The sequence below is a fragment of the Syntrophus sp. (in: bacteria) genome (assembly GCF_040768185.1).
Taxonomy (GTDB): Bacteria; Desulfobacterota; Syntrophia; order Syntrophales; family Syntrophaceae; genus Syntrophus; species Syntrophus buswellii.
This window is the reverse complement of the sequence record NZ_JAXGNC010000001.1, coordinates 460,358-516,677: the sequence shown is the minus strand read 5'-3', so window position 1 is coordinate 516,677 and position 56,320 is coordinate 460,358. Positions and strand designations below refer to the sequence as shown.

Below are 56,320 nucleotides of genomic sequence, written 5' to 3'. Positions count from 1 at the left end.
GGGTCCTGAACTGCTGAACCGACGGAGAAGAAAGCCTGGGGGGTTCCGGTGTGCCGTCCCGACTTTCGAGCCGAGCTGAAAACCGGAATGTGGATCCCTTTCCGGGCGTACTCTCCACATCGATTGCTCCGCCCATCAACAGGGCCAGTTGGCTGGCGATGGTGAGGCCCAGGCCGGTTCCTCCGTAGCGGCGAGTCGTGGATCCATCCGCCTGGGCAAAGGCGTCGAAGATTTTCCCCAGGGCCTCCGGCTCCATTCCGATGCCCGTATCCCGGACCTCGAAGAGGATCATCAGGGACTCTTCCTGTTCATCCCCCGGCGCGACAATAAGTGAAATTCCCCCCTTTTCGGTGAACTTGACGGCATTTCCCAGGAGATTGAAAAGAACCTGCCTCAGGCGTACAGGATCGCCCCCAAGAATGGAGGGGATGCTGTTCGAAACGTGGCAGGACAGTTCAATCCCCTTGTTCTGCGCCTGGCCGCTGAAGGAATCGACCACTTCCTCAACAAGGGCCAGGAGGTTGAGGTCCGCCGCGACAAGTTCCATTTTGCCCGCTTCGATCTTGGAAAGATCGAGGATGTCATTGATCAGCTGCAGCAGGGTTTCCCCGGAGCGAAGAGCCATGGCGATGTACTTCTTCTGCTGATCACTCATATTCTCCTGCCTCTGCAGGAGTTCGAGAAACCCGATGACGCCGTTCATCGGTGTGCGGATTTCATGGCTCATGTTCGCCAGAAACCGGGATTTGGAAACGCTGGCCGCCTCCGCAGCCTCCTTGGCTGCAAGAAGCTGGAGCTCCATCCGTTTCCTGTCGGCGATGTCGATGAAGCTTTCAAGAAGGATATCCCTTCCCTCGAAAGTCATCCGGATCACATTCTTGATGATCGGAATGTGCCCCCCGCCGACGTGAAGAAGTATCCGTTCCGAATTTTCGACGGTCTGTCCAAGATCGGTCACCGGGCACCGGTTGATCTCGGTCGGGCAGACCGTCTGGTGGCAGATGTTTCCAACCAGCTCACCCTCCGTTTTGCCCGTCAGTTGGCAGGCGAGTCGATTGGCGTACAAAATTTTGTGGGTGTGGGCGTCCACGATGAAGATGCCCGTTAGAACCGACCCGAGAATGCTTTTCAGCCAATGCTCCTGCTCGCGGGCGAGCCTCTCGGCCCTGGCCAGCTCCTCGTTGGCCTTCACCAGTGCATCCGTCCGTTCCCTGACGCGTTTTTCGAGCTGATCCCTGGATTTTCGAAGTTCTTGATCACGCAGGGAAATTTCCGAGAGCATTTCGTTGAACCCGGCCATGAGGATTCCCAGCTCGTCATTTCGCCGATCATCGACCTTGAGCGAAAAATCCTTCGTTTCCGAAACCCCCTTCATGGAATGGGCAAGGCTCAGAATGGGATCCGAGATGGCCCTCTGCAATTTCCGGGTGAGCGGGTAGGCTGCCAATGAGGTGGCGCCCATGATCAGGCCGGCAATGGCGAGGTACCAGGAAAACGCCTCGTAAAGATCGCTGAGGTCTGTGACGATGCAAAGAGTTCCCAGCCGGTCCTTCTCGAACAGGATGCTCCGGGAGACGTTCAGCCGATCCTTCTCGAACACCTCGCCCTCCGTGTCCTTCAGGGTCATGGCGGGAGCGGAACATGAACAGGCAGGGGGATCGTTGCCGGTAGTGCCGGGGCTGCCGTTGTCCTTCAGATACCGTGCGAAGGGGCGGCCGTCCTGTCCGAAGACGCAGGCCGAGAGGATGCGCGGCTCCCCCTTGAGCGCTTTGAGCGTTTCTTCGGCAGACGCCGGATCGCTGAAGAGAAGGGGGGCGACAAGGTTGTTGCCCGTCACCTTTGCCAGGGTGTCCATCCTCGCCACAAGATTGCTTCGGTACGAAAAGAGCTCGTGAGCTGCGAAGAGTGCGACGGCGAGGAACAGGGAGACGCAGCAGGTCGACATGGTGATGCTCGTCAGTTTTTTGCGGATGGAACTGTTGCGGTATGTCATCGTCATTTCCCTATCGGCTGTTTCTCACAAGTTTCGCCAGCCTCAGGAGTTTCGAGCTGATCTGCATTTCTCCCGTTGCCGCTGCATCCGGATTGATCTCGAAGGAGACCTTTCTGTCCTTGATCACAAAGTTGATCATGCCTCCAAACGCGGCAAAATTTTTCATGTCCCCGATGGTCAGCACGCCCCTTGGCAGGTCTTTCAGGATTTCTTTCACCTGCCTCGATTCCGATCTGCAGATATAGAGAACCTGGCAGATGGACGCCTCATCCCTGGATGCAATCCTCTTCACGGAAAGCGCCTTTCCGGAGGCCGCCTTCCCGGAGAGGGATTCAAGAGCGTTTCCCAGCGGATCGTTTCCCAGCACGCAGAGCGTTATGTCCGGGGCGTCAGGCGGCATACTTTCCCGGGGCCAGAAGACAAACTTGATGAAATTGTAAACAAAGGCCGCCTTGACCTGGGAAGGGTCCGGCTCCGCTGCTTCCGCCTGATGGGAATTCCATCCGGAGAGCGTAAAAATTAGAAAAAAAAGGAGCAGAATTCTGAAGATCTTTCTTGTCCTGGAAGTATCCAGGGAAAAAAAAGAGCGGATGAGGATTTCCAGAGCAGCTGTCTCCTTCGTGTCCAATTTCTTGACGGGCTCCTTGTGCGCCTTGCCGGGGCGCGGCGGTACGTTATCTAGTCTTCGGGTACGGGAAATCGTGAAATCCTGATAGAAATGACAGAGCGCATATTCCCCCGCTTATGAGCCTCCGGAACATTTTTCCCGAAAAGGAACGCTGTTCCGGATGTTCTTCTTTCCGCACGAATTTATTGTATTTATCGCATTTGAATTACAAGATGCAGCAATTGGTGTGCCTGACGTGGATCTTTTTGAAATGTCTCCTTCGGAAAAATCGGGGATAAGATGTTCACAAAGCCGCGATAATGCCGCAGGTTGGATTCTGCGCGCCCTTGACGTTTCCGGATGCGGATTATTATCGCGCCCGTTTAACGATGAGGGCCGGCGGATGGCTGAGGCCGCGCGGGCGGCCGATCACCCATCGGCGGCAGGCAGGGGGTCTTGAATGGAGCAGGGGTGCACCGGGAAGTCTGCCGGCGGCTGGAGGAGTGTCGGGATGGGCCTCTCCTGTTTATGGGTGGAAGAAGGGGCCCTTAGAGTCTCTTCATGCCGACCGGCAGGGCGGTCTTTTCAAACCCGCCGCCCAAATTCCCCTCCGACGGGGAAATGAGCCAGCGAAAGAGGATGGAATGGAGCTGATCGGCTTTGTAAGGTTTGCTGAGATAATCGTCCATTCCCGCGTCCATGCAGGCCCGGCGGTCGCCTTCCAGGGCATGGGCCGTGAGCGCGACAATGGGGACCCGGCGGTACCTGGATTTTCCTTCACCAAGCCTCTCCCGTTTCCGGATTTCCCGGGTCGCTTCATAGCCGTCCATCCGCGGCATCTGGCAGTCCATCAAGATGAGGTCGTAATGCCTGGAGGCCCAGGCATCAACGGCTCCAAGACCGTCCTCCACCACGTCGATGTGACAGCCGAAGTAGTTCAGCATGGCCGTGGCGACCGCCTGGTTGACCGGGTTGTCTTCAGCCAGAAGGATGCGGAAAGCCGAGAAGATTCCCGTGTCGCCTTTTCCGCCGGGGGAGACGCGATCTGGAAGGGATTCCGGCAAGAACCGGGTTCCGGGGACGGCCGGAATGGCGCTCGGTTTTTCGAGGCGCGCAGTGAAGCGGAAGGTGGACCCCCTCCCCGGCGCACTTTCAACCTCGATGGTCCCACCCATCATGGAGACGAGCTGGCTGGCAATCGCGAGCCCCAGGCCTGTTCCCCCAAACTGGCGGGTCGTGGAGTCGTCCTCCTGGGAGAAGGCTTTGAAAATTCTCGACTGGGCCTCCGCGGTAATCCCGATGCCCGTGTCCATGACCTCGTACCTCACAAAAACCGCGTCTTCGTCCTCCCGCTCCATGGACACGGAGATAAAAATTTTCCCCCGCCTCGTGAACTTGACCGCATTTCCCACGAGATTGACGAGCACCTGCCTCAGGCGGACAGGGTCTCCCCGAAGCGCCGAGGAAAACCCCTTTTCCACGGAAGTAACCAGTTCCAGCCCCTTTCTGTACGCCGGCTCTCTGAAAAATTCGACTACCTCCCGCACGAGGGAAACGGCGTCGAGCTCCGTATTCGAGAGTTCCATTTTTCCGGCCTCGATCTTGGATAAATCAAGGACATTGTTGATGATCGAAAGCAGGGTCTCCCCCGAGGAAAGCGCCGTGTCGACGTATCGGCGCTGCTGCAGCGTGAGGCTCTCTTCTCTCTGGAGAAGTTCCAGGAAGCCGATGATGCCGTTCATGGGAGTGCGGATCTCGTGGCTCATGTTCGCCAGAAACTTGGATTTTGCAAGACTCGCCGCTTCCGCCATGTTTTTGGCCTGAAGCAGCTCCTGCTCCGCCCGTTTCATGTCCGTAATGTCGATAAAGCTCTCGAGCAGGAAATCCCTTCCCCGGTAATCGATCCGGACGACGTTTTTGATGATGGGGATAGAATCCCCGGTGGCTGTAAGAAGCATCCGCTCCGAGTGGTCGGTCGTTTCCCCCAGATTCAAAAACGGGCAGCGACCGGCCTCGGCCGGGCAGATGGTTCCGTGGCACATCGCTCCGACAAGCTCTTCCTCTTTTCTTCCGGAGAGCCTGCAGGTGATTTCGTTTGCATAGAGGACTTTGCGGGTGGCGGCATCGACGATGAAGATTCCCGTCATGACCGACTGAAGAAGGATTCTCTGCCACTGCTCGTTCTCGCGGGCGATCAGTTCCGCCTGGGCAAGCTTCCTGTTGGCCTTGACGAGATCCACCGTTCTCTCCTGTACACGGAGCTCCAGTTCCTCCCTGTCTCTTCGCCTCTGTTCATCACGGAGGCTGATCTCCGAAAGCATCCTGTTGAAGCCCTTCATGAGGACCCCCAGTTCGTCGTTCCGCTGCCCGTCAATCCGGACCGTAAAATCTTTCCGATCGGTGACCCTCTGCATGGAGTCGGCAAGCTGGAGGAGCGGCTTCGAGATGAACTCCTGGAGTTTTCTGGAGAAGAAATAGGCCATCAGGGAGGTCAGGGCCAGGATCAGGATGGCGACGGCGATATACACGTAAAGCTGGGAATAGGCCCCCTTCAGGTCCGAAACGATGCGGAGAGTCCCCACGGAATCTTTTCCCGATGTCAGGGTCCGGGTCACTTCGATCCCATGACCGCGGAAAATCTCATGGTTTCCCATCTGCTGCGGGGTGAGCGACGCAGGGCACAAGGGCCAGCGGTATTCGCCGCCGGTGGTGAGGGGTAGATCAGGCCGCTGGTAGGCGGCAAACCGGCTCCCGTCCTGGCGGTAAACGCAGGCGGACAGGATATGCGGGTCCCCTTTCAGAATCTTCATGATCCTGCCGGCTGCTTTCGGGTCACCGGCGAGAAGCGGTGCGGTGATGCTCTGTCCGGTCACGTTTGCCAGGATGTCGATCTTTTCCACCAGGATTTTCCGATAGCTGACAACCTGATGGACGATGATAAAAAAGGAGGAGAGGGAAAAGGTGACAAGGCAGGTGAACAGAATGATCCTGGTCAACTTTTGACTGATGGAACTGTTTTGAAAACTCCGCATGGATACCCCGGGTTCAGATTGATTCGCACGAGCGCTTCAGGTTTCAAACGTTTTTCACAGGCGGGAATTCCCGCCGCCGCTGCCTGTTCGCAGGCTGTTGGGGATGTCTGCCGGCGGTTCCCGTCCACGGTTTTCAGTCTGCCTTTATCAGCCTTTATGCGAAAAATCAAACAGGGAATGGCGAAAAAATGCTCTTTTGACCTAAGGGATATTCCTTAAGGAAATTAAGATATAAGGCAATGCGCAGTTGCAGATCAGGGTCATTCCGCTGGAATTTTTCTGCGGCCTGCCTCCACGGGGAGCGTCTGGAGTTCTGCCGGCCTTGCGGGGGAGGGGCTGTGGCGTTTTTCAGGGATTTCTGTCTGTATCGACGGGAGGGGTATGGACGACGACGGTCCTTTCCCCGGTGATCTTGATGGTTGTAACGGAGTCCAGCGTTGAATAACAACTGCCGATTTTTTCCCCCCGGTGATCGAAAAGGTCGAAACCAAAGAGGGGGGATTGGCGGATGGCCGACTTCTCTCGCATATTCTGGACCAATTCTTTCATCTTCCCGCCGGAGAGGTCCCTGGGTCTCCACAAATCGGAATTCAGGGTCCAGGTTTTGTCTATACCGATTATGGCGGTGGGATACACGTCCGAACCGCTGACGTAATAGGCCAGATGGTCCTCCAGCCGGAAACGCTCGTAGGCTTCCGTCGCGTCTCTGCTTGGCTGAATTTTCCCGTAACGGCCATCGGCTGTCCGCCAGAGGAGGATGATCGCCAGCGCGGCCACGAGAACACCGATGGCGGTGAAAAGCTCCATATCCAGTTTCATTTCCGATCCTTAAAAAGAAAACGCCAAGCCATCCGATTCCTTGACGAGCTTGGCGTTTCCCCTCTTCAGCTTTCCGGACAGCACCGGGATGTAACGTGATCCGGGGTTATGTCTGGGGTGCGATCTTGATCTCCACCCGCCTGTTCTTCTGGCGCCCCGCCTCCGTTTCATTGGTCGCTACGGGCATCGTTTCCCCAAAACCGATCACCTCGATTCGGTTGTTCGCCACGCCGCGCTGAACAAGAAGATTCTTCACGGCCATGGCTCGCCGGTTCGAAAGATCCTGATTGTAGCTTTCGGAACCGACACTGTCCGTGTGGCCTTCCACCCGGATGAGGGTATTCGGGTACTGAGTCAGCACGCCTGCGACCCGGTCTATTTCAGAGTAGAGCCCCGGCCGGACTGCCGCCGAATTGGTGTCGAAGGTGACGTCGCCCTTGAATGTCACCGCCAGGAGGTTTCCTTCCCGGGAAACAGCGGCCGCTTCGGAAGTACCCAGCGCGCTGCGCATATCCCTTTCCTGGTTGTCCATCATCTTTCCCACCGCAGCGCCTCCCAGCCCGCCGACGGCCGCACCGATGGCCGTGCCGATCAGGGTGCCCTTGGTATCACGGCCGATGACCTGTCCGAGGACTGCTCCGGCTGCAGCGCCGCCGGCCGTTCCATAGACGGCTCCTTTGGTGGTTTTCGTCTGGCTTTCCATCGTCGCGCAACCGCCCAGAAGCAGCATGCAGAGCAAAACAGCCATACCCTTTTTCTTCATTTTTTTTCCTCCTTGAAAAGAATATATGTGTTACGTTTCGAAGATCAATAACAGGGTTATCCATCCCGCCGCACCAGAGATCATGCCGCATCCATCTCTTCAAAATCCCCGGGGGCCATGCCTGGGCGAAGGCGGGCCCCCGGATGATTTCGAAATTTTCAACAGGGCAATTATAATCAGTACCGCTTCCGGAGTCAATAAGGTTGAGAACTACTATTCGTTCTGTCCATTCCGTCCGGCCTGTTCCTCTCCTGCCGGTTTTTGATCTTTCATTGTCAACCGGGTTGAAAAACAGGGTTGACAAACAGGAGCCCGTCAACTATAGAAACTGCCGTCCCGCTCCGCCTCGGGAACAGCGAGGGGCAGGGCCGTGTCGGGCAGGTTTAGAATCCCGGAATTCCGGAGAGAACGAGGAGAGGAGAGGAATGAACGGACAGGAAGAAAAGAAGCGGCAGCTGATCGACGACGGGCTGAGATCCATCTGGTTTCCCTTCACGCAGATGCGGGAGTTTTCCCCGGAGGACGTGCTGGTCATCGCCGAAGGCAAGGGGACGCTCCTCCGGGATGTGGACGGCCGGGATTACATCGACGGAGTGTCGTCGCTCTGGACCAATGTTCACGGCCATCGCAAGGAGCAGATTGACCGGGCCGTCAAGGAACAGGTGGATCGGCTTTCCCATTCGACCCTCCTCGGCCTGGTCCATGAGCCGGCCATCGAGTGCGCGAAAAAGCTGCTGGAGGTCGTTCCCAAGGGACTGACCCGCGTCTTTTACTCCGAAAGCGGGTCCACCGCCGTGGAGATCGCCCTGAAGATGGCCTTCCAATATCAGAAGCAGGCCGCCGGCGGAAATCCCGACAAGACACGATTTATCTCCTTCACCAACGCCTACCACGGCGACACCCTGGGGGCGGTCAGCGTCGGCGGGATCGACCTGTTTCATGCCGTTTACCACGAACTCCTTTTCCCCACGGTCAAGGCCGAATCGCCGTACTGCTACCGGTGCCCCTTCGGGGCCTCTCAGCCTTCCTGCCAATTCGACTGCCTCAAGCAGTTGGAAAACCTGCTGGCGACGCATGCTTCCGAACTGGCGGCCCTGATCATCGAACCCCTCGTGCAGGGGGCGGGGGGCATTCTGGTGCAGCCTCCCGGCTATCTCAGGCGGGTTCGGGATCTCTGCACGCAGTACGGGGTGCTGATGATCGCCGATGAAGTGGCGGTCGGCTTCGGGAAGACGGGAACGATGTTCGCCTGCCAGCAGGAAGGGGTGACGCCGGACATCATGGCCGTGGGTAAAGGACTCTCCGGAGGCTATCTGCCCCTGGCGGCCACCGTGGCGACGGAGGAAATCTACAGCGGGTTCCTGGGGCGCTTCGACGAATTCAAGACCTTCTTTCACGGGCATACCTACACGGGAAATCCCCTGGCCTGCGCAGCCGCCGTGGCCAGCCTGAACATCTTTACCGAAGAGCGGGTCGTGGAGGGTCTTGCAGGAAAGATCAAACGGTTTTCTCAGGGGCTCCAGCCCATCGCCAAGCTGGGTCACGTGGGGGAAATCCGCCAGCGGGGCTTCATGGTCGGGATCGAACTGGTGGCCGACAAAAAGACGAAGGAACTCTATCCCCCCGGTGCGCGCATCGGGCACCGCGTCATTCTGGAGGCGCGGAAGCGGGGGCTGATCATCCGTCCGCTGGGGGATGTCATCGTCCTCATGCCGCCTCTGTGCATTACAAACGAGGAAATCGACCGGCTCTGTGAGATCACCCTTGATTCCATCCGGGCCGTGGTCGGGGATTAGGGAAGATGCCCGATCCGGAGAACCGGAAGGCAGGGGAGCGGCCTGAACGGCCGGATGCGCCGCACAGAGACTCTGTCCTCAGCGGGGTCTTCTATTTCGATCCTGCCGATTCGATTTACGCCGATCATTTTCCCGGCTGCCCCGTCGTGCCGGGCAGCGTGGTTATTTCCGCCTTCCTGAAGGCCGGACGGACGGCCGTTCCGGAGAGAACGCCCGGCAGGATTCAGGATTTCAAGTTTCGCGCCTTTCTTACGCCCGGAGCATACCCCTTCCGCATGGAGGCGGCGGGCCATCGCCTGATGTGCCGACTGTGGCGGCCGGGGGCTGAAACCCGCCGACCGCTGGTGACGGGGACGATTCTCTGCCAAGGCGCCGAATAAGGATCTTTTATGGACCTATTGACCGAAATTCAAGCGATTCTTGTTGAAACCCTTGATCTCGAAGACAAGGAAATCACCGGGGAATCCCGCCTCCGCAGGGACCTGGACATCGAATCCATCGACATGCTGGAACTGGCCCTCTCCTTCAGCTCCCGGTTCGGGATTGAAGTGGATGAGGACGATATCTTTCTGCAGCGGATTCCCCTCTTGATCGAAGAGGCCGAGCAGGAGAGCCGGGAGGTCTCTTCCTTTCTCTCCGCCCGGATTCCCTTCCTCTCCGGCGAACGGATCGGCGAGATCCTTGCCGAAGGAGAGGCCGATCCCAGGGTCCAGGATCTGGTGGACTACGTCTCCTGGCGGCTTTCAAAGGCATCGTAGCTCCATGACGGCCCTGGACTCCCTGATCTGCAGCCGCCGGAGTGTCCGGAAATACCGGAAGGAAATCCCGCCGCAGGAACTGATCAAAGCGATGGTGGCCTGCGCCCTCCAGGCCCCTTCCCCAGCCAACCGGCAGCCGGTCCGTTTCTTCCGGATCGTCCGTCCCGAGGTTCGTGAAACGTTGAGATCCGCCATGGAGGCGGGCTGCAGATCCCGTCTGGCAACGGCGGAGGAGCGAGGGGCGTCGGAAATTCTTAAAAATGTCCTCGCAAATTATTTCCGGTTTCTTCAGTTCATGTTCGATGCCCCCGTGCTGTTTGCCGTGGGAACCGCTCCCGCGCGCCGGAGCGTTGCCGGGAAGCTTTATTCCTCGGGAATTCTGGCCGGGGATTCGCGGACGTCTTCGGATGACGACCTCAGCGTGGGATTGGCCGTCATGGAATGGATGCTCAAGGGGGTGGAACTGGGGCTGGGGTCCTGCATCCTGACGGCGCCGCTGTTCTACCTCGATTCTCCCGAAGAGATCCTGGGCATTTCCCCCGTTACCCTTAAATGTTTCCTGACCCTGGGCTTTCCCGACGAAACGCCCGCTCTTCTCAAGAAAAAAGACCTTTCCGATATCTATCGGGAGCTGTGAAAGGGGTTGCACGTCCGATGTCTTCGGTTCGACGGGTTGCCATAACCGGCCTGGGAGCCATTTCCTCCCTGGGAAATTCTGCCGGGCAGATTCTGGACTCGCTTCGCACCGGCCGTATCACCTTTGCCGCGTCCCCCTTCGATTCCCGGGTGATTACCTCTCCCGTCCGGGATTTCGAACTGGGGTCCTTTACCGGCTCCTTCAAGGAGCGCCGCTATCTCAACCGTGGGGCCCAGTTCGCGGTCGCTGCGGCGATGTCGGCTCTGCGCGGGGCGTCCCTGCGCAGTGAGGAGATGGCGGAAACGGGGCTCTTTCTCGGCGCCGGCCCCAATATGGATGTGGGGGGGGAAATTCCTGAGATCCGCCAGGGGGAGATCCGTCACGATGCGCTGATGGCCCTCTGGATTCTCCGCTTTCTTCCCAATACCGCGGCGTCCGTCATTTCCATCCTGGCCGGACTCCAGGGAGACAATTTCACCGTCACCTCCGCCTGCTCCTCCTCTCTTCAGGCGATCGGGGAGGCCTTCCACAAAATCCGTGACGGCTACCTGGATCTTGCCCTCGCCGGGGGCGGTGATTCGCGCCTGACACATGGGGCGGTCCTGGCCTACCGGAAAGCGCGGGCTCTTTACGAAGGGGGAGGAAATCCCGGTGAAGCGAGCCGGCCTTTCGACAACGGAAGGCGGGGTTTCGTTCCCGGCGAGGGCGGGGCCTGCCTGCTGCTGGAAGAGCTGGAGCATGCCCGGAGCCGGGGGGCGGACATTCTGGGGGAGGTCTGCGGCTTCGGCGCCTCTCTGGACGGATACAATGTGACGGCGCCGGACCCTGAAGGAAGAGGCGGGCAAAAGGCCCTGGAAAAGGCCCTGGCGGATGGAGGGCTTGTGCCGGCAGACGTGGAAGCGGTTTCCACACACGGAACGGCGACCCTCCTCAACGACCGGATGGAGGCCGCCTTGCTCGAGCGGGTTTATGCCGGGGCCTTTCCCCGGATCCTGGCCTTCAAGTCCTGGATCGGGCATCTGTCGACGGCCTGCGGGGCCATGGAAACGGCGCTGAGCCTGATCTGCATGCGGAACAGCTACCTCCCGGAAATCCGGAACCTCCACGATCCCTGTTCTCCGGCCCTGCCCTTCGTGCGAAAAGGCGCAGCCTGTCCCACATCCCTCTGGGCCATCCAGAACTTCGGCTTCGGAGGACAGAATGCGGTGCTGATGGTGAAGCGATATCTTCCCGAAGAAGGAACGCGGCGGAATGAAACCTGATTCCCCCCTGCTGAAAATCGACGTGAACACCGGTCAAAGCGGCTTTTCGCTGCTTTCCCGCATTTCGGAATATTCCGGGGAGGGGATATCTGCATACGCCGACTTGCTGGACGCCCCGTCTTATCTGGGCTTGGAGGCCCTGGCCCAGGCGGGTGCCTACCATGCCCGATTTCTGTGCCGTTTTGAAAGGCAGGCCGTTCTGCTCATGGTCAGGGACTGCCGTCTGCCCGCCGAGGAGACACTGACGGGCCGCTGCCATCTTGCCGGTTGCCTGCGCAGCCGGAGCGCCTCTGTTTTTTCCTACGGAATGTCCGCTGAAATAGGGGGCATCAGGTTCCTTGAAGGGGAATTCGTGTTTTCTGCGGTTACCTACAATTCGGACTTCCGGGAAGAGATCCTCCGGAGCTATTACGAGAAAAAATGGATAACTTTATTGAACGGCTGAAAACCCGGTTAAGGCTGCATCGGCAGGCCGGTCTCTACCGTCGGCCGCCGGAAATCATCCGCCGGGAGGGCGCCTCCCTGATCCTGGCCGAAGGCAGGGTCCTGAACTTCGCCTCCAACGACTATTTGGGGCTGGGTGTATCGGAGGTCCTGCGGAAACAGGTCGGGCGCAATTTCGAGAAATACGGCTCGTCTTCCTCCTCCTCCCGCCTGGTATCCGGCAATTATTCCCTCATCGCCGAGGCGGAGAGGGCCTACGCCCGCTACTTCGGCTATGAGGAAGCCCTCTTTTTTCCCAGCGGCTATCAGGCCAACCTGGCTCTGCTCTCCACCCTGTTCGATTCGGGGACGCTCGTCCTTTTTGACAAGCACATCCATGCCAGCAGCGTCAAGGGGCTCGCCCTCAGCCCGGCTCAACTGGCCGGTTACAATCACAGCTCCCTGAACCATCTGCGGAAGCGCCTGGACAGGGCAGGGGAAAGGGAAACCGTCGTCCTGACGGAATCCCTCTTCAGCATGGACGGCGATCTCCTCGATGTTCCGGGCCTCGCCGGGCTGAAGGACCGCTATGGCTTTGTGTGCATCGTCGACGAAGCCCACGCCCTGGGGGTCCTGGGGGAGGGCGGGTGCGGCGTGGCGCGCCCGGTGGCCGAAATCGCCGTGGGGACCTTCGGTAAGGCTCTGGGGCTCTTCGGCGCGTTTCTCCTTGTGCCGGCCGTGGTCAAGGAGCACCTCTTCAACTTCGCCTCACCCCTCATTTACTCCACAACCCTTCCCGAGGCCCATGCCGCCTCGGCCATCGACATCCTGGCCCTGCTGGCCCGGCAGGACGAATCCCGGAGGCGTCTCAGGGACATCAGCCTCGAAATGAAAAACGGGCTGAGGGAGGAAGGGTTTACGGTTCAGGGGGATGCCCATATCCTGGCCCTGGAGATTGGCGAAGAGGGGAAGGCGCTGGAGGTTTCGAATCGTCTGCGGGAAAGGGGGATCTTCGTCCTTTCGGCCCGCTATCCCACCGTTCCCCTGGGGAAAGCCATCCTGAGAATTGGGATGACGGCCCTGCACACCCGGGAGGATGTCAAACGCTTTATCCCGTCATTAAAGGAGGTTATGGTAAGAATATGAAAAGGGATGTTCCGGACATCTTCGTGATCGGTACGGACACGGGCGTCGGCAAGACGGTCCTGTCCCTGCTGCTGATGCGCTATTTCTATGACGAGGGGTTTTCCCCCTTCTACTTCAAGCCGCTGCAGACGGGCTGCCGCGATCCCTATGACACGGACTCCGACGCGAAATTCATCTACGACAACATTGAAGAATTGAAGGGCCGGGATCCGGCCGGTTCCGTGGGGTTCTGCTACCGGAATCCCAAAGCTCCGTACTTTGCCGCGCGGGATGAAGGCCGCCGGGTCGACTGGAAGACCCTTCCGGGGACCCTTCAGGAGAAGAGGAGCCGCTTTTCCCCTCTGGTCGTGGAGGCTGCCGGAGGCATCTTCGTGCCCGTCGACGGGGAGAGCCTGGTGATCGACACGATTCCTTCAATGGGCGCTCAACCCCTGATTGCGGCCCGGGCCGGCCTGGGGACCATCAACCACACCCTGCTGACGATTGCCGCCCTGGAACGGAGAAACATCGAGCCTCTCGGCGTCGTTTTTCTGGACAGCGCAGAGCCGGCAACACCGCTGGATATGATCGAGGAAAACAGGGAGGCGATCAGGAGATTTTCCCGGGTCGAAGTCGCCGGTGTGGTGGGCCGGATTTCAGACTTCCGGCATCCGCCTCCCGAGTGCTTTGACGGCTTGAAAAAACTCTTTGCGCGCAGCGTCTGAGATCAGGGCCACGCCGGCATCGCTTTTTACGCAGGCTTCAGGGCTCGATCCACCGGAGGATCGGGATCGGGTTTATAGAGGCAGTACATGTTGCGTCCCCTGGCCTTTGCCTGGTACATGGCCGTGTCGGCATGCTTCATCAGGGAATCCATGTCCTCTCCGTTTCCCGGGTAGATGGCGATCCCGATGCTGGCGCTGGTGAACAGCTCGTTCCCTTCGCAGAAAAAGGGTTTTCTGAAGGCGGCCAGGATCTTTTCAGCGATCTGGGAGCTGTTTGCGGCCTCTCTGAGGACCGGCAGCAGGATCATGAACTCGTCGCCGCCCATCCGGGCCAGGGTGTCCTCTTCCCGGAGGGTTCGGGACAGGCGCTCCCCCACATTCTGCAGAAGCATATCCCCGATGTGGTGACCGAAGGAGTCGTTCACCGTTTTAAAGCCGTCCAGATCGAGCATCATGACGGCCATCGTTCCCTGGCGTCGCTTTGCCTGGGCGATGGCGAGGATGAGGCGGTCGGCGAAGAGCATCCGGTTGGGCAGCCCCGTCAGAACATCATGGTAGGCCAGGTGGCGGATCGCCTCTTCGATCCGCTTGCGTTCCGTAATATCCCGCCAGACCATGTAGAGGATTTTCTGATCCTGCCAGTCAATGACCGAGGAGAGGATTTCCACGGGGAATTCCTCTCCATCGAAGCGGCGGCAGATCCATTCCTGCTGCAGATAGCCCGTTCTCAGGGCCTCGTTCATCAGCTCGTCGGCCTTGTCCAGGGAGGGGCTGCCGTCAGGCTGTGACGGGGGCGAAAAGGCGGAGGGATGGCGGCCGATCAGCTCCTCTTTCGAAGAGCAGCGCATCATTTTCACCATGGCCTCGTTGCAGTCCGTCAGAAGGCATCCATCAGAGAGAAAAATACCCACAGGGGAGTGTTCAAAGAGGATGCGGAACTTGGTATCGGCGTCTGTTCCGCCTTGCCGGCCGGAAAAAGCGGAGTCGTGGACATCCCGCCGATGTTCCTCGCGCTGCCCGGTGAGCTGACTGCGCAGGGTCATCACTTCCCTGATCAGCTGCTCCTTGGTTTTCTCTTCATCCTTCATGCGTTCGGATCCTTGGCTCCAATGTATCCCGGCTGCAGGCAAAAATCAAAACATTACAATCCGTCAGGGCTTTCTCAAAAGCAGGGGGCCGCCCCGGACTGAGCCGGACAAAATGGCAGGCTTTCAACGTTTGGGAATGGTTTCCAGATTCACTTCCCCACCAAACCGCTTCTCAAGGATCTTTTGAAGATCTTCGAAGTGTTCAGGTTTTTCCATTTCCACAACGAGTTCCTCATCGTCCAGGACTTTTAACCGGCCATAGGGGCGAACAGCTTCGATAACCTCCAGGGGATCCGTTGTAACCCAGCCTTTCATCCGTCGAAGAAGCTCTTCCCCGTTAAAGGCCCTCTCGATGGTCAAATCGACCCGGCGCTTCTTGGCCTCCCATCCGAGAAGTGCCGGCTGGACGATTTTCGGTGTGACGGGGTCATGCATTGCAGCACAGCGAAACCATAATTTGGCGCGAATCATCGTTAATGACCTCCTGAAATCGTGACGTCTGGTTCGTTCCTTTGTCCGGCTTCCCATTTCTTGACATTCGGCCAAGGCTGGGGTACTCTCCCACTAATGTAGCGAAGGTTCATATCATTTCAAAGGAGGATTCCCCATCCATGGATCTCTCTGCTGTGATCAGGGAGCGTAAAAGCGTCCGAGCCTTCAAACCGGATCCCGTTTCCCGTGAACAGATTGAACGAATCCTCAGCCTGGCCGTCCTGGCCCCCTCTGCGATCAACCTTCAACCATGGGAATTCACGGTTGTTCTGGGGGAGGAAAAGGCAAGGTTAAGTCGGCGGTTGATCAAAGCGTACCATGAAAAGCAGATATCCTGCAGTCCGGGAAATGTCAAGCCGCTTTCCGAGTCGTTCAGCAGGCGGGGAGTTGAGTCCTTTGAAGTCATGAACCCCTGTCTGGCCCAAATGGGTCTTGATTTCAATACCTTCATCAACGAGGGGAGCTGCAATTTCTACGGCGCGCCTGCCGGGATTATTATCTGCCTGGACAACGCCTTTTCCAAGGCTCGACTGGTGGACATCGGGATCACCCTGGGGTTTCTGGTGCTGGCAGCCCATGACCAGGGGCTGGGAACCTGCCCGATCGGGTTGATCAACGCCTACGAGGATGACGTCAAGGATCTTCTCAATATTCCCGATGAGAAAGACGTGGTGATAGCCGTTGCGCTGGGGTATCCGGACTGGGAAAATCCCTTGAACGCTTTGAAGACGCCCCGGGAGACCCTGGACTCGTTTGTGCGCTGGATCGATTGAAATCTCTCTTGATCCGGCACGGTGTCAGTTCATCCCGGTCAAAGGCGGTATTTGGCATTTTTCGGCAGCGGCGGATTGCCGGTTGAGAGGCAATCGGGTCAATGTACTTGTTTTCTGTCTCGGAACGATGTCCGTTCCTTCAATTTCAGTTGCCCTTTTTAAGGAGGAATTCACATGACGATCAAAGTTGGCATTAATGGTTTCGGCCGAATCGGCCGGCTGGTTTTCCGCGCCGCCTGTGCGCGGCCGGACATTGAAGTTGTGGGGATCAACGATCTGCTCGATGCGGATTACATGTCCTATATGCTCCGGTATGACTCGGTACACGGCCGGTTCAAGGGAGCCGTGGATGTAAAGGACGGCAAGCTGGTGGTCAATGGCAAGGCGATTCGCATCACGGCTGAAAAAGACCCCGCAAATTTGAAATGGAATGACGTCGGGGCCGACTATGTCGTCGAATCGACGGGACTTTTCCTCGACAAGGAGAAGGCGGGCGGACATCTTGCCGCCGGGGCGAAAAAGGTCGTCCTTTCCGCGCCATCCAAGGATGACACGCCGATGTTCGTCATGGGAGTCAACCACAAGAGCTATAACGGCGAGCCGATCGTCTCCAACGCCTCATGCACCACCAACTGTCTGGCCCCCCTCGCCAAGGTCGTTCACGACAACTGGGGAATCCTGGAAGGGCTCATGACCACGGTGCATGCCATGACCGCTACCCAGAAGACCGTTGACGGGCCTTCCATGAAGGACTGGCGCGGTGGCCGCGCCGCCGGCTTCAATATTATCCCTTCGTCGACAGGGGCGGCAAAAGCCGTGGGTTCGGTGATCCCCGAACTGAAAGGAAAGCTCACCGGCATGGCGTTCCGCGTTCCCACGATTGACGTTTCCGTGGTGGATCTGACCTGCCGTCTTGCCAAGCCGGCTACCTACGAGGAAATCAAGGCCGCCATGAAGGCCGCTTCCGAAGGGGAGCTCAAGGGAATTCTTGGATACACGGAGGATGAGGTCGTATCGAGCGATTTCATCGGTGAAGAGCGAACCTCCGTCTTTGACGCCAAAGCCGGGATCGCCCTTTCCGACACCTTTGTCAAGCTCGTCGCCTGGTACGACAATGAATGGGGATATTCCAACAAACTTCTCGATCTCCTGGTTCATGTGGCCGGCAGATAAGGCCCCGGGGGATGAAGAGCACCGCAGGAGGAACGGTCTTCCAGGCCGTTCCTCTTTCTTCGTTTCAGGTTCATAGAAAACGATGCCTGTCCGTCTGATGGTTGTTGATGACGACGCCGTGGCCTGCGAATTCCTTCAGGAGGCCCTGCGGCGAACCGGCTACGATGTGGAGACCCGCACATCCGCCCGGGATGCCCTGAAGGAGGATCTGTCCCGCTACGATCTGATCATCTCCGATATCCGGATGCCTGATATGGACGGCCTGCAGCTGCTGCGCCGGATACACGAGAAGTGGCCCGCCCTTCCCGTGATTCTCATGACGGCCTTCGGATCGCTGGAAAGCACGATGGAGGCCCTACAGCTGGGGGCATGGGATTACATCAGCAAGCCCTTTTCTCCGGAAGCGATCCGCAGCATGGTGAAGAAGGTCCTGGGCATGCGGGAGCTGCAGCGCCACCGCGGTTCAGGAAATGCGGCGGTAAAGGAGGAGCCCCGGCTCATCGGTTCCTCCGCCACGATGGTGGAGTTCTACAAGCAGCTGGTCCGGGTTGCCGATGCCTGGGCCAGTGTGCTCATTGAAGGAGAGAGCGGAACAGGCAAGGAGCTGACGGCTCGCTCCCTCCACCAACTGAGTTCCCGGAGGGACAAACCTTTCGTGGTGGTTCATTGCGGGGCCATTCCGGATACGCTTCTCGAGTCCGAGCTCTTCGGCTATGAAAAGGGGGCCTTTACGGGAGCGGATACCCCCCACCGCGGGCTTCTCGAATCCGCGGAAGGCGGAACCATCTTTCTCGATGAGATCACGGAAATGTCCACCGCCCTGCAGGCAAAACTGCTCCGTTTCATGCAGGACGGGGAAGTGCGCCATCTGGGCGGACACGGGGTCCGCCGGATTCAGGTCCGCGTCGTCGCCGCTGCCAACCGCCATATCGATGAAGAGACCGCCCAAGGCCGCTTTCGCGCAGACCTGCTCTATCGGTTTGTCGTCCGCCTCCACATGCCCCCTCTCCGGGGTCACAAGGAGGATATCCCCCAGCTCATGGAATCCCTGCTGAAAAAGATGGGCTATCCGACGGTGAGAATTTCCGATGAGGCCATGGAATGCCTGATGGCCTACGACTGGCCGGGAAATGTGCGGGAGCTGGGGAATGTTCTTCATCAGACGCTCCTGCTGTCTCCGTTCCTCGTCATTCTGCCGGAACACCTGCCGGAGCGGATCCAATTGAAGAAGGGCAGCCAGGAGGAATCGGGAGCGGCCCTGACGCCCCTGGAAGGGGCGGAGCGTGGGCAGATCCTTCAGGCCTTGAAGACGACGGAGTGGAATCAAAGCCGCGCGGCGGCGCTTCTGGGGATCGATCGCAAGACGCTGCGGACCAAAATTCAGCGCTATGGATTTGTCCGGGAAAAGTATCCCTGATCGCGGGTCACTGCGGCTTGGAGACGATGGGGAAGAACAGGGTGATCGTCGTTCCCTCTCCGGGCAGGCTTTCAATTTCAATCGACCCGGCGTGGGCCTTGACGATGTCCTGGACGATGGCCAGTCCCAGACCGCGGATTCCCTCGCCCGGATGGGTGCTGAAGAAAGGTTCGTAGATCCTTTCCATCATCTCCGGAGGGATCCCCGACCCGGTGTCTGAAACGGTCAGGGCAATCGCCTGGCGTTCGGGGGACACCCGGGCTGAAAGGGCCAGTCTGCCCCCGTGGGGCATGGCCTCCAGGGCGTTCTGGATCAGGTTGAACAGGGCCGTTTGAACCCGGTAGTGATCGACGTGCAGAGGCGGGATGTCCCCGTCGGTTTGAACGTCCAGTTCAACGTCGGATTTCGCGAGGATCGGCTCGATCAGCGGCAGGGTATCATCCAGGATGGCCTGGATGGTCAGGGATTCGAAATGCGGTTCCGGCGGGCGGGTCGCCCGGCGGACGTTCTGGATGACCGAATTGAGCCTCTGCGTCTGCTGCAGGATCAGCTCCAGCTTGCGGGAAACATCCGGCGGCCAGTCCTTCCGTTCCAGAAGGAGCTGCGTGATGCCTGCCACGGAATGCAGGGGGGTTCCCATGTCATGGGCGAGTGTGGCCGTCAGGTATCCAAGGGCCTTCAACTGCTGAAGCTGGTTGACCTGGCTCTGCAGGTGGACGACCTTGAGGGTGGCTTCTTTGACCCGCAGCTCCAAACCCTCTGTCAATTCCTGATTCTGGCGGATGAATTTTTCTATCTCGTCGGCCATGACGTTGAAGTGGTCCGCCAGTTGCCCCCATTCATCCAGGGAGTGGATTGGGATTCGCTTGGCCTGTTTTCCTGTGCGGAAGTCGTCGATGATTTCAATGATCCGGCGGAGGGGCCTGCCGATCAGAAAGCCGTAGCTCGTTGCCGTCAGGAGGACGATGGCGGCAAGCAGCCCCAGCGAACTGAAAAAAAGCATCCATCGGGCGCGGGCGAGGATTTCCCTGTCGGATTGCGAAAAGAGAATAACCCCGACCATGGTTTGAGCCGCGTGACCTTTTTCCCGCGGAATGGGATAAAGCAGTCCCACGGCGGGTCCTGTCTCCGTCTTCAGGGTGTAATGGCGCTTCGCCTTTTTTTCCGCCGTTTCGTTGATGAGATGCTCAGGCCATTCATAAGCGACCCGTCCGGCTCCGGCGACATAATCAATGTCCTCCCTGGACCGGGAAATGATGTCGATGCGGGCCAGCCGGACATCCGTCGAGATATGCTCCTCCAGGGCTGAATCCAGGGCAGACAGACCCCGCCGGGTGGGAAAGCGCTGGTAAAAGGTGCTTAACGTTTCTGCAATACCGTCAAGTTTTTTGTACTGCTGTTCCGTCAAAATCCTCTCCAGCATGCCGAGCTGCATCCATCCCCAGAAGGCCATGGTGACGGCAAGACCGCAGAGGGTGACGATCATCATTCGCGTTTTCAAGGTCATGGCATTCGATTACCCGAAATATCCCGCAGGAGGGTTTTTTCCGTCCCCCGTCCCTTTTTCTCTATGCCTATTACAGCAAAACCCCCGGAGTTTCATGTAAAAAAAGAGGCACGAGGGGAAATGTTCCCTCGTGCCTCCTGAGCGCGTCAACTTCAGTTCGAAGAGCTTATTTTGCGGCGGGGACGGCTTCAGCCGGAGCAGCCTTCTCTTCAGCAGGTTTCGCGGCCTTCTTGGGGGCCTTCTTTGCCTTGGCCTTCTTGGGGGCTGCCTTCTTGACTTCCTTCTTCGCCGCTTCGGGTTTCGCCGCTTCAACCTTCGCCGGCTCTTCCTTTACGGGCGCGGCAGCCTTGTCAGCTGCGAATGCCGATGAGCAGAACAGGAAAACCAGACCAACCGCAAATACCATAGCCTTCTTCATTTTATCCTTCTCCTTTTCACTTTTTTATTTGCCGCCTCCTCATGGGGACAGCGTTATTTCCATGAGAATCTCATGGATTATCTCACTTTGCGACGCCGGATCCCTTCGCGGGCGGAATATCCGGCTCCTCTTTTTCGCCGGGCTGCAGGATCTTTTTCAAAGGCTTTGCCCTTCGCTGCAGCGTGATCTCCCTCAAGACGTTTTTATCACCCCGGGTGATGTAGCGGACGACAACCTTATCGCCGATCTTGAACTTTGTAATGGGTTTTTCTAACGTGAATTCAAACGTTTCTACTGTTCCTTTAACGGAGCGCTCGATTTTCAGCAGGGTGTCCGTAACCTCCACGACCCTGCCCGTCGTTTTCATCTTGACGGTCTTCAGGGATGTCCCCTTGATGTGTTCGGATTCCGAAGAACCCGGGACTGCCTGGTCACCGGCAAACGCCGCGGCGCTGACAAGAAAGGCCAAGCCGATGATCCATACAGCCAATCTCTCCATGTTCGGGGTGTCTCCTTCCATCAAGTTTGTTCGCCATGCTGCATCGTATGTGCCATGTTCAAGAGACAAACAAAATAATTGTTAAGGGTTTAATTTGTATGGGGAATCGAGAGAAGCTTCAGGAGGGCGGATCGGGAAATGGTCCGGAAATTGATGAATTTTTCTCCACTTCCTGGGGAATAACGAATCAGGGACGTTCCTGGCGGTGCCTCCTTTCAGAAATCCAGCGGTAGATCAGGCAATGGGTAAAAAAGAAAACCGCCGCAGCCCCTCCCTGTCCGATCAGGCTTCGACCGATTTCCCGGACCTCCTTCTGCCGACGTGCCTTTGGGTCCGCAAGATAGATTCCAAGAAGGCCGCGGTTAATCAGCCGGTGAAAGGGGGCGTCCGGAAGATCCGATACGCTTTCATCCGCGCGGATACAGAAATGCTTCAGGCGCCGTTCCATTTCCTTCGCGTCCGGGTAAAAGGAGCAGAAATTCAAATCTCCGCCATGGCGGTCTTCCTCCTGATCGACCAGATAGTCCAGAAGAATGTGCAGCCCCTGAACCCAGGGAAAATAGGCACTGGCGATGCGTTCGGCACGATCCCGGTCAAAATTCCGCTGAAAGGCGGAAGCGGTGAGGCAGAAGATTCCCAGAGTCGATCCCGTGCAGGCGGAAAACTCGTACCAGGTCATTTGAGTCTGATATTCCGGGTGGTTCAGAAACATTTGATTCAGCCGCCGGACCCGCTGATCCTTCCGGACATGCTTATGTACCTGCAGCTCCCGGTAATGGCCCGCGAGGCTGTGCAGAAACGGGGCAATGAGGGGGTATGCGGAAAGATTTCCCAATACCTCCTGGCAGGTTGTAACGAGGGCGGCCAGGTATCCCCCATCGTTTTGCTCCCGGTGCAGGGCATAGTAATCGTCCAGGGAAGACGCGGGAGTCAGCGCGTGCAGCATGGACCGGTGAAGCATGCGGAAGTCTTCGGGATCGAGTGACGTACTGCGGTCGCAGAGGTTGTCCAGGTAGTCGCTGATGGTCTGGTAGGCAATGATGAACCGGAGGGTTTCGTCAAAGTGAGGACCGGCCAACAGGGCATAGATGGAGCCGCCCTCACAGTGAAACGCCTTGGTCGTGATGCTCATGAGGGCCTGCCGGCGCAGTTCGGTATCCGGGATGGCCTCGGCGAACCGCCGCCAGCCATCCAGGTAATGATGGACACGGGGTCGGACCTGCAGAAAAATTTTTGTGGTCAAGGTGGTGAGACGGGCTGGAACCTTCAAAAGCCTGCTCCTCTAGACTGGGAGTGCGGAACCGGGTGGACCGGCTCGGAACCCGGGCCGTCGAAAGCCTGCATGGCTTCAAGCCGCAATGCCTCGCCTCTTCCCTTGTACTTGGGTGAATAATGAAAAAGGGAAAGGCGTTTGGCCGCCGCCCGCCGCGCCAGAAAGCCCGCCTGACGGGCGGTCAGATGATACTTCCCCGTCGCCTTTTCAAGATCTTCATGGAGGAAGGTCGCTTCGATGAACAGGTGATCGGCGGAATCGGCCAGGGCGAGAATGCGGCCCACATTTTCGGAACTGAAGACGGCGTCCGTCACGTAGCAGATCCGCTGTCCCCGGGATATCCGGACCGCTTTTTCCTTCAGGAACCCCAGGGGAAAGGTCCGCCGATCCGTCGGCCTGTCCCCGGATTTGCTCCAGATCCCGATGGGGTAATCGTCGGGTCTGCCCTGCAGGATCGCTTCCTTGAGATCCATCAGCCATGGGCCGGTGGGGAGGCCAAGGCCCTCGAGGCCGTTTTTCAGGATGTTCAGCCGGCTTTTTTCTTCGAATCGGAAAGCCAGGCAGGGAATGAGATGATCAAGCAACGTGCAGCGGACGGTAAAAAACGTCTCTTCCGTGAGGGGGGCGGATTCGGGGAGGTCTTCTTCCGTGACCGGCTCGGGGCGGAAAGCGGTTCTGCAGCGATAGAGGCGGGATCGCCGGCTGAGGGGAGAGATTTCCGTAGCCAGAAGTTCGAAGTTGTTGGAGTAATTTTCCACGAGGTTCCACGTGTAGCCCTGCAGCTTGCTTTCAACCTGGCAGAGGAAGCCGGGGGGGCCGAAGAGATGAATCCGCTGGTTTCTTCCCAGGCAGATTCTCAGGATTGTATCGAATCCGATGAAATGGTCCACATGCGTGTGAGACACGAAAATATGCCCGACTTTGAGAATTTCCCGGGGGGCCAGGCCGTGAAGATCCCCGAGATCGAAGAGCACGGACTTCTGGCGGTATTTGCATTTGATCAGGACGGCGGGATCCCCGAACGGATCGTTGACCAGCATGGCGGAATACACGGGCGCAGGCTTTCGTGATGGGATGCCGGGGCATCAGGTGATTTTTGCAAAAATCCGTTCAAAGAAGCTTTTCTTTTCTTTGGGGAAGTAGATCGGGCCTTCATAATCCACAATCAATCGTCCGTCGAGGTGATCGATCTCGTGCTGGGCGATGCGGGCGAGAAAATCCTCGTACCGTTTGCTGATCCGGTTGCCCTTGATGTCGTAGGCCCGCACCTTGATTTCCGGGAAGCGGTAGACCTCGACCTGGACTTCCGGGCAGGAGAGGCAACCCTCCGCCCCCCTGACGGGTTCCCCCCGCGTCTGTGTAATGCGGGGGTTTATGAGCAGGTCATAGTCCCTTTCCTTCCTGGACCAGTGCTCTTCATCAAATCCCTTGTTGCGGAATATGACGATCTTTCTGTTGATTCCAATCTGCGGTGCCGCCAGCCCCAGGGCGCCTTCGAGCTCGAGAAAGGCTTCAACCAGGGTTGAAATCTGCTCCCTGGCTTCAGGGGTCAGGGGGAGAGGAACGTCTGAGGATGGTGTGCGCAGGATGCGCGTCTCCTCATCGGTGAGGGAGATGTCGTCCCAGAGGGTCAGCACTTTGTGATTCTGCGGTTTCATGGACTGCCTCGAATAATGTTCTCGAAGGATTTCATATAACATTTCACGACAACCATTTCAAGGATTGTCATGGCGACAATATTCTTGATAATCTTTTTTCGATCTGTTAGCGTTTTGCCTCTTGCGGAAGAGGGGTGTTTTTCTCCCCTCCAAAAGAAACGTCAGCAAACCGGAAAATAAACGTGATCCCATCCATTGTCGGTTATATGGCCCGGCGGAACTTTTCGCGGGTTATGCGCTTCCAGGAGGGCCGGAAGCCTTTCCTGCCCGCCGTGTCGTCGGGCGAGCCCCGCCTCCTGTATCTTCATGTCCCCTTTTGCGAACGCCTCTGTCCCTATTGCTCCTTCAACCGCTTTGTCTTCGAAGAGGGGCGCTGCCGGGAATATTTCTCCGCTCTGCGCAGCGAAATCCGCCTTTACAAGGAGAAGGGCTACCGCTTTGGCGGCGTCTATGTCGGCGGCGGGACGCCCACGATCCTGCCGGATGAGTTGGAGGAAACCCTGGAGCTGGTCCGCCGGTGTTTTTCCATCCGGGAAGTGTCGGTGGAAACCAATCCGAACCATCTGACCCCCGAGCGCCTCGACCGGCTGAGCCGGATGGGAATCAACCGCCTTTCCGTGGGCGTCCAGAGTTTCAATGATGGGCTGCTGAAGGCCATGGACCGCTATGACAAATACGGCAGCGGCGCCGAGATCATGGAAAGGCTTCAACTGGCGCAGGGGCGTTTTGACACCCTCAATGCCGATATGATCTTCAACTTCCCCTCACAGGATATGGCCATGCTGGAACGGGACCTGGATATTCTCCTGGACCTGGGAGTGGACCAGGTTACCTGGTACCCGCTCATGGTTTCGGATTCCACAAGGAAAGTGGTCACCCGGACACTGGGGCGGGTGAGCATGGAGAGGGAAAAAGCCTTCTACGAGCGGATACGGGAGAGGCTCGGCGGGGAGTACCGCTTTTCTTCAGCCTGGTGCTTTTCCCGCAAGGGGACCATGATCGACGAGTATATCGTGGATTATGATGAATACGCGGGTCTGGGGAGCGGCTCCATCGGCTACCTGGACGGCGTCTGCTACGCCAACACCTTTGATCTGGCCGAATACTGCAAGCGTCTGGGCGAGGATGAGCTGCCTCTGATGGCTGCGCGGACATTTACCCTTGAGGAGCGGATGCGGTATGATTTCGTCATGAAGCTCTTTTCGACACGGTTGAACCACTCTGAGTTGACGGCAAAATACGGCGGCCGCCTGTCTCCCTGGCTTTGGCTGGATTTGATCCTTTTCCTGCTCGTCGGCGCTTTGAGGTACTCGGCGCCGGACTGGCAGCTGACCCGGCGGGGCTGCTATCTCTGGGTGGTCATCATGAGGGAATTCTTTACGGCGGTGAATAATTTCCGCGACTTCTGCCGGGCGGACACCCCCGCAACGGATCGTCCCCTTCCTCTCTCCAGAATTCAGGAGCAGGTCCATGAATGAACAGATCCAGACATTGCTGCGGGGACTTCCGAACATCAACGACATTATGCTGATCCTGGAAGGGCGGGGCACAGGGCGCCAAACTCCCCGTGAAATCGTCCGGGCCGCATGCCGGGAGTCTGTGGAGAATCTGCGCCGTTCGATTCTCCGGCAGAAGGGTTCGGCGGAGAAAATCCGCCTTCCCATGGCCGAGGAAATCGCCGACCTCGTGGAAAAGCGCATTGAGGCCCTGCACGCCCCACGGCTGAAGCGCGTCATCAACGCCACGGGGGTTATTCTGCACACCAACCTGGGAAGGGCGCCGCTGTGCCCGGAGGCGAGAGAACGGCTGCTGGCCGTGGCTGAAGGATACTCCAATCTGGAGTATGACCTGGCCAGAGGCGAACGGGGAAAGCGCTATGATGCCGTCCGGGAGCTGCTCTGTCTTCTTGCGGGGGTTGAGGACGCCCTGGTGGTCAACAACAATGCCGCCGCCGTGCTGCTGGCCCTCAATGCCCTGGCGGAGGGCCGGGAGGTCATTGTTTCCAGGGGGGAGCTTGTGGAGATCGGCGGAGAATTCCGCATTCCGGAAATCATGGAAAAAAGCGGCGCCCGGCTGAGGGAAGTGGGAACGACCAACCGGACCCGCCTGGCGGATTACGAGCGGGCCATTACCCCGGAGACGGGACTGATCCTCAAGGTGCATTCCAGTAATTTCAAGATGACGGGCTTTACGGAAGAGGCTTCGCTGGAGGAACTGGTGGCGCTGGGGAAAAAGCATGCCCTTCCGGTCATGTACGATGTGGGCAGCGGATGCTTTATCGACCTGTCGGAACATGGCCTGCCCGCCGAGCCCGTCGTCCGGGCGGTAGCCGCCACGGGTGTGGATGTCCTGACGTTCAGCGGCGACAAGATGCTGGGGGGGCCGCAGGCCGGGATCATCCTGGGCCGACGGGATCTTCTCGCTGCCATTCAGAGGAATCCCCTGAACCGGGCCCTGCGGATCGACAAGCTGACCCTGGCCGCGCTGGAAGCGACCCTGAGGGTTTACCTGAATCCACGGGAGGCTGTGAACCGGCTGCGGATTCTCAAAGCCCTGACCGAATCCCTGGACGATGTGACGCGCCGGGCCGGCAAATTGAAGCGGCTCTTGAAGCGGGCTTTGCCGGACTCTTTTTCCCTGGCGTTAAGGCCGGGGGCGTCGATGGTCGGGGGAGGGGCCTTGCCTGGAATGGAAATCCCGACCATGATGGTGGGGGTGCGGATGGCCGGTTGCTCTGCCGGGCGTCTGGAAGAGCGCCTGCGCCGGCTTGACCTGCCGATTATTGTCCGGGTGGCCGAAAATGAACTCCTGCTGGATCTGCGCACGGTTGCCGAGGATGAACTGGCGCTGATCCGAAACGGATTTCTTTTTCTTGCCGAGAACACCTGACCTGTCACAGGCATGGACGAGGGAGCCATCTTCCGGACGTATACGGTCAACGGGGCGGACAGCGGTCTGCGACTGGACGTGTTCCTGGTCAGGCAGCGGCCTGACCTTTCCCGGGCGCGGCTCAAGCGGCTCATTGATGACGGACGGGTTGCGGTCTGCGGAGCAAAGGCGGTCCGGGCAAGCCGGAAACTCCGTGCCGGCGATGAAGTGACGCTTGAGGAACCTCAGGCAGAACCCCTGGAGCTGCTCCCCGAGGACATCCCTCTCTCCATCCTCTACGAAGATCATGACCTGCTGGTGCTGGACAAACCGGCCGGACTGGTGGTTCATCCGGCGGCGGGGCATGCGGAAGGAACCCTGGTGCATGCCCTTCTCCACCACTGCCGGGATTTGCCGGGAATCGGAGGAGTTCTGCGTCCGGGAATCGTGCATCGTCTGGACAGGGACACCTCCGGTGTGCTGGTGGTTGCCAAAACCGATGCGGCCCATTCGGGGCTTGCGTCTCAATTCAAGAACCGCCAGGTCCAAAAGACCTATGTCGCCCTCGTTTATGGGAACCCCGGAGAGAATCAGGGGACGATCGATCTGCCGGTTGGGCGGCACCCCGTGGAACGGAAAAAAATGTCGACAAAAAGTCGGCGGGGGAAAAGAGCCGTCACTTCCTGGGAAATAACCGAGCGGTTCGGCGTGGCGGCACTCCTGAAAGTGGCTATTGAAACCGGGAGAACCCACCAGATCCGGGTGCACCTGGCGGCGACAGGACACCCGGTGGTCGGCGATCCGGTTTATGGGAGTACGAAGCGGATTTCCGCCATCACGGACCCGGTCGTCCGGTCCCGCCTGAAGGGAATGAACCGGCAGGCCCTTCATGCAGCGCGCCTTTCGTTTGTTCACCCTGTAGGGGGTGAACAGATGGAATTCGAGGCTCCCCTCCCTGGGGACATGGCGGAACTCTGCCGCTTTCTGCGGGAACATTGCCTTGCCCGCCTTTAGAATGCTCTTTTTTTCAGGTTTCAATCCCTCCGGACAGAGGCAGCGGGGCGTTCTACGTATCACCATCAGGGAAAATTCAAGGAGAAGACGTGTTCCCCATAGCTCAGCGAAATTCGGTTGCCTTTCTTCAGGCTCCGAATTTACAGGACTTCAAATTTCTAACCCATGCCTTCTGCACCCGCCGGGGCGGGGTCAGTGAGGGACCTTTTGCCTCTTTGAACGTGACTGCCGCACAGGGGGACGACCCGGTGCGGGTTGAAGAAAACTGGAACATTCTCAGCCGCTCCTTCGGCATCCCGCTCCGCTCCTTCCTGGTGCTGGACCAGGTTCACGGAGACGAGGTCCTTGTGGTCAGGGAAGACCTCTCTTCGGCGCCCGACAGGGACGAGCCCGCCTGTGATGCCTGTGTGACGGACCTTCCCGGTGTGGCCCTCTGCATCAAAACCGCCGATTGTGTCCCGGTTTTTCTTCTGGATCCCTGTCGGCAAGTCGTTGGCGCGATTCATGCAGGATGGGGAGGAACCGCATTGAAAATCGCTGCCAGGGTCGTTGACGTCATGGTCAGGGAATTTCAATGCCGTCCGGCGGATATCCTGGCGGCTATCGGCCCTTCCATCGGACCTTGCTGTTATGAAGTCGATGGCCGGGTCTACCGGGCGATGAATCATCATTCCGGGTCGGAACGGTTTTTCCGGTCCAGGTCCCATTTCGAACGCTGGAACCTGGACTTGCCCCAGGCCAATTTTCACCAGCTTCTCGAAAAAGGCCTCCAGGGAAACCATGTCGCGCTTTCCGGCCACTGCACCTGCTGCAACCCGGATCTGTTCTTTTCTCACCGGAGGGAGCGGGGTCACACCGGGCGGCATGTCAATTTTATTATGCTCAATAAAGTTGAAACACACGGAATATAAAAATATTTCTTGACATCACCGGGAGATTATATTATTGCACGGCGCTGAGAAAGGATTATATCAAGCCCTTCCGCATGGATTATTCCTGAGTTCAGAATAGCAATCTATTACATTAATCCACGTTCCTCATTTTTCGCTCGTTGCAAATAAAGTTGCACTTTTCCCGTAAAGAAATGGTTCACTTATGGAGTGTAGGCGCGCTGCCGGGTCGGAGTTGTGCCCCCATGCGCCGCATAGGTATTTCCACCGGGATACTCGTAAGGATAAGAATATGAATATTGAAGAAATCAAAAGACAGCCGATCAGTGAACTGGCCCATCTTGCCAAGGAGTTGAACGTGGTCGGCGCCAGCGGAATGAGAAGGCAGGATCTCATCTTTGCAATCCTGCAGGCTCAGGCGGAAAAAAACGGGATGATCTCAGGGTCGGGCGTGCTTGAAATCCTTCCCGACGGTTTCGGCTTTCTCCGGGCCGTCGATTACAACTACCTCCCCAGCCCCGATGACATCTACATTTCCCCTTCACAGATCCGGCGGTTCAATCTGCGGACCGGGGACACAATCTCCGGGGAGGTCAGGCCGCCGAAGGAGGGTGAAAAGTATTTCGCTCTGCTCAAGGTCGACACCATCAACTATGAGGGCTCGGAATTCGCCCGCGATAAAATCCTTTTCGATAATCTCACCCCCGTCTATCCCCAGGAAAAACTCAATCTGGAAGGTGACCCGGAGAATTATTCCACACGCGTCATGGATCTCTTTACGCCCATCGGCAAAGGCCAGCGCGGGCTGATTGTTTCGCCTCCCCGGGCAGGAAAGACGGTTCTTCTCCAGGATATCGCCCACAGCATCACGGCCAATCACAAAGAGGTCATTCTCATGGTGCTGCTCATCGACGAGAGGCCCGAGGAAGTAACCGACATGCAGAGAAGCGTCAACGGAGAGGTGATCTCCTCCACCTTTGACGAACCCGCGACCCGCCATGTCCAGGTTGCGGAGATGGTCATCGAGAAGGCGAAGCGGCTCGTCGAGCACAAGCGGGACGTCGTCATCCTCCTGGACAGCATCACGCGGCTGGCCAGGGCCTACAACACCGTCGTCCCTCCCAGCGGAAAGGTGCTTTCCGGCGGGGTGGATTCCAATGCGCTCCATAAACCCAAGCGGTTTTTCGGCGCCGCCCGGAATATCGAAAACGGAGGCAGCCTGACCATCATCTCCACGGCCTTGATCGACACGGGAAGCCGTATGGATGAGGTGATCTTCGAGGAGTTCAAGGGGACGGGCAACATGGAGCTGCATCTGGATCGCCGGATTGCGGATCGGCGCGTCTTCCCGGCCTTTGATCTGATCCGTTCCGGAACCAGGAAGGAGGAGCTTCTGACGGCAAAGCAGAACCTCAACAGGATCTGGATTCTCCGCAGGCTTCTCCAGGAGATGAACCCGGTGGATGCCATGGAATTCATCATCGACAAGATGAGAAAGACGGAGACCAATCAGGCGTTCCTGGATTCCATGAATTCGTAACGGGAATAAAAATCCTTGAATTTATGAGCCGGATGATTATAATCCCTCAAAAATTCAGCGTCGGAACAGATGCCGGTTCCCGCCGGTCGAGGAGCACAAGGCGGCATCAAAACATCAGGGAGGTATGCAGAGGATCATGAAAGAAGGAATTCATCCTGAATATAAAACGACAACCATTACCTGCGTCTGCGGAAATGTGATTGAAACCCGGTCAACGAAACAGGACATCAAGGTGGAAATCTGTTCCCAGTGTCATCCCTTTATCACGGGGAAGCAGAAGATCATTGACACGGCCGGCCGGGTGGAGCGTTTTAACCAGAAATATGCCGGGCTTAACGACAAAAAGGCGTAACGGCGTTTTTTCCCTCGAAAACTTCAATTCCGGATCACGGTGAGATCAAGGCGACGATGCAGAGGCGGCGTATTTCTTCTGCCGGAGGTGCCGAAGGGCCGGCCGGTTGCCGGTTCGGATGCGGTCCCGATCCTGAATCGGAGTAAAACGGCGCGGCGGTTTTCTCGCCTTCCGGGCAAAACCGGGAACGAGCCGAAGCGCCGAACCATTTTCCCTCCTTGGACAGAAAATACCTCTTCGAGAATTCTTCTGGGATTTTTCTAGAAAAACCTGCAAGGGTGGGTTCTTCGTGCGGATGTTTTTGGCCCGTTCCGAAGATCGCCGCCTGATGCACAGATAGAAACGGAAATCATGTTCAGCAAACTGAAAGAAGTGGAATCGCGCTACCAGGAACTGGAAAAGCTTTTAAGCGACCCGACCGTTGTGACCCGGCAGAATCTCTATCAGAAATATGCCAAGGAGCACGCCGATCTCCGCGACCTTGTGGATGCTTACCGCGACTATGAGAAGACCAGCGAACGCATTGAAGAAGGGCAGCAGCTGCTGCGGGGGGATGACGAGGAGCTGAAGGAAATCGTCCGGGAAGAATTGCCGGAACTCCGGAATCAGTTGGCTGAACTGGAGGAAAGGCTGAAAATCCTCCTTCTACCCAAGGATCCCAATGATGACCGGAACGTGTTTCTGGAAATCCGAGCGGGAACGGGAGGCGATGAAGCGGGCTTGTTTGTGGGGGATCTTTTCCGCATGTATGCCCGTTATGCGGAAACGCGGTGCTGGAAGGTGGAGGTGGTCAGCAGCACCCCGTCCGGCGGCGTCGGCGGATTCAAGGAAATCATCGCCTCGATTGCCGGCCAGGGAGCGTTCAGCCAGTTGAAATATGAAAGCGGGGTCCACCGGGTTCAGCGTGTTCCCATAACGGAGGCCCAGGGAAGGATTCATACCTCGGCTGTGACCGTGGCGATTATGCCGGAGGCTGACGAGGTCGAGGTCACCATTGACCCCAATGATCTGCGCATCGATGTCTTCCATTCAAGCGGCCACGGAGGGCAGAGCGTCAATACCACGGATTCTGCCGTGCGGATTACCCATCTCCCCACGGGGCTGGTCGTCAGCTGCCAGGACGAAAAATCGCAGCTCAAGAACAAGGCCAAGGGAATGAAGGTCCTGCGGGCCCGGCTTCTCGACATCATGGTCAAAAAGCAGAATGAGGAGATATCGGAGGCCAGGAAAAGCCAGGTGGGAAGCGGAGACCGGAGCGAAAGAATCCGGACCTACAACTTTCCCCAGGGCCGGGTTACGGATCACCGCGTCGGATTGACCCTTTACAGCCTGGAAAATATCCTGGGGGGAGAGATCCAGGAGTTTGTCGATGCCTTGACGGCCCATTACCAGGCAGAGTCCCTTAAGCAATCGACGAATTGATCGCCGCCGAACGTTCCCTTTTCTGTGACAGAGATGAAGATTGCACAGCAGATTGAAAGCGCGGCGGAGGCGTTCCTTTCTTCAGGGCTGCCGACGCCGCGGCTGGATGCGGAAGTCCTTCTGGCCTCTTTCCTTGGCAAAGACCGGACCTGGCTTTTTGTCCATTCCGACCGGGATATGAGCGATCCGGAGACAGAGGGGTTCCGCACCTGGGTGGCAAGGCGGCAGCAGGGTGAACCGGTGGCCTATCTGGTGGGGCATAAGGAATTCTGGTCCCTGGAATTTGCCGTGGACGCCCGGGTTCTGATCCCGCGCCCGGATACGGAGATCCTGGTGGAGGAAGTCCTGAATGTGCCGGCTCTGAACAGAGCCCCTTGTCCCGGCATTCTCGAACTGGGAACGGGAAGCGGGGCGATTGCCGTTTCCCTGGCCTCTGAACGGCCCGATGCCCGGATTACGGCAACGGATATTTCCCCGGGGGCCCTGGCGGTTGCTGCCGCAAATGCCGCCCGGAATCTGGGGAACAGCCGGATCCAGTTTCTCCAGGGGGATCTCTTTTCTCCGGTGCAGGGCGACTTTGATGTGATCGTTTCCAATCCCCCCTATATCGCTGTGGAGGACTTTTCCCGGCTGTCAAGGGAAATCAGGGACTTTGAACCCCGGCAGGCTCTGCTGGCCGGGAGGGAGGGAATGGATTTTTATTCGGACATCATCCCGCAGGCTCCCCGTTACCTCAAACCGGGGGGATGGCTCCTGCTGGAAATCGGCGACGGCCAGCAGCAGCTGGTCGAGGACTTGTTATCGAGATCCGGCCTGTACCGGGAAGTGGCCTTCCGGAAGGATTATGCGGGGCGCTGGCGGGTTGCGAAGGCGCGAAAGAGAGGAAGCAAGCGTGGATAAAATCATCATTGACGGCGGGAAACCCCTTGCGGGAGAGGTCCGGATCAGCGGCGCCAAAAATGCCGCACTTCCCATCATGGCCGCCTCCCTCCTGACGGATGGCTGGAACACCTTTACCAACATACCGGACCTGATGGACATCCGCACCACGAGAAAGCTTCTGGAGAGTCTGGGCGCGGTCATTGAGGGGACACCCGGAGCCCTGCGCATCAATGCCGGAGAAATTACGAATATCGAAGCGTCCTACGACCTCGTGAAAACGATGCGGGCGTCCATCCTGGTTCTGGGCCCCCTGGTGGCCAGGTTCGGAATCGCCCGCGTATCCCTGCCCGGCGGCTGCGCCATCGGCGCCCGGCCCGTCAACCTCCATATAAAGGCCCTCCAGGATATGGGAGCGGAGGTGGCTCTGAAGGAGGGCTACGTGGAAGCCAAGGCCAGAAGGTTGAAGGGGACGGCCATTTACTTCGACAGCCCGACGGTCGGAGGAACGGAAAATATCATGATGGCCGCTACACTCGCCGACGGGGTTACCCTGTTGAAGAATGCGGCGCGGGAGCCGGAAATCGTGAATCTGGCCGAGGTGCTCATTGGAATGGGCGCCAGGATTGCGGGTGCCGGGACGGACGAAATCCGGGTCGAGGGAGTGGAGCGTCTCCACCCTGTCGAGGCCGAAGTCATTCCCGACCGGATCGAAGCGGGCACCTACATGATCGCGGCGGGCATTACCGGGGGTGAGATCCGGGTGTTGGGCTGTCAGCCGAACCATCTTTGCGCCCTGATCGAAAAGCTCAGGGATGCCGGCATGATTATCGAGACAATGAACGGCGGGCTGCGGGCGGCAGGAAACGGAAGAGTCCGGAGCGTGGATATCAAGACCCTTCCCCATCCAGGATTCCCGACGGATCTCCAGGCCCAGATGATGTCCATGATGGCCGTGGCCGAGGGGCTCAGCGTCATCACGGAAACGGTGTTTGAAAATCGTTTCATGCATGTGGGCGAGCTGATGCGCATGGGCGCCGACATTCATATTCAGGGCAACAGCGCGATCGTCAAGGGGGTGAACGCCCTGAAGGGCGCTCCCGTCATGGCGACGGATCTCCGGGCGTCGGCCTCCCTCATCCTGGCCGGTCTGGCAGCCCGGGGGACAACGGAACTGTCGCGGGTCTATCACCTTGACCGGGGCTATCAGGACATTGAAAAGAAATTTTCAGCCCTGGGCGCCGACATCCGCAGAGTATCGGGGGCATGATGAACATTGTGAAAACGACGGATTCGGATTTTGAAGCCCTTTACCGCCGGATTACCGGGCGGGGCCGGGTCTTCGATGAAGAGCTCTGGAAGGTGGTCAAGGGGATCGTCGAAGATGTGGCCCGCAGGGGGGACGAAGCCCTTTTCGATTACACGCGGCGCTTCGACGGGCACATCCTGACGGCGCAGACCGTGGCCGTTTCCGAGGGTGAACTGGAAGAGGCGGCCGCCCGGGTGGAAGGCCCGGATCTGGCCATACTGCAGCAGGCCGCGCAGAGGATCGAAGCCTTTCATCGTCACCAGATTGCCGAAAGCTGGACCGTATCCGAGAAGCCCGGCAGCACCCTCGGCCAGCGGATCATTCCCCTGGAGCGGGTTGGGATTTACGCGCCGGGGGGATCGGCTTCCTACCCGTCTACGGTGCTCATGGCGGCTATTCCGGCCAGGCTTGCCGGGGTTGAGGAACTTTTTCTGGTCAACCCTTCAAGGGACGGAAAGATTTCCCCGTTGATCGCGGCGGCGGCGAAACTCTGCGGCATCCGTCGCATCTTCAAAATCGGAGGGGCGCAGGCTGTGGCCGCCCTGGCCTACGGTACGGAAGCAATTCCCCGGGTGGACAAGATTGTCGGTCCGGGAAACGCCTATGTGGCCGCCGCAAAAAAAATGGTATTCGGTCAGGTCTCCATTGACATGATCGCCGGTCCAAGCGAAATCCTCGTCATTGCGGACAGCTCGGCGCAGCCTTCCCTGGTCGCGGCGGATCTCCTTTCCCAGGCGGAGCACGACGAAATGGCCAGTGCCGTTCTGCTGACGCCGGATGACGTCCTGGCCCGGGCGGTCTCTGCGGAGTTGGAACGGCAATTGGAGAACCTTCCGCGAAGGGCGATCGCCCAGCGGTCCCTTGAGGCCTTCGGAGCCATCCTGGTCACGGAGAATCTCGATGAGGCCGTGGCCGTGGCCAATCGCTTCGCTCCGGAACACCTGGAACTGATGGTGAAGGACCCCTGGAATCTCCTGGAGGGCATTCGGCATGCCGGAGCGGTTTTTCTTGGTTCCTATACGCCCGAGGCGGTGGGCGACTATATCGCGGGGCCCAACCACGTCCTCCCCACCGGTGGAACCGCCCGTTTTTCCTCGGCCCTGGGGTCTATGATTTCGTGAAGCGGATCAGTGTCCTTTCCCTGAGCCGGGAAGTGCTTGAGGAATACGGCCCTCAGGCGGCCCGCTTTGCCCATCTGGAGGGCCTTGACGCCCATGGGAAGTCAATTTCATTGAGACTGGCGGGAAAAAATCCTTGACAAAAGCATCCTCTTGAATAAGATAGGCAAGCTTTTTCCTGTATTTTTCAAGGCGGGCGTAATTCAGCGGTAGAATGTCAGCTTCCCAAGCTGGACGTCGTGGGTTCGAGTCCCATCGCCCGCTCCATGATATTCCCCTCCGGGTGATTTGTGATGTCGGAGAAAGCAGTGTATCTGTTGCTGTGGCGTTGTTCGGGAATCTTCCTAAGTCATTGTCGGATCTTCTGGAGTGGGCAGTTGCCCACTTTTTTGTTTTATGAGGTTCCCTGTCGAGCAGAATCGTTGAATCGAACTCATGGCCAGTGAATATGTAAAAAAACTCCGGGAGGACATCTGGCGCCTGGTGGAACCGGTTCTGGAGTCTGAAGGCTTCGAACTGATCCAGGTGGAGTGCCTGCGCATGAAGACCCGGTGGATCGTCCGGATCTATATGGACCGTGAAGGCGGAGTGACCCTGGACGATTGTTCGGGGATCAGCGGTCAGCTCGGTGATCTCCTGGATGTTCATGATCTTCCCCCGGGTCCGTATACCCTGGAGGTATCGTCGCCCGGCCTCGATCGACCCCTCGTCCGGGACAAGGATTTTGTCCTCTATCAGGGGTGTGATGTAAGCGTCCGGCTGGAACAGAAGGTGGAGGGCATCCGCCATTTCCGGGGCAGGCTGGTTGAGTTCCGGGAAGAGGAAGGTCGGAAAGTGCTGGTGGTTGAGATGGGTTCCAAACTGTATCAAATCCCCAGGGACTTGGTTGTCAAGGCGAATCTGATCTATCGGTTCGATTAAGGAAATCCCGGCTGGGACGACTCTGACGGAAAAATCGCCCGACAGGCGTCGCATCGAACCAGATCACTGTTTTCAGCCTGCATCGATGGCATTTCGTGTTGCGCTCTCTGCCACTGGAAAAGGCGGCCAAAAAAAAGCGATTGAAATAGAGAGGTGGAGGAAAATTTCATGGTTCCGGAACTTAAACGTCTGATCGAACAGATGGGTAAGGATAGAGGACTGGATAAGAGTATCATCATCGAGGCCCTTGAGACGGCGATGCTGACGGCGGCGCGGAAGAAGCTGGGGCCCCATGTGGATATCGAAGCTCATTACAACGAGGACCTGGGCGAAATCGAGGTGTTCCAGTTTAAAACGGTGGTTGAAAGGGTTACTGATCCGGATATGCAGATTTCCCTGGAGGTTGCCCACCGGGATCTGGATGAGGAGGCTGAGCCGGGTGACAGCCTCGGGATGAAGATCGAGACGAGCACGTTCGGACGCATCGCCGTTCAGACCGCCAAGCAGATTATTGTTCAGAGGGTGAAGGATGCCGAACGGGACAATGTCTACGACGAGTACAAGGATCGCAAGGGTGAGCTGGTCAATGGCTTTGTGCAGCGGTTCGAGGCGGGGAGCATCATTGTCAATCTGGGCCGTGCGGAGGGGGTGCTCCCGGTGTCCGAACAGATTCACCGGGAGTCTTACAAGCGGGGGGACCGGATCCGCAGTTTCATCTATGACGTAAAAAAAGTTTCCAAGGGGCCTCAGATCCTGCTTTCCCGCACGCATCCCAATTTCCTGAAATCGCTCTTCGAGGTCGAGGTTCCGGAAATTGACGAGGGGTTGATCGAGGTCATCAATGTTTCCCGGGAGCCGGGCAAGCGGGCCAAAATTGCCGTGAGGACGAAGGACAAGGACATCGATCCTGTCGGGGCCTGCGTCGGCATGCGTGGGGCCCGTGTCCAGAGTGTTGTTCAGGAGTTGCGGGGAGAAAAAATCGACATCATCCCCTATTCCGATGATGCCGTGCAATATGTCAGCAGCGCCCTCTCGCCGGCGAAGGTGAGCCGCGTGATCATGGATGAGGCGAATCATGCGATGGAGGTGATTGTTCCGGACGACCAGCTGTCTCTTGCTATCGGGAAGAACGGGCAGAATGTGCGCCTAGCCGTAAAGTTGACCGGGTGGAAGATTGATGTCAAAAGCGAATCGGCTGAGGCCGAGAAGGATAGCCCCGGGTATTCAGACCTCCTGAAGATCCCCGGAATGGAGGAGGCAACCGCTGAGCTGCTCTTCGGCAAGGGCTTGAAGAGTGTCGCCATGATCGCTGCGGCAGATTGTGAGATGCTGTCGGCTCTTTCGGGGGTCGAGGAGTCAACCGCGCAGCTCTGGATCGAGGAGGCGGGAAGGATCATCGATGAAGAGGTTGCCGCCCCAAGGGAAACTTGAGGAAATTTTGGTGTATTTACAATAATATGCGGAGTCAAACATAGAAGCGCTGGGGGTTTCAAGCATGTCAAAAAAGAGGGTTTACGAGTTGGCCCGGGAGCTGGGTATCGACAACAAGGAGCTGATCTCTCGGTTGGAAAAACTCGGTATCACCGTAAAGTCCCACTCGGGAACGCTGGAAGATAACGAAGTGGAACGCGTTATCAAGGAGTTCCATGCCCGGGGAGCCACGGAGATGGTGGAGCAGCGGATCAAGACGACCGTCATCCGGCGGAGAGCTGTGCATGTTCCCCAGGAGGAGCCTGTTGCCGAGGAGCCCCCTGCAGAAGCAGAGAGAGCCGTCCGCGAAGAAGTGCCGGCAAAGCCTGCACCCCCGGAAGAAGTGAAACCCGTTGAAGTTGTCGAGTCCCAGCCTGCGGTTCCGGAAGGGGAACCTTTGCCGGCCGTTAAGAAACCCCTGCCAACTCCGGCGATTCCACCGAAAAAGTCCCCGATTCCTCCAACTCCTGAAATTTCCGGGGAGGAGAAACAAGTAATCCCTGAGAAAATGAAGGAAGAGGCGCCGAAAGAGCCGATTGTTCCGGAGCCTGGGAAGACGCCCCCGGTGGCGAAGAGTGTTCCGGAAGAGGAGAGGGCGCCGGCAAGGGCGCAAGGTGCCGAGGCTGCTGGCAGGGAGGTGGGAAGAATTCCGCCTGGGAGGCGGGAAGGAAGGCCGCCGGCACCCCGTGCCGCTGCCGGAGGAGAAGCTCCTGCAAGGCAGGCACCGCAGCGGGGCGAGGCCAGGAGGCCTGAGACCGGGGCCGCTCCCAGGCCGGCGGCGCCACCGGAAAAGGAAGCTCCAAAGACCGAGGCGGACAAGCTGAAGAAAAAACCGAAGATTCCCGAGGAAGTGCCGGTGCGGGAACTGCCTCCCGCCAAGAAGAAGCCTGCCCTTAAAAAGGCTCCGGATAAAAAGGACTTCCGTAAGACGATCGAAGAAGAAACCGTCGAACGGGTCGCCAGGCCGGGCCGCTGGAAGGAAGAGAAAAAGGCCGCCGCCAAGATGAAGAAGACGGAGATCACCGTGCCGAAGGCGATCAAACGAAGGATCCGGATCGGCGAAGCGGTTACGGTGGGGGATCTGGCCAAGAAAATGGGGGTCAAGGCGAATGAGGTCATCAACAAGCTCATGCGGATGGGACTCATGGCGACCATTAACCAGTCCATTGACTTTGACGCCGCATCGCTCATCGCCACGGAGTTTGACTATCAGGTGGAGCCTGTGGGGATGGAGTACGACGAATCCATGTTCAAAGTGGAATCCGCCGCCGAAAATCTGAAACCCCGGGCACCCGTGGTGACGATCATGGGGCACGTGGACCACGGAAAGACTTCGCTGCTGGATGCCATCCGGAAAACGCGGGTTACCGAGGGAGAAGCGGGAGGCATCACCCAGGCCATCGGGGCCTATCATGTGAATCTCAAGGGGCGGGAAATCGTCTTTCTCGACACGCCTGGACATGAAGCCTTCACGGCCATGCGTGCTCGTGGCGCTCAGGTGACGGACATCGTGGTCCTGGTCGTCGCGGCCGACGACGGTGTGATGGATCAGACGGTGGAAGCAATCAATCACTCCAAGGTGGCCGGCGTGCCCATCATTGTGGCGATCAATAAAATCGACAAGCCTGAAGCCGATCCGGGAAGGATTAAGCAGGCGCTGACGGAATACAGCCTTATTCCGGAAGAGTGGGGGGGAGATACCATCTTCAGCGAGGTGTCGGCGAAGCAGAAAATCGGCATAGAGGAACTCCTGGAGCTCATCCTGCTGCAGGCGGATATCCTGGAACTGAAGGCCGATCCGGACCGTCCGGCTCGTGGCGTGGTGATCGAAGCCCGTCTGGATCGCGGGCGCGGCCCGGTAGCCACGGTTTTAATCCAGGAGGGGACTCTCCATGAAGGGGATGCCTTTGTCAGCAAGACGGAGTACGGGCGTGTCCGGGCCATGAATGATGACCAAGGGCGTCGGATCAGGGTGGCCGGCCCGGCCACGCCGGTCGAGGTGATCGGTTTTTCCCGCGTGCCCCAGGCAAGTGCGGAATTTAACGCCGTCGAGGATGAAAAGAAGGCCCGCAGCATTGGAGAATACTGGCTGCGAAAGGAACGGGAACGGGAGCTTTCCGCGACCTCGAAGATCACCCTGGAGCAGCTGTATGAAAAGATGAAGGAAGGCGTGAAAGAGCTGAATGTCATCCTCCGGGCGGATGTGCAGGGATCCCTGGAGGCCTTGGCGGATGCCCTGACCAAGCTCAGCACCGACGACATCAAACTGAAGGTGATTCATGGTTCCACCGGGGCGATTACGGAGACGGATGTCATGCTGGCGTCGGCATCCAATGCCATCATCATCGGCTTCAATGTCCGGCCTGACGCCCGGGTCACGGAGCTGGCGGAAGTGGAAGGTGTCGACATCAAGCTCTACGACATCATTTACAATGTCATTGCCGACGTCCGGGCGGCCATGGAAGGGCTCCTCGAACCCGAATACCGGGAAATGGTCATTGGCCGGGCCGAAGTTCGGGATCTGTTCCGGGTTCCCAAAGTGGGCACCGTGGCGGGAAGCTTTGTGACCGACGGAAAAATGGTTCGAAAGAGCAATGCCAAGCTGGTTCGGGACGGGGTCATCGTTTTTGACGGGAAGATCGCCTCCCTGCGGCGGTTCAAGGATGATGTCAAGGAAGTGCTGGCCGGTTTTGAATGCGGAATCGGCATTGAGGGCTTCAATGACCTCCGGGTGGGCGACCTGATCGAAGCCTATGTCAATGAAAAAGTGGAGCGCAAGCTGTGAATTCAGACCTGAAGGGAATGTGTGAATTCTAGAGGCTTCGCCGCCGCGAGACAGGGGCATACCGTGAGGCGGATGTTACGATGGTCATCGGATCGGGACTGATTGAACTGTGGATTGCAGAATGCCGGTCTTTGAAGGAAAAACGGGGGGTCTTGAAGCGGATCCTTCAGCGGACGCGCAATACCTTCAACGTGTCCATCGCTGAGATCGGCGAAAACGACTCCTGGAAGCGCGCAAAAGTCGGATTTTGCGTCGTGGGAAACGATACGCGCTACGTGAACGGAAAGGTGGATTGCATCCTCTCCTTTATCGAGGAACTCCAACTGGCCGAAGTGCTGGGCAGCAGGATCGAAATCGTTTCTCTGTCGGACGCCATGCCGCATTTCGACGAATCTGCCGGCAAATATGGATCCGAATGACGGTCATCTGTGCCGGACCGGGGCTTCGTCCCGGATTCCGTCTACAGGCCTCTCAGGACAGAAAAGGTGGTCGAAAGCATGTTGGAGTTTAAGAGGGCGGATCGTGTGGCGGATCTGGTGAAAGTGGAGCTTGCGGATATCCTGTTGAGGAGGGTCCGCGATCCAAGGGTCAGCAGGCTGACGGTTACCGGGGTCAAGATGAGCGATGACCTGCGCACTGCCAAGATTTTTTTCGTGGAGATGGGCGAGGATTTCTGCAGCCCCGAAACACTCGAGAGTCTGCAGAAGGCCGGCGGCTTCATCAAGAGGGAACTGGGAAAACGATTGAAACTGCGCTATGTGCCGGATCTCATTTTCAGGCAGGACACCTCCTTTGCCTATGGAAGCCGGATTGATCGGCTTATAAGAGAAATTCACAGAGATGATGAGAATGATGGATCGGATTCTTGATATTATCGATCGTTCCAGGACCTTCCTCATTTCTTCCCATGAACGGCTGGATGGTGACGCCGTTGGGTCGGAGCTGGCTCTTTATGGCCTGCTCCGGCAAACGGGAAAAGAAGCGGACGTTTACAACCAGGATGCAACACCGGAGAACTATCGGTTCCTGCCCGGAAGCCAGGTGATCCGCCAGGAGCTCCCCGCCGATTGTGCTTCTCGGTATGACGCGGCCTTTATCGTGGACTGCAGCGATCTGAGCCGGGTGGGCAGGGGGTCTGAAAAGATTGCCCGCATTGGAACACTCGTCAATATCGATCATCACATCTCCAATTCGATGTTCTCCGAGTTTTCCTATGTTGACCCCCGGGCGAGCTCAACGGGTGAACTGATCTACCGGTTGATATCCCGCATGGGATGTTCCGTGACGCGGGACATTGCGACCAATCTCTATGCGGCCATTTTAACGGATACCGGGGGGTTTCATTACGGGACTACCGGAAGGGAAACATTGATCGCCGCCGGGAATCTGGTCGGCTGGGGCGCCGATCCCCAGGAAATATCGGAGAATATTTACGAGAACAACCCCCTGGCCAAAATCAGGCTGCTGTCCAAAGCCCTGGACACGCTGACCTTCGATCTGGATGGGCGGTTCGGTTACATGGTGGTCTGGCAGAAGGACATGCAGGCCGTAGGGGCTGTCCCGGAACATACGGAAGGCTTTGTCGACCTTCCCCGATCGATTTCAGGGGTAGAGGTATCGGCTCTGTTCAGCGAACAGCACAATGGACCTTTCAAGGTCAGCTTCCGCTCCAAGGGCGAGGTGAACGTGGAGCGGGTGGCCCGCGCCTTTGATGGTGGAGGCCACAGGAATGCATCCGCCTGTCGCATTCAGGGCGACTTTGAAACGGTTTATTCCCGGGTCCTGGATGTGATACGGGACGGAATTTGAACAGATGAACGGCATTCTGATCCTGGATAAATCGCCGGGAAAGACGTCACAGAAGGCTGTCTCAGAGGTCAAGCGGATCCTGGGAGTCCGGAAAGCGGGGCATTCCGGTACGCTTGATCCACTGGCCACGGGAGTGCTTCCCATCTGCCTGGACGAGGCAACCAAGCTGGTTCAGTTCCTTTCCCAGGACGATAAGGAATACCGGGCTACAATGCTGCTGGGGGTGACGACGGACACCCTGGACATCGAAGGGCGGATTACAGGACGCCGGAATCCGGCAGTGGATGAAGCCGCGATCCGGGAGGCTCTGGGCGGGTTGACCGGTGAGATGACTCAGGAGCCCCCCCGGTATTCCGCCGTCAAATATAAGGGGAAACCGCTTTACGCCTGGACAAGAAAGGGGATTGACGTTTCTCTCCCCCCCCGCACCGTCAGAATTTATTCCACGGTGTTGGAGGAGATTTCATTTCCCTATGTCCGTTTTCGGGTCGCCTGTTCGAAAGGAACCTACATCCGCACACTTTGCGCCGATTTGGGAGAGCGACTGGGCTGCGGGGGGTGCCTTGCCGGGTTGCGGAGGCTGCGGAGCGGTCAATTCACTCTGGAGGCGGCTGTCTCGCTGGAGGAAGTTTGCGCGGAGGAACGGGAAAAAATCCTGGCGGCCAGAGTGATTTCCCTGAGCGACGGCCTTCTGCACATGGCGGCCATCGAAATCGGCGGGGAACTGGCGGAAAGGATCCGTGAAGGCTGCCAGCCCGATGGACCCGCTTTGAGGGATTATCATATTCCTTCCCTTGAGAATGGAGATATGGTAAAGTTTCTCACTTCAGATGGGGGGCTGGTTGCCGTAGCCAGACTGTTGTGTCCATCGGTCCAGCTGACCGCTTTGGAGATGGGGCAGCCGGCTGCGAAAATTTTGAGGGTTTTTCGCGATTAAGGCCTGGAAGGATGCCGAAATCCGGAATGTCCCGTTCATGAAGCTATAAAACGGATCAGCGCAAGGGAAGGTGCCGCTGGTCGGTTTGTCGATTGCAGAGATCAAATTGTTTATGGAGGATAAAAAACCGTGTTAAGTTCGGATCGAAGAGAAAGCATCATTGGGAATTATCAGTTGCATGAGAAGGATACGGGATCTCCTGAAGTCCAGATTGCGCTTCTGAGTGCCAGGATTGAATACCTGACGGATCACTTCAAGATCCACAAAAAGGACCATCATTCCCGACGGGGTCTGTTGAAGCTGGTCGGGCAGCGAAGAAGGCTTCTGGACTATTTGAAGAATAAGAATATTGAGCGGTACAGGCAGGTTATTCAGCGTCTTGGGTTGAGAAAATAACCAACATTTTCGCGATGGGGCATAAGTGCGGAGTAAGCGGTAAAGCCTGGGGTATAAGGCTGGGGCTGTTTGCCGTTTAAGTTTCGGCTTTACGCCTCCGGCTTTACTCCTTACTCCCTGATCCGTAGTGCCCTGACCGAAAAAATCGCCCGAAGCAGGGGGGACATGAAATTCGCTGCTTCCTGGAATTGGGACGATCCACCGTCTTGTCGAGGGGGATATGCACAAGGGGAGCGTGCGGGGATTTTTCTTTTCTGAAGATCGGGTCTGGAGAGAGGATTTTTAAGGATGAGTACAATATTCAGTGCGGAATTCGCCGGTAGAAATATTTCCGTAAAAACAGGTTATGTCGCGGGCCAGGCAGACGGCGCTGTCATGGTGATTTATGGAGACACCGTTGTGATGGTTACGGCGGTTTCCCTCAAGAAGGCCCGGGAGGGGGTGGATTTTCTTCCCCTGACCGTGGACTATCAGGAAATGACATATGCCGCAGGTAAAATACCCGGCGGATTTTTCAAGCGGGAAGGGCGGCCCAATGAGCGGGAGGTCCTGACGTCGCGGGTGATCGACCGATCCATCCGCCCGCTGTTTCCCAAAGGGTACAGTTATGAAACCCAGCTTGTGGCGACCCTGCTTTCGGTCGATAACGAAAACGACTCGGATGTGGCTGCCCTCCTGGGGGCTTCGGCTGCCCTCGAAATATCCGACATTCCCTTTAAGGGGCCCATTGCAGGTGTTCGGGTGGGTCGGCTGGATGGCCGGTTTGTCTGCAATCCATCCACGGAGGAACAGGAGCGGAGCGATTTGAATCTGTTCCTCGTCGGCAGGAAGGTGGAGCCGGGAACGGACGGCAGGCCCTTCGATGTCAACCTGGTGATGCTGGAGGGCAGTGCCCGGGAAATTGAGGAAGAAACCGTCGTTTCGGCCATTGAGTTCGGGCTGGAATCCATGCGGCCCGTTATGATGCTGCAGGATCAGATCCGGGCGGCGATCGGCCGGTCGAAGAGGCCTTTTTCCGCTGTCGAGATTGACGAATCGCTGGTGGCGGCAGTTACGGAAAAAGCCGCGGAGAAGATGAAAGAGGCCTACCGGATAGCGAGAAAGCTGGACCGTCATGCCGTCCTGGATTCTATCCGGGAGGCTGTTCTGAAGAGCATGACATCGGAGGATGCGGGATTGCGCGGACCGGTGGCGGCCGCACTTGAAGCCCTGGAGAAACGGATTGTCCGGGACATGATCCTAGGGGAAGGAACGAGAATCGACGGCCGATCCCATGCGGATATCCGCGCCATCAGTGCGGAGGTGGGGGTTCTGCCCAGGACCCATGGTTCGGGCCTTTTTAACCGTGGAGAGACCCAGTCTCTGGCGGCTCTAACACTGGGAACTTCATCGGATGAGCAGCGGCTGGATTATGTTGCCGGGGAAGAGACGCGTGCCTTTATCCTCCATTACAATTTTCCCCCTTATTGTGTCGGTGAAGCCAAGCCGCTGAGAAGCCCGGGGCGGCGGGAAATCGGACACGGCAATCTGGCCAGAAGGGCCCTGATGCCGGTGCTTCCTTCCCAGGAAGAGTTTCCCTACACCATCCGCATTGTTTCCGAGATCCTTTCCTCCAACGGATCCTCGTCCATGGCCACGGTCTGCGGGGGCACTCTCTGTCTCATGGATGGCGGCGTTCCCGTCAAGGACGTGGTGGCGGGCATTGCCATGGGACTTCTCAAGGAAGGGGATCAGGTCGTTATCCTTTCCGATATTCTCGGGGATGAGGATCATTCCGGTGACATGGATTTCAAGGTCTGTGGAACCCGGAAGGGTATCACCGCCATGCAGATGGACATAAAAATTGACGGGATCAATCGGGATATCCTCACAAAGGCTCTGGCTCAGGCGAGGGAGGGGCGGCTCTTCATCATTGGAAAGATCCGGGAGACCATATCCGAACCGAGGAAGGAGATCTCCATCTATGCCCCCCGGATTACCACCGTAAAGGTCCGGCCGGAAAAGGTACGTTCCGTCATCGGTACGGGCGGAAAGAATATCCGCCAGATCGTCAGCGAGACAGGGGTAACCATCGACGTGGAAGATGACGGCACGGTGACCATTGCATCCAGCGATATGGAGGCATCGGCCAGAGCCATTGCCATGGTCCGCTGGCTGACGGAAGACGCGGAAGTGGGTAAAATCTACCGCGGGACCGTCAAAAAAGTTGTTGATTTTGGCGCTTTCGTTGAAATATTACCGGGCACCGAGGGGTTGCTCCATATCTCCCAGCTGGCCAAGGAGCGGGTCCATAAGGTGACGGAGATTGTCCACGTAGGCGATGAGGTTATCGTCAAAGTTCTGGAAGTGGACAAACAGGGTAAAATCCGCTTGAGTCGAAAGGATGCCCTGGGAGCAGAGGTGTGACTTCTGCGGATTTTGTGGGCGGCCCATGGCGCTGAAAGAGATCCGGATCCCCGTTCGGAAGCTTCCCCATTTTTCAGGACTTTCCCTGCCGCGGTATGTGACGGGAGGTTCGGCTGGAATGGATCTCCATGCGGCCGTAACGGAGGACGTGCTGATCGGTCCGGGGGAGAGGGCCCTGATTCCCACGGGTCTGATCATCGCGTTGCCGGAGGGGTTCGAAGCCCAGATCCGGCCGCGCAGCGGCCTGGCCTTAACGCACGGCATTACGCTGGTCAATTCCCCCGGTACGATCGATGCCGATTACCGGGGGGAAATCGGCGTCCTGCTGATCAACCATGGCAAAGAACCCTTTCTGATTTCCCGGGGAGCCCGTATTGCCCAGATGGTCGTTACTTCCGTCTACCGGGCAGCCTGGACTGAATCCTGCGACCTGGAATCCACAGTCCGGGGAAACGGCGGTTTTGGCCATTCCGGCACATCCTGAGGTTTGAAGTCATGAAGAGGCACAGAGTCCACAAGACGTATCAGGAGATCAATGAGAAGATAAAGCAGGGAAAGGCTGTCGTCGTGACCGCCGAGGAGATGATCGACGTCGTGGCGCGTCATGGCGATGTCGAAGCGGCTAGGAAAATCGATGTGGTCACGACCGGGACCTTCAGCCCGATGTGCTCCTCGGGAGCTTTCCTCAATTTCGGACACACTTCGCCAAAAATTCGTGCCTCCAGAGTATGGCTTAATGACGTTCCTGCCTATGGCGGCATTGCGGCCGTAGACTGTTATCTCGGCGCCACGGAAGTTGTGGAAGGCGATCCGCTCAACAGTGTCTATCCCGGCGAATTCAATTACGGCGGAGGGCACGTCATTCAGGATCTTGTTTCGGGGAATCTGATTCGCCTCAGGGCGGAGGGTTACGGCACGGATTGCTATCCATCCCGGAAGTTTGAAAAAAACATCACCCTGAACGATCTCCGCGACGCCATCCTTTTCAATCCCCGGAATGCCTATCAAAATTATAACTGCGCCGTCAATATGTCGGACAAGACCATTTACACCTACATGGGAGTGCTCCGACCCCGGATGGCTAATGCAAATTATGCCACATCGGGCCAGCTCAGTCCCCTCTTTAATGACCCCTACTACAGAACCATCGGTATCGGAACAAGAATCTTTCTCGGCGGCGCCCAGGGCTTTGTCGCCTGGCCGGGGACCCAGCACAATCCCAATGTGATTCGGGGAAAGAACGGAGTGCCCAAGGAAGGCGCCGCAACGATCGCCACGATCGGAAACCTCAGGGAAATGAGCCCCGAATGGCTGGTGGGGGCGAGTATTCTGGGCTACGGGGTATCGCTGTATGTCGGCATCGGTATCCCGATCCCGATCCTTGATGAGGAAATGGCCCGTTACACCGCGGTCAAGGATGAGGATCTCTATGCCCAGATTTATGATTATGGCATGGACTACCCCAAGGGTGCGGCCAAAAGTCTGGGGGAAGTCAGCTATAAAGATCTACGTAGCGGGGGCATTGAATTAAACGGCAAAAAGGTTTCAACGGCCCCTCTCTCCAGTTATTACAAAGCCCGGGAGATCTGTGAATTTCTCAAGGAAGAGATCGAACGCGGTAATTTTCTCCTGGGTGAACCACAACAACTCCTTCCTGCCGTAGATTAAGAATTATCTGATGTAGTATGGCATAATTTGTGATTGTAGTTTCTTCACTACAGGAACATGACGAATTCGACTGCCTCAGATAATTCGTTTCTTACGGTTTCCTTCCCAAACTCTGAAACAAGGAGAACGTTCGAATGAAAATCGGTCGATATCTTGCCCTGTTTGTTTTTCTGATGGGATTGCTCATCACGTTCGGCAATCGCGGATTGCTTGACAATTACATGATGGAGAAACGGCTTTCTTCCCTGAAAAAAGAAAACCAGGAAATCGTTCTTCAGAATGTTCAACTGAGGAACACGATTGCATTGCTCAGGGATGACCTTTCCTACATGGAAACCATTGCGAGAAACGAGTTGGGAATGGTGAAAGAGGGCGACAGGGTCTATCAGTTCGCCAAATAGAGGATTCAACACATAGGACTTTTCTTCCGGGTATGCGATGCTGGACTTCAAAAGTTTGCTAGACTTCAAAAGTTTATTTCCGGGCAGCAGGCATCTTGCAGGTCTTGACATCGGTTCAAGTTCACTGAAGCTTGCCGAGATTCTGGAATTGCCTAAAGGCGGCTATGTCCTGAACCGCTTTTCACAGATTCCTCTTCCCAGGGGCATCATCGTCGACGGTATCATCAACGATTCCTCCCTGCTGGCGGCAAAAGTCAAAGAACTTTTCAAAACATCGGGCCATCTCCGAAAGGGTATTGTCACCTCCCTTTCCGGCCATTCCGTCATCATCAAAAAAGTAGGCTTTCCGACGATGGAAGAAGAGGAAATGCGCGATATGATCCGTGAGGATGCCGCGCAGTATCTGCCCTTCGACAACATGGAAGAGGTCAACTTTGATTTTCAGATCCTTGGTGAAAATGAGTACAACTCCGATCAGTTGGATGTATTGCTTGTTGCTGCGAAAAGGGACATTATCGACAGCTATACGGATGCCCTTCAAGCGGCGGGACTGGAGGTCGTCATCATGGATGTGGATTCCTTCGCACTGGAAACCGTCTATGAGGAAAATTATGATTTTGACGAGAATGATATTGTCGCCCTCGTCAACATTGGCGCCTCTATCACCAACATCAACGTCGTCAGGAACGACGCCTCCATTTTCACCCGGGATTTTACGCTGGGCGGAAATATCGTAACGGAATCTCTGGCGGAAAGGCTCGGGATTTCCTTTGATGAGGCGGAGCGGATCAAGACAGAGGGGCCTGATGGAAGCGGATTGAGCGCTGATGACTTTTCGGCGAGCCTCATGGGATATGCCGATCCTATTTGTGCGGAAATTGAGCGCTCCATCGAATTCTTTCGATCGACCTTCGGTGGGGATTACATCAAGAATGTCCTGCTCTCAGGTGGCGGCGCCAAGTTATCCGGCATTGCACAGGACCTTCAGCAAAGGCTTGGTGTTGATACGGAAGTCTTCGATCCCTTTAAAAAAATTGACATCAACAACAAATATGTCGACGCTTCTCTGGTTGGGCAGATCGGGCCTGCTCTGGCTGTCTGTATGGGTCTGGCCCTGCGTCGGGTGGAGGATAAATGATTCGGATCAATCTCCTTCCCTATCGAGAGAAAAAAAAGCAAGCCGGTCTTCAAAAGCAGGTTTTTCTTTTCGGCGGTTCCTTCCTGGCTCTTCTTCTGATCCTTGGCGGCATCCATTTGTTCATGATTACCAGCATTCGAAGCTATGAAGGGGATATTAAGGAAAAGGAAGAGGTCCTGGCCAGGCTGAATAAAATTGCCGGCGAGGTTGAGATTTTCAAGAAGGACAAAAATGTCCTTGAGAAGAAGCTTTCCGTTATTTCCCGCCTGGAAGAGAATCGGCTGGCTCCGGTTCGTTATCTGAACGATCTGAACTCCTCCGTTCCAATCGGAGATGCCTGGATCGACCGGATAATCCTCAAAGAGTCGGATCTGAGGTTGGAAGGGGTTGCCCGGAACAATATGGTTCTGTCACGTTTTATGAGAAATCTGGAAGGCCGAAGTTTTCTCTCGGCTGTCGATCTGGTTTCCTCCACACAGAAGGAATATTCGGGAATGAAATTCCATCAGTTTGTCTTGAACTGCAAGATTAAAAAACAAGGAATCTGATCCATGGCTATCTCGCTGGATGATATCAAAAAGCTCTCTCCGCAGAAAAAAGCGCTCCTGGCAGGGGTTTTCCTGCTGCTGGCCGGTTATTTATACTGGTCCTTTTTCCTTTCCACTGCGCTGGAAACTCGGGCAAATCTGAAGTCGCAGGCCGAAGAGCTTTCTCGGAAAGTGGAAGAAAAGCAGCGCATTGCCAGTCAGAAGCAGAAATACGTCAAGGAAGTGGCGCTCCTGAAGCAGAAATTTGAAGTGGCAATGGCCAAGCTTCCTGAAAAAAAGGATATGCCCTCTTTGCTTTACGAGATCGCCATGGCTGGAAAAAATGCCGGCATTGAATCCGTTCATTTTGAACCTGTTGAGAAGTCTGCCGATGCAAAGGAAGGTGACGGCAAGCAGGGAGCGGCAAAAGGGAATGAGCCCAAAGCGGCCGATCATAAGCCGGGCGATAAGGCCTCCAGTGGCAAGACTCCGGAAGCTGGGGGATTTTACGAGGAAATCCCTGTGAAGATGGGTGTTGTCGGCCGTTATCATAACACCGTACTCTTTTTTCAGAAGATGGCCGGGATGCCCCGCATTGTCAACATTGAAGATTTTCTGATAGAAGAGTCCAAGGAATCCAAGGGAACGGGTCGCATCCTGAACACGGCCTGTCTGGTAAAGACCTACATGTTTCTGGAAAAGAAGGATGAACATGCGAAGAAGAAGATCGAAGAAAAGCCGTAGATTCTCCGGCGCATTCATCGTCGGCGTGTTCTTGAGTCTGACGATCGGAACAGCCCAGGGGTGGGGTGCGACATTCTCACCCAAGTCTGTAACCGATCCTGGAGTTTCAGGAACGCGAGAGCCGTTTACAATCAGCTACGCTTCTTACAACTTCTCAAGGAAGCCCGATCCTTTTGAACCTTTTGTCGAAAAGGACCTGTCTCTAAAAAAACGGAAGGCTGTGAAGAAAGTGAAGCCCCTGTCCATCTTCCCTTTGCAGAGAGCATCCGTAAATGAATTCAGGCTGGTGGGAATTGCAGGGACAGATCAGGGCCGAACGGCGATTGTGACCAATGCCCGCGGTAATTTTTTCCCTTTGTCCGTTGGGACCATCATCGGTCTGAATGGAGGGCAGGTCATCGGGATTTTAGAAGATCGCGTGATTGTTGAAGAGAGAATAGCGGCAGGAAAAGGGCAGTATAAGACGCAGCTTATTCCGTTGAAGCTTCAAAAAGTGGAATGAAGTGAGGATGAGATGAAAAAAATAGGGCAGCTATTGGGAATTGCTTTGTTGTTAAGTTCCTTGTGGGTTTTTCCATCAGGGGTTTCAGCAGAAAATGTCGAAGTTGAGAAGGCCGCCGTGAAAGGTAACGGTGCCGTAACATCGGCCCTGGATGCTGGAAATCTTGAAAATATCACCCTGGACCAGATAAAGGGCAGGGAACGGGTCACCTTTATTGCCACCAAGATTTCGAAGTTCAAGGTGGATGAAGAGCCGGGAAGCGCCGTTTTGCTGAAAATGGAAAACCTGCAGGTACCGGAACTCCTTCTTCGGCCATTTTATGATGACGCCATGATCAATATCAGGCAGGTCCTCGCCGAGCAGAAGACCATCAAGGACGTTCCCTGGGTTTATGCCACCATCGATCTGCAGAAGCCGGTTCCCTACAGTGTGCGTCAGGAGGGGCAAAACGTCATCCTGGATTTCAATGTGGCCACCTTGGGAGAAACAGAAAAATCTGCCATGATGAAAAAAGTGGCCCAGGCAAAAGCCGCTTACCGTTCGCCCCAGAATTCGCAAGAGGCCGAACTGGCGGACAATCAGGAAACAGGGAATATTCCACCCAACGGTGGGATTGGCGAAGTCAGGCGTGGTGCTCAGAAAATATCCCTGGATTTTCAGGATGCCGACATGCGCGCGGTTCTTCGTCTGCTGGCGGAGACGGGCGGAGTCAGCATTGTTGCCGGGCCGGATGTGAAGGGGGCCGTCAGCATTCACATGAAGGATGTTCCCTGGGATCAGGCCCTTGAGACCATCCTGGATATCTACGGCATGGCGAAAAAGGAAATGGGCAACGTCATCAGCGTCATGACCCTGGAAAAGAAGAAAAAGGATGAGCAGGCGCGGAAAGCTGCCGAAAAGGATCAGATCGAGGCGGAGGTGGCCCGAAGAGAACGGGAACAGCAGCTCCTGGCTGAAAAGGGCAAGCTTCGGCAAATCGCCATCGAGGCGAAAATTGTCGAGGCAAGCGATGACTTTGTGCGAAATCTTGGAGTTTCATGGGGAGGGAAGTTTACTGCCCGCGTAGGAGACTATTCCTCCCAGACGGCATGGGGTACCAATACGAATAAAACAGAGGGGCAAACGAACCCTGTCTCTTATCCGTATCCAAAAGGAATAACCGCCTCTCCCGCCGGGTCGCAGGCAGCCGTTAACCTGCCGGGGGCTCTTGTTGGAACGCCGACCCTGGGCTTTGTCATCGGCGGTGCCAATGCCGTGTTGGAGGCACAGATCGCCGCGCTGGAATCCACGAGTTCGGGTAAGATCATCTCCACTCCCAAAGTAACGACGATGGACGGTGTTAAGGCAACCATCAAACAGGGTGAAGAAATTCCTTATACCACTTATGAAGCCTCGGGGGGGGCCTCTTACCCAAAGGTCAGTTTCAAGGACGCCTTGCTGAAGCTGGAAGTGACCCCGACCATTACGCCGGACGGCAGGATTTCCATGCTCATCAATGCCACCAACGACCGGGGGGATTATTCAAAAGCGTCAGAGTTGAATGGAAATATCCCCATTATTAAAAATGAAGTGGATTCCAAGGTTGTTGTGGAAGACGGCACGACCGTGGTCATTGGCGGTGTTTCCAAAACGACCGACGACAGGGGGATGAGCGGGGTGCCATGGCTTTCCAAGATCCCTGTCCTGGGCTGGCTTTTCAAATCAGAGAGCATCGATAAGACGAGGAAGCAGCTCTTGATCTTTGTGACCCCAAAAATTATACCGGATGTTGAGACTCCGTCAGTGGCGAAGGCGAGTCTTATCGGCAAGCCGTAATGAGTTTCATCGTGAAAAGGGTCTTTGAAACCATCCTCACCTTTGCCCTGGTGTTCGTATTCCTCGGCCTGGGGCGTTCCGGGGAGGCGGCAGCCTCCGGATCAGGAACATTTCGATGCGGACATGACATGGTGTCCCTGGGAGACAGCATGGCGGATGTCATGTTACGCTGTGGAGAACCTACGTACCGTCATGAAACGGGAGTCAGAGGGAAGGCCCGAACCGTCGTCCGCAAAAGCAGCGAACGTTCGCAGGGCGGTGAAAGTCATCACTCCGAAAAAGCAAAACGGACTGCCCGCAGGACGAACTATAAAGAGCAGGTGACGGAAAGGTGGTATTACAACAGAGGTTCCAATGATTTCGTTTACCACCTTTCCTTTGAAGGTGGAACCCTGACTAAAATCGACCAGGGGAAGCGGGGCAAATAAACCCCACTCCACACCGGAGCGGATAGCGGGGCTTTAGGGCAGAGTACTTGCTTGCACAGGCATCCGTTGAGCCATTGATGCCGGTGCCGGCGCGCGCAGCCCGGGATGTCACAGGCTATTGGAATGCTTGAGGCAATCCGATATTCCGAAGCATGCAAGAAAGTCCCGCATCTGTCTTGACATGCCATCCAGGCTGTGATAGCTCCTCCAACTGTAGGCAGACTTGTTCAAGTCGAATCATACCCGCATTACGTCAAAATTCTCAATACGGTAAGAATTCCATATGGATAGAGCCGCATTTTTCTCCGTAACACAAACCCTGCTTGAGCAAGGCGATTATGAGGGCGCCTTGGAGGCGGTAAAAATCTGGCTTGAAAAGCATCCCGGGGACGTTGATGCGCTTCTGGTTCAGTGCCATGCCTGCATGCGGCTGGGTAAACTCGACGAGGCCTCAGCCCTCGTTGAGGATGTGGAACTGACGGTATTGGGACTGTCTCGTGTCTTTGCCTGCATGGGGGATATCTGTTTCAAGGGGGGGTTGAACCAGGAAGCGGCCAAATTTTATCGTCGCTTTATAGCGTTGAACCCCGTTTCCGATCTTTCCCGGGAGGTATCCGGCAAACTTCGGATGCTTGAGGAGGATCAAGCGGATTCCATTCAGGAATTCAAGGCCGATGAAACTTCCGTCTCTCCCATGACGGCAGGTCTGCAAACGTTGACGATGGCGGACCTGTACATCCGCCAGGGGCATCTGGATGCGGCGGAATCTCTTCTGACACAGATGTTGATCAAGAATCCCGACGACCAGGCCATTCAGGAAAGACTGAACCAGGTCCTGGCTTCAAAGAACTCTTCGGCAACAAAAGCCATTCATCTCCGGCAGCGGGAGAAAGTGATCGAAACCTTGAATCTCTGGCTGATCCGCCTCCAGAAAAGAAGACGTTATGCGTTTTGAACGGAAGGATTATCAAATCCGTTTGTCCCGCTTGCGTTCCAAACGCTTTTTCCAGGGCGGCGTTCAAGCGCTTCTGCTCTTTGACCTGCATAATATCCGCTATTTGACGGGATTTACCGGAAGTGACGGGGTGCTGGTGGTTCGACCACAAGCGGCCACGTTGCTGGTTGACGGACGATACGTGACCCAGGCGCAGGAGGAAGTTCAAAGCGCCGATATCTATTGCTATCAGGACAAGGTGGATGGCATCGTAGCCGTTCTGGACCGGGCAGTGGAAGATCCTGTTGGTTTCGAAGCCTCTGCAGTGAGTTACGATTTCTATCAGAAGCTGGCGGAGCGGCTTCGAAAAGAAAACTTGACGCCTCTGTCGGAAGAGTTGTATTCGCTTCGGGCGGTCAAGGAGGATCGGGAGATTTCCTGTATCCGCCGGGCTGCACAGCTGTCCGCCGGTGTGCTGGAAGCCGTGTCCCGAAGGATTCGTCCGGGGATGTCTGAGCTTGATCTTGCCCTGGAGATTGATTTCGGGGCCAAGAGGGCGGGGGCGGAACGAATGGCCTTTGAAACGATCGTGGCGTCAGGAGCCAATGCCGCTTTGCCCCACGCAAAACCCGGTCGAAAAATCCTGGAATATGGTGATCTGGTTGTTGTAGACTATGGTGCGGTCGTCGATGGGTATTGCTCGGATGAAACCTGCACCTTCTGCCTGGGATCTGCGGATGACAGGAAACGGGAAATATACTCCAGAGTGAAGGAGGCTCATGACAGGGCTCTGGATGAGGTCCGCTCCGGCGTCACCTGCAGCCGCATTGATCATGTAGCAAGGGCTTGCCTGGCTCAATACGGCCTGGATTCCTATTTCACCCACGGCACCGGCCACGGCGTCGGGCTGGAGGTTCACGAAGCTCCGAGGGTATCGAGGAATACCGACACGGTTCTTTCCGAGGGGATGATTATAACCATAGAACCCGGAGTATATCTTCCCGGTCAATGGGGAATCAGAATCGAAGATACCGTGTTGGTGCGTGAGGACGGGGCTGAGGTCCTGACAAAAATGCCGAAAGATTTGCTGGTCTTATAAATTCAACAAACAGGGTGTTAATCTATGAAAATGTTTCCGGATGATCTTCTTTATAGTCGCGAACACATTTGGGTGGCCGTTGACGGCAATATGGCTACCCTGGGTATTACAGAGTATGCCCAGGAAAAGCTTGGAGATGTGGATGAGGTCGAATTGCCCAAGGGGGATATCTTTGTTGAAAGGGATGAACCCTTCGGGACGGTCGAGTCTGCAAGCGACGTATTTGAGCTGGTTTCACCCCTGTCGGGAGAAATCGTCAATGTCAATGAGGACATTCTGGATGACGTGACCATTCTGAACAGTGATCCTTACGATGCCGGGTGGATTGTGGTGATTGAGATGAAAGATCCAGAGGAGTTGGACGATCTTCTGGAGATCAGGGATTATCAGGATTACATTGCCCAGGAAGAGGATTGATTGCGGTGCTGATATTTTTTGGGTGACTCAAATTTTTTAGGTTGCAATTTGAAGCAATATTGCGTATAGAAAACATCTATCTTGTCGTTAGCCTGTTCCTTTTTGAGAGAAGATTGCGAAGTCCGCTCGTTATGTTAAAAAGATGATTTAAAAAGATTGCGAAGGGTTTTTCATATTCAATAAAGGCAGAGTTGCCCAGTAAGGAGTGTGGTAAAACATATTGGTAAAAGCAAAGGGTGGTTTACGGCATGAGAAATCATGATCCGTGCTGCCCTTTTTTTATATAACAGAGA

General features: G+C 56.7%; 56 protein-coding genes, 1 tRNA gene and 1 pseudogene (1 of these 58 only partly in view). 45 read left to right on the top strand and 13 right to left on the bottom strand.

All coding sequences use genetic code 11. The features are described 5' to 3' along the window. Positions 1-1,993, bottom strand: partial view of a response regulator gene (locus AB3175_RS02465; RefSeq protein WP_367359349.1) — the 5' portion only. It extends 857 nt beyond the left edge of the window; 1,993 of the gene's 2,850 nt are visible here — the first part of the coding sequence; its start codon is at positions 1,991-1,993; its stop codon lies beyond the left edge, outside the window. A 10-nt stretch (positions 1,994-2,003) separates the two neighbouring features. Next, the gene (locus tag AB3175_RS02460) at positions 2,004-2,621 is read right to left on the bottom strand and encodes a YfiR family protein (RefSeq protein WP_367359348.1); all 618 of its coding nucleotides are present in this window, start codon (positions 2,619-2,621) and stop codon (positions 2,004-2,006) included. Between the two features lie 160 nt (positions 2,622-2,781). Between AB3175_RS02460 and AB3175_RS02455 the strand changes: the two genes are divergently transcribed. Further along, positions 2,782-3,060, top strand: a complete 279-nt coding sequence (locus tag AB3175_RS02455; RefSeq protein WP_367359347.1) for a hypothetical protein — start codon at positions 2,782-2,784, stop codon at positions 3,058-3,060. Between the two features lie 88 nt (positions 3,061-3,148). Here the strand turns inward: AB3175_RS02455 and AB3175_RS02450 are convergent, their stop codons facing one another. Beyond that, entirely contained in the window at positions 3,149-5,500 is a 2,352-nt protein-coding gene (locus AB3175_RS02450; protein WP_367359346.1) for an ATP-binding protein, read from the bottom strand. A 27-nt stretch (positions 5,501-5,527) separates the two neighbouring features. On the opposite strand from AB3175_RS02450, the gene AB3175_RS02445 reads away from it, so the two are divergent. Beyond that, positions 5,528-5,851, top strand: coding sequence for a hypothetical protein (locus tag AB3175_RS02445; RefSeq protein ID WP_367359345.1), 324 nt, complete (start codon positions 5,528-5,530; stop codon positions 5,849-5,851). Positions 5,852-5,980: 129 nt separating this feature from the next. On the opposite strand, the gene AB3175_RS02440 is transcribed toward AB3175_RS02445, so the two are convergent. Next, positions 5,981-6,451 (bottom strand): hypothetical protein, encoded by a 471-nt coding sequence (locus AB3175_RS02440; protein WP_367359344.1) that lies wholly within the window; start codon positions 6,449-6,451, stop codon positions 5,981-5,983. A gap of 106 nt (positions 6,452-6,557) precedes the next feature. After that, positions 6,558-7,214, bottom strand: coding sequence for an OmpA family protein (locus AB3175_RS02435; protein WP_367359343.1), 657 nt, complete (start codon positions 7,212-7,214; stop codon positions 6,558-6,560). A 425-nt stretch (positions 7,215-7,639) separates the two neighbouring features. Between AB3175_RS02435 and bioA the strand changes: the two genes are divergently transcribed. Genes bioA through bioD form a run of 8 tightly spaced genes read left to right on the top strand, consistent with a single transcriptional unit; the run spans position 7,640 to position 13,940 of the window. Next, positions 7,640-9,010 carry an adenosylmethionine--8-amino-7-oxononanoate transaminase gene (gene bioA, locus AB3175_RS02430; protein ID WP_367359342.1) on the top strand — a complete coding sequence of 457 codons (1,371 nt, stop codon included), beginning with the start codon at positions 7,640-7,642 and terminating at the stop codon, positions 9,008-9,010. Positions 9,011-9,015: 5 nt separating this feature from the next. After that, positions 9,016-9,390, top strand: a complete 375-nt coding sequence (locus AB3175_RS02425) for a hypothetical protein (RefSeq protein WP_367359341.1) — start codon at positions 9,016-9,018, stop codon at positions 9,388-9,390. Positions 9,391-9,399: 9 nt separating this feature from the next. Beyond that, the gene (locus AB3175_RS02420) at positions 9,400-9,768 is read left to right on the top strand and encodes an acyl carrier protein (RefSeq protein ID WP_367359340.1); all 369 of its coding nucleotides are present in this window, start codon (positions 9,400-9,402) and stop codon (positions 9,766-9,768) included. A 4-nt stretch (positions 9,769-9,772) separates the two neighbouring features. Then, positions 9,773-10,405: a nitroreductase family protein gene (locus tag AB3175_RS02415; protein WP_367359339.1), complete on the top strand. Its 633-nt coding sequence runs from the start codon at positions 9,773-9,775 to the stop codon at positions 10,403-10,405. Between the two features lie 17 nt (positions 10,406-10,422). Further along, positions 10,423-11,667: a beta-ketoacyl synthase gene (locus tag AB3175_RS02410; protein ID WP_367359338.1), complete on the top strand. Its 1,245-nt coding sequence runs from the start codon at positions 10,423-10,425 to the stop codon at positions 11,665-11,667. After that, complete coding sequence (locus AB3175_RS02405) at positions 11,657-12,112, top strand: hypothetical protein (RefSeq protein WP_367359337.1); 456 nt, start codon at positions 11,657-11,659, stop codon at positions 12,110-12,112. The genes AB3175_RS02410 and AB3175_RS02405 overlap by 11 nt, the downstream gene beginning before the upstream one ends. Further along, on the top strand, positions 12,088-13,236 hold the full coding sequence (locus AB3175_RS02400) for an aminotransferase class I/II-fold pyridoxal phosphate-dependent enzyme (protein ID WP_367359336.1): 1,149 nt from the start codon (positions 12,088-12,090) through the stop codon (positions 13,234-13,236). Before AB3175_RS02405 ends, AB3175_RS02400 begins: the two co-directional genes overlap by 25 nt. After that, positions 13,233-13,940: a dethiobiotin synthase gene (gene bioD, locus AB3175_RS02395; RefSeq protein ID WP_367359335.1), complete on the top strand. Its 708-nt coding sequence runs from the start codon at positions 13,233-13,235 to the stop codon at positions 13,938-13,940. Before AB3175_RS02400 ends, bioD begins: the two co-directional genes overlap by 4 nt. Before the next feature lie 26 nt (positions 13,941-13,966). Here bioD and AB3175_RS02390 read toward each other — a convergent pair whose 3' ends face one another. Together AB3175_RS02390 and AB3175_RS02385 are read right to left on the bottom strand one after the other, a co-directional pair. Beyond that, a complete protein-coding gene (locus tag AB3175_RS02390) occupies positions 13,967-15,028 on the bottom strand; it encodes a diguanylate cyclase (protein ID WP_367359334.1) in 1,062 nt (353 codons plus the stop codon). Between the two features lie 123 nt (positions 15,029-15,151). Then, on the bottom strand, positions 15,152-15,499 hold the full coding sequence (locus tag AB3175_RS02385; RefSeq protein ID WP_367359333.1) for a hypothetical protein: 348 nt from the start codon (positions 15,497-15,499) through the stop codon (positions 15,152-15,154). A 140-nt stretch (positions 15,500-15,639) separates the two neighbouring features. Here AB3175_RS02385 and AB3175_RS02380 point away from each other — a divergent pair, with 140 nt between their 5' ends. The 3 genes from AB3175_RS02380 to AB3175_RS02370 all read left to right on the top strand — a co-directional run bounded on the left by AB3175_RS02380 (position 15,640) and on the right by AB3175_RS02370 (position 18,883). Further along, a complete protein-coding gene (locus tag AB3175_RS02380) occupies positions 15,640-16,293 on the top strand; it encodes a nitroreductase (protein ID WP_367359332.1) in 654 nt (217 codons plus the stop codon). A gap of 174 nt (positions 16,294-16,467) precedes the next feature. Further along, positions 16,468-17,466, top strand: coding sequence for a type I glyceraldehyde-3-phosphate dehydrogenase (gap, locus tag AB3175_RS02375; protein ID WP_367359331.1), 999 nt, complete (start codon positions 16,468-16,470; stop codon positions 17,464-17,466). Positions 17,467-17,548: 82 nt separating this feature from the next. Beyond that, positions 17,549-18,883, top strand: a complete 1,335-nt coding sequence (locus AB3175_RS02370; RefSeq protein ID WP_367359330.1) for a sigma-54-dependent transcriptional regulator — start codon at positions 17,549-17,551, stop codon at positions 18,881-18,883. Between the two features lie 7 nt (positions 18,884-18,890). On the opposite strand, the gene AB3175_RS02365 is transcribed toward AB3175_RS02370, so the two are convergent. The 6 genes from AB3175_RS02365 to def all read right to left on the bottom strand — a co-directional run bounded on the left by AB3175_RS02365 (position 18,891) and on the right by def (position 24,238). Continuing rightward, positions 18,891-20,390: a PAS domain-containing sensor histidine kinase gene (locus AB3175_RS02365; RefSeq protein WP_367359329.1), complete on the bottom strand. Its 1,500-nt coding sequence runs from the start codon at positions 20,388-20,390 to the stop codon at positions 18,891-18,893. A gap of 166 nt (positions 20,391-20,556) precedes the next feature. Next, positions 20,557-20,808, bottom strand: a complete 252-nt coding sequence (locus AB3175_RS02360) for a hypothetical protein (RefSeq protein ID WP_367359328.1) — start codon at positions 20,806-20,808, stop codon at positions 20,557-20,559. An 82-nt stretch (positions 20,809-20,890) separates the two neighbouring features. Beyond that, positions 20,891-21,307, bottom strand: a complete 417-nt coding sequence (locus AB3175_RS02355; protein WP_367359327.1) for a hypothetical protein — start codon at positions 21,305-21,307, stop codon at positions 20,891-20,893. Between the two features lie 187 nt (positions 21,308-21,494). Continuing rightward, entirely contained in the window at positions 21,495-22,577 is a 1,083-nt protein-coding gene (locus AB3175_RS02350; protein ID WP_367359326.1) for a tetraprenyl-beta-curcumene synthase family protein, read from the bottom strand. Further along, the gene (locus tag AB3175_RS02345; RefSeq protein ID WP_367359325.1) at positions 22,574-23,632 is read right to left on the bottom strand and encodes an MBL fold metallo-hydrolase; all 1,059 of its coding nucleotides are present in this window, start codon (positions 23,630-23,632) and stop codon (positions 22,574-22,576) included. The genes AB3175_RS02350 and AB3175_RS02345 overlap by 4 nt, the downstream gene beginning before the upstream one ends. 33 nt (positions 23,633-23,665) lie before the next feature. Further along, positions 23,666-24,238 carry a peptide deformylase gene (def, locus tag AB3175_RS02340; protein WP_367359324.1) on the bottom strand — a complete coding sequence of 191 codons (573 nt, stop codon included), beginning with the start codon at positions 24,236-24,238 and terminating at the stop codon, positions 23,666-23,668. Positions 24,239-24,420: 182 nt separating this feature from the next. Here def and AB3175_RS02335 point away from each other — a divergent pair, with 182 nt between their 5' ends. The 32 genes and pseudogenes from AB3175_RS02335 (at position 24,421) to AB3175_RS02180 (ending at position 56,027) form a co-directional block, all read left to right on the top strand. Continuing rightward, complete coding sequence (locus AB3175_RS02335; protein WP_367359323.1) at positions 24,421-25,716, top strand: coproporphyrinogen III oxidase family protein; 1,296 nt, start codon at positions 24,421-24,423, stop codon at positions 25,714-25,716. After that, positions 25,709-27,127 (top strand): L-seryl-tRNA(Sec) selenium transferase, encoded by a 1,419-nt coding sequence (selA, locus tag AB3175_RS02330; RefSeq protein WP_367359322.1) that lies wholly within the window; start codon positions 25,709-25,711, stop codon positions 27,125-27,127. Before AB3175_RS02335 ends, selA begins: the two co-directional genes overlap by 8 nt. A 12-nt stretch (positions 27,128-27,139) precedes the next feature. Further along, complete coding sequence (locus AB3175_RS02325; RefSeq protein ID WP_367359321.1) at positions 27,140-28,120, top strand: RluA family pseudouridine synthase; 981 nt, start codon at positions 27,140-27,142, stop codon at positions 28,118-28,120. A gap of 89 nt (positions 28,121-28,209) precedes the next feature. After that, on the top strand, positions 28,210-29,031 hold the full coding sequence (pgeF, locus tag AB3175_RS02320) for a peptidoglycan editing factor PgeF (protein ID WP_367359320.1): 822 nt from the start codon (positions 28,210-28,212) through the stop codon (positions 29,029-29,031). Between the two features lie 271 nt (positions 29,032-29,302). Beyond that, positions 29,303-30,550 (top strand): transcription termination factor Rho, encoded by a 1,248-nt coding sequence (gene rho, locus AB3175_RS02315; protein WP_367359319.1) that lies wholly within the window; start codon positions 29,303-29,305, stop codon positions 30,548-30,550. A gap of 136 nt (positions 30,551-30,686) precedes the next feature. Further along, positions 30,687-30,902, top strand: coding sequence for a 50S ribosomal protein L31 (gene rpmE, locus AB3175_RS02310; protein ID WP_367359318.1), 216 nt, complete (start codon positions 30,687-30,689; stop codon positions 30,900-30,902). A 351-nt stretch (positions 30,903-31,253) separates the two neighbouring features. Beyond that, on the top strand, positions 31,254-32,324 hold the full coding sequence (gene prfA / locus AB3175_RS02305) for a peptide chain release factor 1 (RefSeq protein WP_367359317.1): 1,071 nt from the start codon (positions 31,254-31,256) through the stop codon (positions 32,322-32,324). A gap of 33 nt (positions 32,325-32,357) precedes the next feature. Beyond that, positions 32,358-33,224, top strand: coding sequence for a peptide chain release factor N(5)-glutamine methyltransferase (prmC, locus tag AB3175_RS02300; protein ID WP_367359316.1), 867 nt, complete (start codon positions 32,358-32,360; stop codon positions 33,222-33,224). Then, positions 33,217-34,473: a UDP-N-acetylglucosamine 1-carboxyvinyltransferase gene (gene murA / locus AB3175_RS02295; RefSeq protein ID WP_367359315.1), complete on the top strand. Its 1,257-nt coding sequence runs from the start codon at positions 33,217-33,219 to the stop codon at positions 34,471-34,473. The genes prmC and murA overlap by 8 nt, the downstream gene beginning before the upstream one ends. Next, positions 34,470-35,770, top strand: a pseudogene (hisD, locus tag AB3175_RS02290) (histidinol dehydrogenase). The gene murA and the pseudogene hisD overlap by 4 nt, the downstream one beginning before the upstream one ends. A gap of 52 nt (positions 35,771-35,822) precedes the next feature. Further along, positions 35,823-35,897: transfer RNA gene (locus AB3175_RS02285), tRNA-Gly, on the top strand. 168 nt (positions 35,898-36,065) lie between these two features. Then, the gene (rimP, locus tag AB3175_RS02280; protein WP_367359314.1) at positions 36,066-36,551 is read left to right on the top strand and encodes a ribosome maturation factor RimP; all 486 of its coding nucleotides are present in this window, start codon (positions 36,066-36,068) and stop codon (positions 36,549-36,551) included. Between the two features lie 168 nt (positions 36,552-36,719). Beyond that, positions 36,720-37,982 (top strand): transcription termination factor NusA, encoded by a 1,263-nt coding sequence (gene nusA, locus AB3175_RS02275; RefSeq protein WP_367359313.1) that lies wholly within the window; start codon positions 36,720-36,722, stop codon positions 37,980-37,982. Between the two features lie 64 nt (positions 37,983-38,046). Further along, complete coding sequence (infB, locus tag AB3175_RS02270) at positions 38,047-40,806, top strand: translation initiation factor IF-2 (RefSeq protein WP_367359312.1); 2,760 nt, start codon at positions 38,047-38,049, stop codon at positions 40,804-40,806. 80 nt (positions 40,807-40,886) lie between these two features. Beyond that, the gene (locus AB3175_RS02265; protein ID WP_367359311.1) at positions 40,887-41,225 is read left to right on the top strand and encodes a DUF503 domain-containing protein; all 339 of its coding nucleotides are present in this window, start codon (positions 40,887-40,889) and stop codon (positions 41,223-41,225) included. A gap of 78 nt (positions 41,226-41,303) precedes the next feature. Then, positions 41,304-41,675: a 30S ribosome-binding factor RbfA gene (rbfA, locus tag AB3175_RS02260; protein WP_367359310.1), complete on the top strand. Its 372-nt coding sequence runs from the start codon at positions 41,304-41,306 to the stop codon at positions 41,673-41,675. Next, complete coding sequence (locus AB3175_RS02255; RefSeq protein WP_367359309.1) at positions 41,647-42,615, top strand: bifunctional oligoribonuclease/PAP phosphatase NrnA; 969 nt, start codon at positions 41,647-41,649, stop codon at positions 42,613-42,615. Before rbfA ends, AB3175_RS02255 begins: the two co-directional genes overlap by 29 nt. 4 nt (positions 42,616-42,619) lie before the next feature. Further along, positions 42,620-43,552 carry a tRNA pseudouridine(55) synthase TruB gene (gene truB, locus AB3175_RS02250; protein WP_367359308.1) on the top strand — a complete coding sequence of 311 codons (933 nt, stop codon included), beginning with the start codon at positions 42,620-42,622 and terminating at the stop codon, positions 43,550-43,552. 129 nt (positions 43,553-43,681) lie between these two features. Further along, positions 43,682-43,948, top strand: a complete 267-nt coding sequence (rpsO, locus tag AB3175_RS02245) for a 30S ribosomal protein S15 (RefSeq protein WP_367359307.1) — start codon at positions 43,682-43,684, stop codon at positions 43,946-43,948. Positions 43,949-44,236: 288 nt separating this feature from the next. Next, a complete protein-coding gene (locus AB3175_RS02240) occupies positions 44,237-46,354 on the top strand; it encodes a polyribonucleotide nucleotidyltransferase (protein WP_367359306.1) in 2,118 nt (705 codons plus the stop codon). Positions 46,355-46,379: 25 nt separating this feature from the next. Beyond that, a complete protein-coding gene (gene dut, locus AB3175_RS02235) occupies positions 46,380-46,838 on the top strand; it encodes a dUTP diphosphatase (protein WP_367359305.1) in 459 nt (152 codons plus the stop codon). A gap of 11 nt (positions 46,839-46,849) precedes the next feature. Then, entirely contained in the window at positions 46,850-48,022 is a 1,173-nt protein-coding gene (locus tag AB3175_RS02230) for a homocysteine biosynthesis protein (protein WP_367359304.1), read from the top strand. A 134-nt stretch (positions 48,023-48,156) separates the two neighbouring features. After that, entirely contained in the window at positions 48,157-48,423 is a 267-nt protein-coding gene (locus AB3175_RS02225; RefSeq protein WP_367359303.1) for a septum formation initiator family protein, read from the top strand. Between the two features lie 55 nt (positions 48,424-48,478). Further along, on the top strand, positions 48,479-49,561 hold the full coding sequence (pilM, locus tag AB3175_RS02220; RefSeq protein ID WP_367359302.1) for a type IV pilus assembly protein PilM: 1,083 nt from the start codon (positions 48,479-48,481) through the stop codon (positions 49,559-49,561). Continuing rightward, positions 49,558-50,109, top strand: coding sequence for a PilN domain-containing protein (locus AB3175_RS02215; RefSeq protein ID WP_367359301.1), 552 nt, complete (start codon positions 49,558-49,560; stop codon positions 50,107-50,109). The genes pilM and AB3175_RS02215 overlap by 4 nt, the downstream gene beginning before the upstream one ends. 3 nt (positions 50,110-50,112) lie before the next feature. Further along, positions 50,113-50,832, top strand: a complete 720-nt coding sequence (locus AB3175_RS02210) for a type 4a pilus biogenesis protein PilO (protein WP_367359300.1) — start codon at positions 50,113-50,115, stop codon at positions 50,830-50,832. Continuing rightward, positions 50,801-51,334 (top strand): pilus assembly protein PilP, encoded by a 534-nt coding sequence (locus AB3175_RS02205; RefSeq protein ID WP_367359299.1) that lies wholly within the window; start codon positions 50,801-50,803, stop codon positions 51,332-51,334. The genes AB3175_RS02210 and AB3175_RS02205 overlap by 32 nt, the downstream gene beginning before the upstream one ends. A gap of 117 nt (positions 51,335-51,451) precedes the next feature. Beyond that, complete coding sequence (locus tag AB3175_RS02200; protein WP_367359298.1) at positions 51,452-53,149, top strand: secretin and TonB N-terminal domain-containing protein; 1,698 nt, start codon at positions 51,452-51,454, stop codon at positions 53,147-53,149. An 11-nt stretch (positions 53,150-53,160) separates the two neighbouring features. After that, positions 53,161-53,577, top strand: coding sequence for a DUF2845 domain-containing protein (locus AB3175_RS02195; RefSeq protein ID WP_367359297.1), 417 nt, complete (start codon positions 53,161-53,163; stop codon positions 53,575-53,577). 283 nt (positions 53,578-53,860) lie between these two features. Beyond that, positions 53,861-54,532 carry a tetratricopeptide repeat protein gene (locus AB3175_RS02190; protein WP_367359296.1) on the top strand — a complete coding sequence of 224 codons (672 nt, stop codon included), beginning with the start codon at positions 53,861-53,863 and terminating at the stop codon, positions 54,530-54,532. Further along, complete coding sequence (locus AB3175_RS02185; protein ID WP_367359295.1) at positions 54,522-55,610, top strand: M24 family metallopeptidase; 1,089 nt, start codon at positions 54,522-54,524, stop codon at positions 55,608-55,610. Before AB3175_RS02190 ends, AB3175_RS02185 begins: the two co-directional genes overlap by 11 nt. Before the next feature lie 24 nt (positions 55,611-55,634). Next, positions 55,635-56,027, top strand: coding sequence for a glycine cleavage system protein H (locus AB3175_RS02180; protein WP_367359294.1), 393 nt, complete (start codon positions 55,635-55,637; stop codon positions 56,025-56,027). Positions 56,028-56,320 lie beyond the last annotated feature (293 nt).

Excerpts from the sequence above, each read along its gene's own strand:
- AB3175_RS02455 (WP_367359347.1), top strand. The coding sequence starts at position 2,782 with ATGTTCTTCTTTCCGCACGAATTTATTGTATTTATCGCATTTGAATTA.
- AB3175_RS02445 (WP_367359345.1), top strand. The coding sequence starts at position 5,528 with ATGGACGATGATAAAAAAGGAGGAGAGGGAAAAGGTGACAAGGCAGGT.
- AB3175_RS02440 (WP_367359344.1), bottom strand. The coding sequence starts at position 6,451 with ATGAAACTGGATATGGAGCTTTTCACCGCCATCGGTGTTCTCGTGGCC.
- AB3175_RS02435 (WP_367359343.1), bottom strand. The coding sequence starts at position 7,214 with ATGAAGAAAAAGGGTATGGCTGTTTTGCTCTGCATGCTGCTTCTGGGC.
- bioA (WP_367359342.1), top strand. The coding sequence starts at position 7,640 with ATGAACGGACAGGAAGAAAAGAAGCGGCAGCTGATCGACGACGGGCTG.
- AB3175_RS02425 (WP_367359341.1), top strand. The coding sequence starts at position 9,016 with ATGCCCGATCCGGAGAACCGGAAGGCAGGGGAGCGGCCTGAACGGCCG.
- AB3175_RS02420 (WP_367359340.1), top strand. The coding sequence starts at position 9,400 with ATGGACCTATTGACCGAAATTCAAGCGATTCTTGTTGAAACCCTTGAT.
- AB3175_RS02415 (WP_367359339.1), top strand. The coding sequence starts at position 9,773 with ATGACGGCCCTGGACTCCCTGATCTGCAGCCGCCGGAGTGTCCGGAAA.
- AB3175_RS02410 (WP_367359338.1), top strand. The coding sequence starts at position 10,423 with ATGTCTTCGGTTCGACGGGTTGCCATAACCGGCCTGGGAGCCATTTCC.
- AB3175_RS02405 (WP_367359337.1), top strand. The coding sequence starts at position 11,657 with ATGAAACCTGATTCCCCCCTGCTGAAAATCGACGTGAACACCGGTCAA.
- AB3175_RS02400 (WP_367359336.1), top strand. The coding sequence starts at position 12,088 with ATGGATAACTTTATTGAACGGCTGAAAACCCGGTTAAGGCTGCATCGG.
- bioD (WP_367359335.1), top strand. The coding sequence starts at position 13,233 with ATGAAAAGGGATGTTCCGGACATCTTCGTGATCGGTACGGACACGGGC.
- AB3175_RS02390 (WP_367359334.1), bottom strand. The coding sequence starts at position 15,028 with ATGAAGGATGAAGAGAAAACCAAGGAGCAGCTGATCAGGGAAGTGATG.
- AB3175_RS02385 (WP_367359333.1), bottom strand. The coding sequence starts at position 15,499 with ATGATTCGCGCCAAATTATGGTTTCGCTGTGCTGCAATGCATGACCCC.
- AB3175_RS02380 (WP_367359332.1), top strand. The coding sequence starts at position 15,640 with ATGGATCTCTCTGCTGTGATCAGGGAGCGTAAAAGCGTCCGAGCCTTC.
- gap (WP_367359331.1), top strand. The coding sequence starts at position 16,468 with ATGACGATCAAAGTTGGCATTAATGGTTTCGGCCGAATCGGCCGGCTG.
- AB3175_RS02370 (WP_367359330.1), top strand. The coding sequence starts at position 17,549 with ATGCCTGTCCGTCTGATGGTTGTTGATGACGACGCCGTGGCCTGCGAA.
- AB3175_RS02365 (WP_367359329.1), bottom strand. The coding sequence starts at position 20,390 with ATGACCTTGAAAACGCGAATGATGATCGTCACCCTCTGCGGTCTTGCC.
- AB3175_RS02360 (WP_367359328.1), bottom strand. The coding sequence starts at position 20,808 with ATGAAGAAGGCTATGGTATTTGCGGTTGGTCTGGTTTTCCTGTTCTGC.
- AB3175_RS02355 (WP_367359327.1), bottom strand. The coding sequence starts at position 21,307 with ATGGAGAGATTGGCTGTATGGATCATCGGCTTGGCCTTTCTTGTCAGC.
- def (WP_367359324.1), bottom strand. The coding sequence starts at position 24,238 with ATGAAACCGCAGAATCACAAAGTGCTGACCCTCTGGGACGACATCTCC.
- selA (WP_367359322.1), top strand. The coding sequence starts at position 25,709 with ATGAATGAACAGATCCAGACATTGCTGCGGGGACTTCCGAACATCAAC.
- AB3175_RS02325 (WP_367359321.1), top strand. The coding sequence starts at position 27,140 with ATGGACGAGGGAGCCATCTTCCGGACGTATACGGTCAACGGGGCGGAC.
- rho (WP_367359319.1), top strand. The coding sequence starts at position 29,303 with ATGAATATTGAAGAAATCAAAAGACAGCCGATCAGTGAACTGGCCCAT.
- rpmE (WP_367359318.1), top strand. The coding sequence starts at position 30,687 with ATGAAAGAAGGAATTCATCCTGAATATAAAACGACAACCATTACCTGC.
- prfA (WP_367359317.1), top strand. The coding sequence starts at position 31,254 with ATGTTCAGCAAACTGAAAGAAGTGGAATCGCGCTACCAGGAACTGGAA.
- prmC (WP_367359316.1), top strand. The coding sequence starts at position 32,358 with ATGAAGATTGCACAGCAGATTGAAAGCGCGGCGGAGGCGTTCCTTTCT.
- rimP (WP_367359314.1), top strand. The coding sequence starts at position 36,066 with ATGGCCAGTGAATATGTAAAAAAACTCCGGGAGGACATCTGGCGCCTG.
- nusA (WP_367359313.1), top strand. The coding sequence starts at position 36,720 with ATGGTTCCGGAACTTAAACGTCTGATCGAACAGATGGGTAAGGATAGA.
- infB (WP_367359312.1), top strand. The coding sequence starts at position 38,047 with ATGTCAAAAAAGAGGGTTTACGAGTTGGCCCGGGAGCTGGGTATCGAC.
- AB3175_RS02265 (WP_367359311.1), top strand. The coding sequence starts at position 40,887 with ATGGTCATCGGATCGGGACTGATTGAACTGTGGATTGCAGAATGCCGG.
- rbfA (WP_367359310.1), top strand. The coding sequence starts at position 41,304 with ATGTTGGAGTTTAAGAGGGCGGATCGTGTGGCGGATCTGGTGAAAGTG.
- AB3175_RS02255 (WP_367359309.1), top strand. The coding sequence starts at position 41,647 with ATGATGAGAATGATGGATCGGATTCTTGATATTATCGATCGTTCCAGG.
- truB (WP_367359308.1), top strand. The coding sequence starts at position 42,620 with ATGAACGGCATTCTGATCCTGGATAAATCGCCGGGAAAGACGTCACAG.
- AB3175_RS02240 (WP_367359306.1), top strand. The coding sequence starts at position 44,237 with ATGAGTACAATATTCAGTGCGGAATTCGCCGGTAGAAATATTTCCGTA.
- dut (WP_367359305.1), top strand. The coding sequence starts at position 46,380 with ATGGCGCTGAAAGAGATCCGGATCCCCGTTCGGAAGCTTCCCCATTTT.
- AB3175_RS02230 (WP_367359304.1), top strand. The coding sequence starts at position 46,850 with ATGAAGAGGCACAGAGTCCACAAGACGTATCAGGAGATCAATGAGAAG.
- AB3175_RS02225 (WP_367359303.1), top strand. The coding sequence starts at position 48,157 with ATGAAAATCGGTCGATATCTTGCCCTGTTTGTTTTTCTGATGGGATTG.
- AB3175_RS02215 (WP_367359301.1), top strand. The coding sequence starts at position 49,558 with ATGATTCGGATCAATCTCCTTCCCTATCGAGAGAAAAAAAAGCAAGCC.
- AB3175_RS02210 (WP_367359300.1), top strand. The coding sequence starts at position 50,113 with ATGGCTATCTCGCTGGATGATATCAAAAAGCTCTCTCCGCAGAAAAAA.
- AB3175_RS02205 (WP_367359299.1), top strand. The coding sequence starts at position 50,801 with ATGCGAAGAAGAAGATCGAAGAAAAGCCGTAGATTCTCCGGCGCATTC.
- AB3175_RS02190 (WP_367359296.1), top strand. The coding sequence starts at position 53,861 with ATGGATAGAGCCGCATTTTTCTCCGTAACACAAACCCTGCTTGAGCAA.
- AB3175_RS02185 (WP_367359295.1), top strand. The coding sequence starts at position 54,522 with ATGCGTTTTGAACGGAAGGATTATCAAATCCGTTTGTCCCGCTTGCGT.
- AB3175_RS02180 (WP_367359294.1), top strand. The coding sequence starts at position 55,635 with ATGAAAATGTTTCCGGATGATCTTCTTTATAGTCGCGAACACATTTGG.